Here is a 57671-nt window from a genome sequence, read left to right as displayed (position 1 = left end):
ATTGGAACACAGAAACTGTACATCAGTTCATTGACAATATCATCAAGTAATTATTTTAACTAAATTTTATAATTTATTGGTATAGAATTTGCGAAATTTACTACGTTGAAAAATTTATTAAAACTAAACACAAAATGAAATATTCAAAATTGAATCTTGCAAAAGAAGCGATCAGCCATAAAGGCTTCGTTAAAAAAATTCCTGACATCTTCAGAATGGTCAAGTTATGGAGAAAAGGAGAATACCCGATGAGATCTATCGATATCATCCTTCCTCTTCTGGGACTTTTATACGTAATTTCTCCTATTGACATACTTCCTGAATTTGCCGTTCCTGTTTTAGGGGTTATGGATGACCTGGCAGTATTGTCACTGACAATCCCAAAGCTTATCAAAGAAGTGGATAAATTTTTACTGTGGGAAGCAGAACAAAGGCTGAACGGCACTAAAATTATCGATGCAGAAATTGTAAAATAATAATTACAGAAATATTTTTAAACCATCCTGAAACATTTCAGGATGGTTTTTTATTGACAAATGGTTGATAAATTTTTAAGCCTTGTTTCAAATCATTAAATTTGCAATATCTAATAAAAAATAATGGAAAGTAAAAAAGAATTTTTCTTAGAGTGCTACAAACTGGGCATCATCAAATTCGGAAGGTTTACCTTAAAAAGCGGTATCGAAAGTCCGTTCTATGTGGACCTGAGACCTTTGGCTTCAGATCCTAAAATCCTAAAGAATCTGGCTAATTATTTGTTGGAAATGCTTCCACTGGATAATTTTGATTTAATCTGCGGAGTGCCTTATGCAGCCCTTCCGATGGCTACTGCGATGTCTTTGGAAAGCTACATTCCATTAATTATTAAAAGAAAAGAGGCCAAAAGCTACGGAACGAAAAAACTGATCGAAGGAATCTACCAGAAAGGGCAGAACTGTCTTTTGGTGGAAGATGTGATCACTTCCGGAAAATCTCTTGTAGAGACTATTGCAGAGGTAGAGCAGGAAGATCTTAAAGTAGCTGACATCGTTGTGGTTCTTGACAGAGAGCAGGGCGGAAAACAGTTGTTGGAAAGTAAAGGATACAGAGTTCATACCCTTTTCAATATTTCAGAAGTTTGCTCTATTCTTCAGGAAAATGGAGAGCTTTCTGATGAAGAAGTAAAAAGAATCCAGGATTTCCTTCAGGGAAACCATATTCAGTTTGAAGAAAAGACGAGAAGTTCTTACGAACAGAAGTTAGAGCATGCACAACATTCGGTTTCTAAAAAACTGTTGGAAACCGCTTTGGCAAAAAAATCAAATCTTATTGCCTCTGCAGATGTTACCACAACCCAGGAGCTGCTTGATCTTGCTGAAAAAGTAGGCCCTCATGTTATTGCATTAAAAACACATATCGATATCATTTCAGATTTTGAATACGAAAAAACAATTGTTCCTTTAAAAGCATTAGCTGAAAAACACCAGTTTTTATTAATGGAGGACAGAAAGTTTGCAGATATCGGTAATACACAGGAACTCCAATTCACCAGCGGCGTATTTAAAATTACAGACTGGGCAGATTTCGTTACTTCACAGGTGATCGGAGGATTTGAATCTCTGGACTGCTTCAAAAATGTAGGCGTTGTCGCAATCGTAGGAATGTCTTCCAAGGGAGCTCTCACTACGGCAAGCTATCGTGAAGAGGCTCTGAAAGTAGCACTGTCACATCCAAATGTGATCGGAGGAGTATCACAAAATCAGATTCCTGAAGAGCTGTTACTTTTTACTCCGGGTGTTAATCTTGCAGATTCAGGGGACGGAAAAGGACAACAGTACAATACTCCTGAACATGTTTTCAAAATGCTTCACTCCGACTTCATCATCGTAGGAAGAGGAATTTATAAGGCTGAAGATCCTGAAACCGCTGCCATTACTTATAAAAATGAGGGCTGGAATGCGTATGTTAATTCTTTGCAAAAAAACGTTTTTCAGGGCTAAAATCCTGCTGGATATATTCAAAATAAGTTTATATTTGGGCTTTATCACAGGATTTTGAAAAAGATTACGACTTGCCTTGTTTTGTTTTGGGGAATTGTACAGGTTTCCGGGCAAAAAGACAGTATATACATTGAAGCTAAATTATCTACCGACAGAAAGACGCTGGAGGTTAACCAGGAAATTGTGTATTACAATCATTCCGACAAAGACCTGCAATCGGTAAAGCTTCTCAATTGGGTTGCCGCTTATAACAAAAAAGGAACATCACTGGTATACAGAAAGCTGGAAGACAGGAATAGTGATCTTCATTTTGCAAAAAATGATCAGCTGGGTACACTTCTGGATTTACAAATTAAAAATTCAGCACAGCCTGTTTCAGTGAATTCCACATCAGATGAGAATCTTTTTCTTCTCCTGAAAGAGGCTTTAAAGCCTGGCGAAAGCATCAAATTACAGCTTCAGTATAAAATGCACCTTCCCGATAAGAAATTTACGGGTTATGGTACTTCAGATAAAATCACTGCATTAAAATATTTCTTTATTGTTCCGGATCATTTTGATCCGGACAATATTTCCAAAAGAAACTATCATGATATTGAGGAATCGGTAAGCTTCAATACTTTCTGGACCGTCAATTTTGACCTTCCTCCTAACAGTTTTATAGAAAGTAATCTGCCACAGATCCAGATGAATGCATTTAAAGGTTACCTTGATTCTGATCCTGAATTTGTAATCTCGCAGAACGGGCTACCTTCTATAAAAGTAAATGTGGATGGAGCCGATACCGAGATCAAGTTCGGTTATAATCTAAAACCGGAAGAAAAACAAAATCTTGAATTTTACCTGCCTCTGCATTTGAAGTTCATCAAAGAAAAAATAGGATTCCTTCCAAAAAACCTCTTTATTTCGGAAAAATTTAAATCTTCGGAAGATTTTTTCGGGAGTAATGATATCTCTTTCTGGAAATTCAGATTTCAGCTGTTCACTGACTCCGAAAAAACAGATCTTGATTATTTTGGAATCATTGCAAAAAAAATACTTGACGAAAGCATTATTGCGGATAAACAGAAAGATCACTGGTTTAAAAATGGTTTGAAATCTTATCTGGAAATTCAGTATCTCCAAAAGTTCTATAAAGAAACCAAGCTATTGGGCACGCTTCCGGAAACCCGTATTTTTGGGGTAAAGCCATTAAAATTATTCCATGCATCCAAAGTAAAATTGATTGACCGTTACGGACTGGCCTATCAATACATCATGTCCCAGAACCTGGACCAGAAGATCAGCGAGAACTTTACGGTTTTGAGCAACTTTAATGACATGGCGGTCAGCAGTTTTGAAACGGGAAGCCTTTTTAATTATACCGCCGAAAAAATGGGGTATGATCAGTTCAATAATATTCTTAAAGATTATATTTCCAAAAATACAGACAAGAAAATTGAACCGGAGGAATTTCTTAAAGAACTTGCTGAAAAAGACAAAACATCAGGATATCTCACGAATTTTTTAAAACAAAAAAACAGGGCTAACTTCAGACTGAAAAATGTCAGAAAGCAGGATGATTCTTTGAATATCAAAATTGGTAAAAATAGAGATTCTCCTATTCCTGTACGGCTTGAAACGCAGACCAGCGAAGGCGAGGTAAAATCTTATTGGGTAGAAACAAAGGAAAACGAAAGAATCACCAATTTTGCTCTTCCTGCTTCGGAAGATATTCACAAAGTAACTCTAAACTCGGATTATATTTTCCCCGAATCTAAATACCGGGATAATTTTTTATATGCAAAAGGTTTTTTTTCAAATGCAAAAAAAATAAAATTTAAACTTATCAAGGATATTCCAAATCCTGAATACAACGAAGTATACATCAGTCCAAGGGTACGTTTTAATAATACATATGATAAATTCCTTTTGGGTGTTAACTTAAAAAACCAATCTTTTTTCGACCAGAAGTTCTTGTACTCATTTACACCTACTTACAGTACCGGAACCGGAAAACTAACCGGATCAGGTGCTATCTCCTACTCTTTCCTTCCGGCTGAAGGTGTTTTCAGAAGTATTACTTTTGGAGTATCAGGTTCTTATTTCCATTATGATTACGGACTGGCTTACAGGAAAGGTTCCATATTTTCCAATTTCAATTTCAGGAAAAATCCAAGAAGTACGGTAAGCAGAAGCTTAGGGTTTTCTTACAATTATTTAGAAAGGGATCTCAGTCCTAAAATGATCGCTAACAAAGATTATGACAAATATAATCTCTGGAGCGCAGGCTATGGGTATAGCGACAGCCAGATGATCCATGAAAAAAGCTTAAGCTTAAGCACTCAGGGTATGGAAGATTTCAATAAAATAACTGCTGAAGGCTTTTACAGATGGGAATTTGCTCCAAAGCAAAAGTTAAGCGTTAGATTATTTGCCGGTTATTTTATAAGAAACGAGACCCGGAATAATACGTTCAACTATGGAATCTCAAGGGTATCCAATTATTCTTTCTCTTACAATCTGTTGGGGGAAAGTGCTAACAGTGGTCTTCTGTCACAGCAGTTTATCCTGGCTGACGGAGGTTTTAAATCCTTCATCCCGGGATCTGTTAATCAGTGGATTACTTCTTTTAATGTAGATTCCAGCGTTTGGAAGATATTTCATGTGTATGCAGACGCAGGGATCTATAAAAATAAAAACCGCCCTGCAGAGTTTATCTGGGACAGTGGTATTAAAGTAAAGCTTATTCCTGATTTCCTTGAAATATATTTCCCGATCCAGTCCTCCTTGGGCTTTGAACCATCTTTCAAGGATTACGCAAAACGCATCAGATATACTTTAGTACTTAATCTCGGTGCGGTTATCAATGCTGCGAGAAGGGGATGGTATTAAAATAAAAAAGCAACCGTAAAACAGCTGCTTCTTTTAACATGTTATATTGAAAACTAACTTTTGCTTTAAATTAAACTTCATTGAATACAAAGTATTTTTAAATGAATTCTTCTTTTTTCTATTTAGTACACATCAAATACAATACCACAAAAATTAAAATATTCAAAAAAATATACGATATCCATCTTTAAATATTAAAGAAAATTCCAGATTGGATATGATTATAAAAAAGCTCCGGCCATTTCTGCGAAATGGCCGGAGCTCATATTAATAAAGAAACTAAAATTAGTCTTTTAAAATTTTCTGTGATACAGGTTCGTTATTTACAGTTCCTGTAACGATGTAGCTTCCTTTTGCCAGTTCATCAACATTCACAGTTTCATTTTCTTTTACAGAAAGAGATTTTACAACTTGTCCGAACATATTAAAGATTTTTACATCTTTACAATTTTTCGCAAAATTAATCTCTGATTTAACAAAGGTATTTTTAACTAAGCTATATTTTGATGCTGAGAAATCAATTGTAGATAAAGATCCGTTTTGGATTAAAGAAAACTCATCAAAACTAGCAGTAGAATTATTATAAGCACGTACTTGCAATTGGAACTGTGCTGCAGATGCCGGAGAAGTAAAAGTTACTGTTTTTTGAGTCCAAACACTTACTTTAGCTAAATAACCATTATTATTTCTCAATGGATCTGTTGATGCATCACTTGTCAAATAGACAGGTGCTGCAGAAGCGTCTAAAAAGCAAGACCAAATTCTGGCTCCATTCCCACTACCAGACGACTTATACCAAAAACTAACGACATATTGGGTATTGGCACTGATAGGAATGTTTTGATAAAAACCATTTGTTGCTGTTGCTACATATTTAGCATAATTTAGTCCTTGGTATGGAGTATCCGTTTCAACAGTAGGTAATGTATAAGAAGTTCCTGTACCAGCTGTCCAGCTGCTAACCCCACTTTCAAAACTCGGGTTTTGAACTAAATTCTGAGAAAATCCGAAAACACATGAAGTGATTCCCAAAATAGTAAAGATTTTTTTCATTATAAAAAGTTTTAAATTTATGAGTTAAAAGTACAAAAAAACCATCACTATATAAAAGTGACAAGACATAATTAACAATTAATTAAAGTCAATTTTTTAACAATCTTTCGGGAAACCTTACTACCATTACTATTTCCTATTGTGAAATAAATCTCTTGTCAAAGACTTATTGTACTTTAAGTTGCATTTTCGGTAATTAATAAAGATTTAGCAAACGTATAAAAAATTAATGATTGCGAAATTTGAGTATCAATAATCTACATGATAAAATCACCAGTAATTTTCAGGGATTTACAATAATTAGATTAAATTTCTGTTAATAATGCTAAACCCCGTTCCGTTAACATTTTTTAGTTATTTTTACGAATTATTTTTAAACACTTGCGCAATCTTTTTCTTCTGATCGGTTTGTTTTTCATGGGCATATTTTCGGCCCATGCGCAAATATTTTCGTGGAAAAATCCAAATATTCCGGAAGACAGTATTAAAAAAGACAGCATCCTTGCAGCCCGTTTTGAACAGGATATTTTCGCAAAAGACACTCTGGATTTTGTAAAAACCAACAACAAAATAATCGTAGATGAGGCAGTACTTGTCAAAAACGACAAAAAAAGATTTTTAGGAGAGCTGAACTCTAAAGGCTCCATCATTCGTGGAATTACATTCGGTAACAACCAGGGACAATCTGTACAGAGTTCCATGGATCTTCAGATTTCCGGAAGGCTTTCTAAGGATGTGACTATTTTAGCAAGTATTTCGGATCATAATCTTCCGATTCAGGCTGATGGCTATACACAAACACTGGAAGAGTTTGACAAGATTTATATGCAGCTGAATATTAAGGATAAATCGATCCTCAGAGCTGGGCATCTTGATCTTGTAGAATCGAAAAATTATTTTGCAAAATTCCAGAGACGAAGCATGGGGCTTGAGTTTCAGACTGAATTCGGAAAGGATAACAAAACCTTTGTAGATGTTTCCATGGGGGTTGCACGAAGTGAATTTCACAGGGTCCGTTTTCAGGGAGTGGAAGGCAACCAGGGCCCCTACCGTTTAACCGGGAAGAATGGTGAGCAGTTTATCACCCTTATTTCCGGTTCCGAGCAGGTGTTTATTGATGGTATTTTAATGAAGCGTGGTGAAAACCAGGATTATGTCATTAATTATAATACCGGAGAGGTAACCTTTACCAGCTTCCGTCCTATTTTTCAGCAGAATTTTATTACAATTTCATATAATTATACGAACAGGAATTACTCCCGATATTTATTTACCGGAAAAGTAGAACATCAGAGAGAGAAGTTTAAAGTAGGAATGAACTGGTTCATGGAAAATGACAACAAAAATGCTCCCCTTTCTTTAAATCTTTCCAAAGAAGACGAACAAATCCTTGCCGATGCGGGTAATGACCCCAATCTGATGTATGCACCATCAGGAGTAGTTACTCCATATGATGTTAATAAAATTCTGTATCGCTTAAATCCAGCCGGAAATTTCTACGAGTTTTCGACAGATCAGAATGAAACACTTTATCAGGTTTCTTTTACTTATTTTGGTATTAATCAGGGGGATTACAAAATTACACAGACAACTAATAACGGCCGTGTTTTTGAGTATGTCGGGAATAATATGGGAGATTATAAAGCGGTAAGAAAACTTCCTTCCCCTCAGAAATCGCAGGTGTATTCAGTAAATTCCGAATATCTTTTAAAAGAGGGTAAAATTGGGGCTGATTTTTCACTGAGCAATTATGATCTGAATTTATTTTCTTCAAAAGATGCCGCTCAAAACATTGGATATGCATGGCGCATTTTCGGAAATAAAAGTTTTACAAAAAATAACTGGAAAGGAACTCCGAGTTTTGAATATCAATATATAGACAAGCAATTTCATATTCTAGACCGTATCAATGATGTAGAATTCTCGAGAGATTTTAACCTGGTACAGGAATTCAGCCAGAGAACTCAAAACAGGTTTATATTCAGCTTTTTAAATAAATGGAACAATAAATCTACTCTGAATTACCGCGTAAACTACCTGGATGAACAGGATACCTACAAAGGGATAAAAAATGATCTTGATCTTAGCTGGATCACAGGAAAGTTCTTTACAAAAGGAAACTTGTCATACCTTAATACGAATGCTACACTTCAGGACACGAAATTCATCCGGGGTGGAGTTTCTACAGAATTTACCGGTAAAAAAGGAAGCTGGGCTATCGGAGGAAGCATGGAACATAATGAGAAGAAGTATAATGATACGCAGCTCATGGATGTTACCAGTTTCAGCTGGAAAGAGATCTTTGTTCAGAAAAAGATCGGTGACAGTACACGCACAAAGCTTCTTGCAAAAGTGTATATGAGAGATAACGACTCTGTACGAAACAACAGGCTGGAGAGTATGAATAATATCCTGGGAATTATGGCAGAAAGCCAGCTGATCAAAACCGAAAGAACTACTTTAAATGCTTTGATACATTATAGAAAATTCTTTTACCAGAATGATGAAGCTGACATGACCCGAAATAATGATTTCGTAGTCGGAAATATTCTATATAACCAGCAATTATTCAGAAACGGGATGCGCCTGCAGGCATTTTATGAACTTGGAAACGGACAGGAAGCACAAAGGGAATTCCAGTATCTTAAAGTAACAGACGGACAGGGTGTCTATAAATGGACCGATTATAACGGAGACGGCATCCAGCAGCTCGATGAATTCGAAATTGCTGAATATTCTGACTTAGCACAATATATCAGGATTTACACCAATTCTGTACGCTATATTCCTTCCAATAAAAATAAAATTCAGCTGGCATTATTCGTTAATCCGTCGATAGTTTTCAATTCTGAAAATGCATTTTTAAAACGATGGAATTTTAATGTTTCGTTGAATTCACAAAACTCTTTCTACAAAAAGGACAAGGTTCTGGTACTGAATCCTTTTGAAAAAAACAGCGACCAGATCTTAAAAAACCAGAATATTCTGGCCTCTGTCCAGTTTAATCCAACTGAAAAATCCGGCTGGAACGGAAACTACCGTTTTATTACCAATGATAACCTCATCAATGCCAATTTCAGTAATGAAGAACGTGAGCAGGTTTCTCATTTCATCAATATTGGATATTGGTTTAACAAGGAATTCAGAGTTGATTGGGAAAATTCGATTCACGATCTTAAAAATTCATCCCAGCTATTCGCCACAAGGGATTACCGTTTGAATAATATTGAAACCAAACCGAAGGCCACCTATAAATTTACAGATGCTATACAGGCTGAACTTTCTTCTGCTTACCGCCAGAAAAAAAGAATAGATGGTGAAGAGCTCCTGAAAGCTTTTGATGTGACAGGAACCATTCAGTGGGAACGCAGAAAAACTTCGATCAGGGGAAATTTCTCTTTCATCAATAATGATTTTATCGGAAACAATTTCAGTATTGTAGGAAACCAGATGCTGGACGGTCTTAAACCCGGCAAAAACCAGGTATGGAGTGTTTTTATTCAGCAGGCGATCAACTCTTTCCTTCAGCTTAATTTAAATTATGAGGGAAGGAATTCCGGAGACAGGACCATTCACATCGGAAGTATGCAGGTGAAGGCGAGTTTCTAATTAAGTAAGGGAGTTTGAGGGTATGAGTGTTTGCAGGTGGGAATTTAGTTACTGGTTGCAGGGCTTTTGTTATCATCTCATTTCCTATCTTTTGTCTGAAATTTAATATCTGTTATTTAAACCTTGCCATTCACTTGTGAAGCAAAAATTCACTATTCACATCAATTTTTTTCAAATAGATATCCATCATTTACAGTCATAGATATTATCATATTTTCAAATGTTTATAATTTCGTAAATTTGCCGCATGGTAAAAATAGGCAATATAGAACTGCCGGAATTTCCGCTTTTGCTGGCTCCGATGGAAGATGTAAGTGATCCTCCGTTCAGACGCCTGTGCAAGATGCACGGGGCAGATCTGATGTATTCAGAATTCATTTCTTCTGAAGGCTTGATTCGTGATGCAATGAAGAGCCGTAAGAAGCTGGATATTTTCGATTATGAAAGACCGGTTGGTATTCAGATCTTTGGTGGAGACGAAGAGGCGATGGCGATGTCTGCAAGGATTGTAGAGACGGTAAACCCGGATCTCGTGGATATTAATTTCGGATGCCCTGTAAAGAAAGTAGTTTGTAAAGGAGCAGGAGCGGGAGTTCTTAAGGATATTGACCTTATGGTACGCCTTACCAAAGCTGTTGTAAGTTCTACTCATCTGCCGGTAACGGTTAAAACCCGTCTGGGATGGGACAGCACCAGTATTAATATAGATGAAGTGGCAGAACGTTTACAGGAAACCGGTATCAAAGCTTTAACGATACATGCCAGAACGCGTGCACAGATGTATAAGGGCGAAGCGGACTGGGAACATATTTCCAGGATAAAACAAAATCCAAATATTGAGATTCCTATTTTCGGAAACGGAGATATTGATTCTCCGGAAAAAGCCCTGGAATACAAACAAAAATATGCATGCGACGGGATTATGATCGGTCGTGCAGCAATTGGGTATCCTTGGATTTTTAATGAGATTAAACATTTTTTCAAAACAGGAGAGCACCTTCCGGAGCCTGTTATTGCAGACCGCTTACTTGCTGTCCGCCAGCACGCAGAATGGAGTGCGGAATGGAAAGGTGAAAAATTGGGTCTTATTGAAATGAGACAGCATTACAGCAATTATTTCCGTGGGGTTCCTCATTTCAAAGAATTCAGAAAAAAATTCCTTGAGGTATTTACTTTGGAAGAAATGGATGCTTTGATTAAAGAAACTCAGCAGTTCTACGAAGAATACCCGGCACAGGTATAAAATAAAAAAACCATCAGATTGATGGTTTTTTTATTTTTAATATCCTCCTGATGAAGATTCGTTTTTTATTAAATTCAAAGCTGAAGAGGTTCCTATTCTTTTCACTCCCATGCTGATCATTTTCTCGGCATCTTCGGGGGTTCTTACTCCTCCGGCAGCTTTTACAGGAAGCTTTCCTGCGTTATCCAGCATGATTTTTATGCCTTCAAACGTTGCTCCGTTCGGTTTTCCGTCTTCTGTTTGGTAAAAACCTGTAGAAGATTTTACAAAAATGTTCGGCAGATCATTTTCGGAGAAATTTTCTACCGACCAATCTGAAATATTTTTAGTAATATCCGCAATCTGTGCATCCGTTAATGCCGCAATTTCAATGATCCATTTTGCGATCTTCTGATTCTGCAGAGCAAGTTTTGTACATTTTACAAACTCGTCTTTTACCAGGGCAAGATCTCCTTTGAGATAAGCATTATAATTAACAACAAAATCAAGTTCATCTGCTCCGTCTTCAATTGCTTTTGACGCTTCAGCAAGTTTCTCGTCCACAGTATAAGTTCCTTCATGAAAACCTATTACGGTGCCCACTGCAACATTTGAATGTCTTTCCTGAATATACTTTTTGATATCGGCTACATAATCCGGACGGATCATTACGGCAAAAATACCATGGTCTATGGCCTCCTGCGCAAGCTTTTTATCTATCTGTAATGTTTCTTCGTTTGAAATTCCTGACTGTTCGGGTGTTTTCAAATAGGTTGAATCCAAATATTGGGCAATCTTCATAATCTTTATACTTTCAGTTGTCTGTAAATACCTTGTTCCAAAGATATGAAAGTTTCTGTTCTTGTCACTCCTTTCAGCTTCTGAAGTTTGTTCAGGATCTGCATAAGATGGTCATTGTCTTTACAAAGAACCTTTAAGAATATGGTGTAATTTCCCGTTGTATAATGGGCTTCCACTACCTCATTCACTTCTTGCAGAGATTTTACAACCTCCGGATAGTGGCTGGGCTGGTCCAGAAACATTCCGATATACGAAATTACTTTATATCCGATTTTTTTAGGATTAAGGAATGAAATGGAGTTTTCAATAACTCCCGCATGCTCGAGTTTTTTAATTCTCTGATGTACTGCTGTTGTGGAAATTCCAACATTTTTTGAAATGTGGGCTAAGGACGTTTTAGCATTATCCATCAGCATGTAAATGATTTCTTTGTCAATCGAGTCTAAATGATAACTTGTGTTACTTGAATTTTTCATTTTCTACTTATTATTTATGTTTTTGTTTCTTCAAACTTTACAAAAACCGGAAAGTGGTCGCTGTATCCGCCCAAATACCGGGTACCGGCATAGGTTCGGAAGGGACGTCCTTCAAAATTTTTCACCTGGCTGCTTATTTTTTCAGAATTAAAAATATGGGCACTCTGAAAATTCAAAGCATCATTTTCAAAAAGGGATTTTGACATGATGATCTGATCATACAACAGTCCAGACTTATAATGAAAAGTAGAATAATTTCTTGTATTAAACAATTCTTGAAAAGGGTTTACCAGGACCTTCTCGTGCTTATTGTCGTAGAGAATTTTTACTAAATTTTCATCATCAGGGTTTTCGTTAAAATCACCACACAATATTACATGTTCTTTTTCGCTATCTACAATTTTCAGAATCCGGTTATGGATCTCATTAAGAATAAAGTCTCTTTTGGGCTTATTAATATCTTTTTCTCGCTTAGAGGGAAGGTGGGCGATAAAAACATTAATAACAGTTTCTTTATATCTAATTTTAGAAAAAAGTACATCTCTGGTTGTGTCGTAATTCTCTGTGTTTTTTCTGTTTATAATTTCAAAGAAGAAGGTAATAGTTTCTGAGTCTATGATCTCTACTTTGGCTTTATGATATAACATGGCTACATCTACCTTTCTCTCATCCATAGAATTGTAATGTACAATTCCATATTCTGAATTAAAAGGCTCCATTTCCACCAGATCTTCTAAAACTTTCCTTCCGGAAACTTCAGAAAGTCCAATTAAAAATGGGAGATCACCATTTTCCTCCTTCATTAATTGAAAAACGTGTGAAATTTTAAAAAGCTTATTCCTATATCTTCTTTCATCCCAACCTTTCAAGCCTGATTTTGTAGGATCTAACCGGTGAAGAGGCTTCGGGTCAGGTAAAAATAAATTTTCAACATTATAAAAAGAGAACATCTCCATCTGCAAAATTTGCTATCTTAAAATTATCAATTTCTTTTTCGTTGTAAATTTATTATTTTTTTTCAAATTTCATTAATTTATTTATAATATTTTCATCTTAACATTATGTAAGCAATATAAAATATTTAACAAAAAATATCAATAAAAATGCTTTTATAAAGTCAAATTATTAAGCATTTAAATTTATCAACACAAAAAATAAAACTAAAATAATATATAGTTATCCGATTAACACGAAAAAATTTTTAGTCTTTATAAGATATGATGGATAATTTTCACTTATTTCCACTTTACATTAATTCTTATTCTATTTTATCATCAAAATTTCAGAAACGTGAAAAAAAATTGTTTTTTTTACAGTTTTGTGTTATTTTTTTTAGAGCAAATCAGGACGTTTTTCCTGTGTGATCCTTACAGCTTCTTCATGACGCCATTCTTCTATCTGAGCAAAGTTTCCGCTTAGTAATACCTTTGGCACCTCCAGTCCTTTATAAACTTCAGGTCTTGTATAAATAGGCGGCGAAAGAAGATCATCCTGAAAACTGTCTGTAAGAGCACTCTGCTCATCATTCAATACTCCGGGAACCAATCTTATAATGGAGTCCGCAAGAACACATGCTGCCAGCTCACCCCCTGTAAGTACATAGTCGCCAATTGAAATTTCTTTGGTAATGTGAAGGTCACGAACTCTCTGATCGATACCTTTATAGTGACCGCAAAGGAAGATCAGATTATTTTTTATGGAAAGGGTATTGGCAATTTTCTGGTTTAAGGTGATACCATCCGGCGTAAGATAAATTACTTCGTCATATTCTCTCTGGGATTTAAGATCAGAAATACATTTATCCAGCGGTTCTATCATCATTACCATTCCTGCTCCGCCTCCATAGGGTTCATCGTCAATCTGTCTGTGCTTATTGATGGCCCAGTCCCTCAGGTGATGGAAATGAACTTCTACTAAACCTTTATCCATTGCCCTTCTTAAAATAGAAGTCTGAAACGGACTTTCCATTAATTCGGGAAGCACGCTTATTATATCAATTCTCATTGTAATGTATCGTTTTTCTTATTAGGTGAAATAATTAATCTTAAAGAAGAATCTTTGTTGAAATAGCTCCACATCCAGTTGAAAAAGACCGCAAGCTTATTTCTTACGCTCAGGATCAGCATGAGGTGAAGGAACATCCAGAAATACCAGGCCAGAAACCCCTGGAACTTCATAAACGGAAGATCTACCACAGCCCTGTGTTTTCCAATGGTTGCCAGAGAGCCCTGATCTTTATATTCATACTCTAACCAGTCATTGGTATTCTTCTTCAGGAAATTTTTACCTAAATTTTTTGCTTGATTAATGGCCACGTTTGCAACCTGAGGATGCCCCTTCGGATATTTTGGTGTTTCCATATAGGCAATATCCCCAACTGCGTAAATATTGTCGTAACCTTTTATTTTATTAAACCGATCTACTATATATCTGTTTTTTACTAATTTTTCTTCCGGAAATCCGCCCACCACATTTCCTGTAACACCTGCTGCCCAGATTACATTATTGGACGGAATATCTTTTCCGCTCTTTGTGTATACCTTATTGCCGTCGTAATCCGTAACAACTTCTCCGCTTAGAAATGTAACGCCAAGATCCTTAAGGTATTTTTCAGATTTTTCCTGTGCTTCACTGCTCATTACGGCAAGCGGTTTTTCCGTGGAGCTTACCAAAATGATCTTAAGCTGATCAAAATTCATGTATGGATAATCTCTGGGAAGAATTTCTTTTTTCATCTCGGCAAAAGCTCCTGCCAGCTCTACACCGGTAGGTCCGCTTCCGACAATAACAATATTCCAGTTGCCGTCATCACTTCTGCTTTTTTCAAGAATAAGCTTTTCAAAGGTCATCAGTACATGATTTCTGATGCTTATTGCTTCCTGGGTATTTTTCATCCCGAAAGCCCTCGATTCCATGTCTTTATTTCCAAAGAAATTGGTTTTGCATCCTGTAGCGATGATCAGTTTATCATAGGTAAACTCTGCCTCATCCGTGATCACTTTATTGTTGGCAGGATCAATCTCTTTAACTTCGGTAAGGCGAAACTGTGTATTCCTGGATTGCTGAAAAATCTTCCGGAAAGGGAAAGAAATATTGGATGGTTCTATCCTCCCGCATGCAACCTGATAAAAAAGCGGCTGAAACATATGATGATTCACCCGGTCCAGAACAATTACTTTTTTGTTTCTGTTATTCAATGTTTTAGCAAGCTGCAGCCCCGCAAAGCCCCCTCCTATGATGATGATCTTTTCGCGTGTTTCCATAATACACAAATTTACTGATTTTATTTAGCATTTAGTAGTGAAAAAAGTTAGTTTTGCAAAACTTTATGACACCTAAAAAGTACACCAAAAAGACGGCCAAAAAAGTACATGAGAATCGTCGGAAGAATTATTTTTTCCGGAGAAAAGTAATATTAGCTGTTTTAATTCTTGCTTTAATAGGAACAGGATTTTACCTGAAACAGTCGGTTAGCTATTATTATGCACTGTACTTCAATAAATTCAGACATAAAAAACTACACAACAGTGAAGTGGAAGCAGCAAGGATACAGAAAATCCTTACCGCTAATCTCGATAAAACATATGGTTTTGATGTTTCTCATTATCAGAACAGGGAAGATATCAAATGGGACAGTCTGAGCATTGGAAATAAAACAATTCCACTGGAATTTGTAGTCATGCGTGCCACAATGGGAAACCGAAATGCCGACAAACATTTTGATGAGTTCTGGGTAAAAGCCCAAAAACATAATCTGATTCGGGGAGCCTACCATTTTTACAGGGCTGATGAAGATCCTGTGATCCAGGCTAATAATTTTTTAGCGAATGTAAAACTGGAAAGCGGTGACCTTCCCCCTATTTTAGATATTGAAAAGATCCCGAAAAGAAAAACAAATAAAAAACTGATAGAAGATTTAAAGGTATGGTGCAAAATCATAGAGGAAACGTATGGGGAAAAACCGATCATCTATACCTATTATCATTACTATAAAGACTTCCTGAAAGGAGAATTTGACGATTATCCGCTCTGGCTGGCGAATTACAATGATGTACCCTCTCCCACTCCCAATGATCATTGGGATTTCTGGCAGTTTACGGAAAATGGTATTGTTCATGGCATTAACACCAAAGTAGATCTTGATATCTATAATGGAAGCACCTGGTCGTTAAAAAGACTTACGCTGGATTGACAGGGAAGGAAGAAACCCAAAAGAATTATTTCTCCCGGGTTTAATCAATTTTTAAATTAATTTATAAGTTTAAGAAATAACCGAAGGAGGCCAATTATCAGCAATATCTTCCAGCCTCCCTCTTCCAACCTAAAATCATTTCCCCAGAAATCTTGAAATATCTGCATTCAGCTCATCAGCATTTTCGAAAGGAATCATGTGGGTTGCATTTTTATAGATCTTAAGTTCAGCATGTGGGATCTGTTTGGATATCATTTCAGTATGATCCTGTTTGATCACATCTTTATCACCTGCAATCACCAGAACCGGACTTTGTATTTTTGCCAGATCTTTTTTACTGATATGAGGCTCATTCAGCATAATTTCTACCAGTCTGCGTTCGTTAAATTTTTCAGATTTATTCTCTACATTCAGCACCAGAAGCTGATTTTTCATATGAGAAATAAGTCTTTCGTCGACACCTTCAGGAAAAGCATTGGCCCCAATGGTAATCAATTTGTTCAGGTTTTCCGGATATTTTAAAGCAAATTCTAATCCTGTGACTCCACCGTCGCTCCATCCGGCAATATTAATTTTATGCAATTCCAGCTTGTCTGCAAGCATTTTTATATCTTCTGCAAATTGGGTATAGGTAAAATCTCTTTCGGAAGTATCAATACTTTTACCCTGCCCTCTGGTATCTACAACAATTACTTTAAACTGTTGGGAAAGAACCGGAATCTGCTGGTAAAAATCCTGGATACTTCCTGAATTCCCATGAAGAAGAAAAAGCGGTTCTCCTTCACCATAAATTTCGTAATAAAGCTTTGTACCTTTTAATTGAAGATAGCTGCCCGAAGATTCGTTTTTCCCATACACAGAGTTTTTAGATTCCATACTATATTGGGAAACATCTGGGATCAGCCCTTCGAGGTCATCTCCAAAAGCAGCCGTTTCATCTTTGATATTCTTTGCGCTTTTATCCACTTTTACATCGATATTAATGGCTGGGGCTGCCAGGGTTATTTTCTGCCAGTCACCATAAAATTTTCTAATAAATCCCGTTCTGAACAATGCAGCACTGATATTAACCTTTCCGTCAAATTCTTTTAAAAACTGAATTCCGATAAAGAATTTTCCCTGCACCCAGATATTATGATCATTCACATCCAGTGTATAAGTTCCGTCTTTAATCATATCTTCCGTAAGTTCTACTGTGATTTGTTCATCCAGAATATTTTGGTCGGGAAAACCATTCTTTTCGGTATAAAGACTGTATCTCATCAGCACGGGCTTGTCTGAAATATAGCTGGCGATATTCAGGTTGATATTTTTGATCTTGGATCTTCTGCTGGCGTTAAATTCCAAAGCTGTTTCACCAAGAAAATCTTCTTTTTTGAACTTAGGGTTCACGGAATACAGAACACTTTTTGTTTTCGTATTGACGCCCCAGTTTTTATCAACCAGCTTTTTAACTTTAATATTGACTTCCTTTATATTTTTAATTTTTTCTTTTAAAAATATCTGCTGACCATCATATTTCCTGAAATTCTGTACAGTTTCAGAATAAGGCTCATAGCCGGGAACCTCTATTTTTAGTTTTTTTGATGGATCAAATCCCGAAAGGTTAATAGCAAAATTTCCTTTCTCATCGGAAACAGTACCGGCGTTCTCTTTTTCTACCCCAATTTTTACGTAAGGAATCGGCTGTTTTTCATTTCCGGAAATTACAGTTCCCGAAATCACCTGTGCATTAAGAAAATAGGCTGCTAAAAGTAAGAATAAAGCATTGAGTTTTTTCATAGTATAAGTTTGATGCAAAATTCTTTATTTTCTCCCTTGAATACTCACAATGACTTATTAAATTTGGTTTGTATTTAGTTAAACTTATTTTAAAAAATCACCAGTCTGTGATAGGAATTCTAAAAAATGCATAAACTTTTCTTTTTACAGAATATTCATGATCTCTTCCCATGAATGCACTCTTTTGTAATTTTCATTTTCTATCAGCTCGTTGTGAGGTTGGGTGAAAATTAGTTTTTCTCCGGCAAAATGATCCAGATTTTTAGGATAATCATCGATCATTACATCACCGTGTACCACCTTTTTGCTTCCACACAAAACAATTTGTTCCCAGCTGATAAACGGAAAATGTTCTGCCAACCAATCAAATTTTTCTCTTAAGCTGTTAGGAAACTCCATCCCAGCAGAAACAATGTAGAGCTCATATTTGTTATTAATGTATTCCAAAGCTGCACGGCTTCCTTCCATGACAGGAAGCGTTCTGAAAAAGCCAACTTCATTAACGTGTTTTTTTCCATTGGGAAACGCTTCAGTTTCAGGCATTCCTGCCAGATCATTGATTTCAATTTCTCTTCCTGAGTCTCTTTTTTCAAACTGCACCAGCTGATGGTACACATCTGCCATTACCCCGTCCATGTCTACGATTACTTTTTTCATTATTTTAATATGTAATTTTATGAAAGCTTAAACTTACAACATATCAAAAAAAATAAAAAATATCATCTATACAAAATGAAAATTTAAGACAAATTTATCTCATCGCAGCCTATTCAACGAAAGGCTTTCTTTGAATCCATTCTTTTTTAGGATTTAATCCTATGAAAATTCTTTTCATAAATAAATTGACCAAAGAATTATTATGCTTTATCAATCCGAAAATTTCAATAGGTTCCGCACCAATGGTTGATTTTATTTCCAAAGCTGTTCTCCCGAAAATTATTCTTTTAGACTTATTGCTAATTGCGAATTCTACCATATCTAAAAGCATGTTGAGATACAGTTGCCTTTCTTTTTGAATTTCTTTATCATAGCCTAAAAAATAGGTGTCAATATCTTGATTATTGAGGATTAAAGTATAGAATCCAATCAGCTTTTGGTTTAAAAAATATCCAAATACTTTAAAATTTTCATTGATATTTTTCTTCATGCATTCAAAATGATGTTCAGCAAGAAAAAAGGTATTGAACGGGGCATTTTCAGCTACATTTTGATAGAGAATATTCATTTCATCCTGATGCTTTTGTATCTCATCCAAATTCATTTCATGCTTTTCTATATTTTCAAATTTCTTTCGGGCAGAGCGGGCTCTGGTCCTGTATTTTTTAGAAAAATCATTCAAATAATCCTCATACACAGTCCAGCTTTCGTTTATCTTCAATATCATATTAGGCTGAACTGAAAATCGGAAATAAGGCTGATGGTTTTTACTCTGGAAATAGTTGACAAAATTGAACTGATAATCTTTATAAATGATCAAAGACGTTTTTCTGATGTCTTTCTGCATCTTCTGAACCGCCCTGTCCAAAAGTGGAACGACCTGTTCAAAAGTAATTTTGGCAGCATCAAAATAAAATCCATTCTGGCCTGTCAGCATATTGTTTCCCAAGATCATTACATCTTTACTGAATTTTCGGGCAAAGAAATTCCTGATATTGCCCCAGACTTCATTTTTCTGAAAGGTCACATGATTCTGGAAATTTAAATACTGGAATAAAGCACCGCCAATCAAATCATCATTATAAAAGAAACCGGCATAATAGCATTCCATATTGGCAGGCCCGGAAGATTCCAAAATATTGAAATATTCTTTGGAAAGCATAATATTCCGGTTTCCGATCACAGAATTCCACTGTGAAGGTAAATCCGAAACGCTATTGTATATTTTTAAATTATATGACATAAAAAAGGCCACAAATGTAGCCTTATCATTTGGATCGTTAGAATTTTATTTTTGTGTAACCCAATTAAAGCCATCCGGCAAATACCAGCCACAGACAATTCCGCCCATAATGGTGATCGTTATGGTCCAGTATGCAGTATTAATGAAAGTATACTTCCATGATTTCCTTTCAAACATTGCATTAATTGCAGTAATGGGAAATATCAAAAATACTCCGGCTATAAAACAATGCAAAGCACCATGGCCAAAAGAACGATAGGCCATTCCGTAATCTTTCATGAAGGCAAAAAATGAAGGTTTTGCATTCATTTCATCTCCACCAACCATACCTAAGGCTCCAAGTTGATGTATTGTAATCATTTGCAGAAAAAAAGCGATCAGAAAAGACAGGATAAATGAAAAGACAAAAATAAATCCCATGTTTGATCCTTTCATTTTCTCTTCTGTCAGCCCCGATTCCTGCATCCAGACAGTTCCGAACATTTTTGGATGATACCAGATAAATCCCATAATAAGTGGAACCAATGCGGCTACAGCAATAGCCAATAAGTTAATTTCCATCATAATATTGCATTTTAATAAGTATATCAAATCTACATTAAAATACAATATAAAATGAACTTTACGTAAATTATAATTCATTTTAACTATAAATTAAAAAATAAATAGAATAAATTCAATAAAAATCTAATATTACATTCCAATCCTATACTAATTATAAAAAAAATGATTTACGTTTTAAAGATTCTTATATAATGGCATTAGTAAGTTTTAAGTGTGTACATTTTCGTATTTTTGCGGCTCAATTGAATTTTTAAATCAAACCCATTAAATTCCAATGAATTACGTTTCTGTAGAAAATCTTACTAAATCTTATGGCGTCAAAGTTTTGTTCGAAAATATCTCTTTTCATGTGAATGAAGGGGACAAAATAGCCATTGTCGCCAAAAACGGAAGCGGAAAATCTACCCTTCTTAAAATATTAATGGGGAATGAAATTGCAGACAGCGGGACTGTAAATATTAATAAAGATATCCAGGTGGTTTTATTTGACCAAGAGATTGAATTTGATTCTGATCTAACGATTGATGAGTTTATGATGACGCTTGATTCTGCGCCTATTCAGGCTCTGAAGAATTATCATCAATCTCTGCTCTCCACAGATTATGATTTCATTGAAAAAGCTTTGGCTGAAATGGAAATTCATAAAGCATGGGATCTGGAGAATGATATGAAACAAATTCTCTCCCAGCTGAAAATCACTGACCTGGAAGCAAAAATGGGAACCCTTTCCGGTGGACAGATCAAACGTGTTGCTTTAGCAAAACTACTGACTGAGACAAGAGCGGAACACCGTCATACTCTTCTGATCATGGATGAGCCAACCAACCACCTTGATGTGGAAATGGTAGAATGGCTCGAAAGTTATTTAAGTAAAGCGAAAATTACCTTAATACTGGTAACCCACGACAGATATTTCCTGGATGCAGTTTGTGGCATCATCTGGGAAATGGAGGATAAAAATCTGTATTTCCATAATGGTTCTTATGCAACCTATCTTGAAAACAAGATGATTCGTGAGGATAATATGAATGCAACCATCGACAAGGCCAACAATCTTTACAGAAAAGAACTGGAATGGATGCGAAGACAGCCCAAAGCAAGAACTACAAAATCGAAATCCAGACAGGATGATTTTTACGAAACTGAAAAAATAGCTAAAACCGACACCAGAAAAGAATCTCTGGAACTTGATTTTGAAATGAAAAGGCTCGGAAACAAGATTCTGGAACTCAGAAATATTTCTAAAAGTTATGGTGAGAAATTATTATTAAAAGATTTCAGCTATCAGTTTCAACGGGGTGAAAAAGTAGGAATTGTAGGAAAAAACGGAGCCGGAAAATCTACATTACTGAATATTATCCAAGGGCTTGAACCTAAAGATTCCGGGGAAATTGAAACGGGTGAAACAATCAAATTCGGATATTTTTCACAAAAAGGGCTGAAGTATAAAGAAGATGAAAGAGTTATTGATTTTATCAAGGAAATTTCTGAAAATTTTCCTTTAGCCAACGGAAGAACAATCTCTGCATCACAGTTTTTGAGATTATTCTTATTTGATGACCAGACACAATATTCGCCAATTTCGAAACTTTCAGGAGGGGAAAAAAGGAGACTACATTTAATGTATATCCTGTATCAGAATCCTAACTTTCTGATATTTGATGAACCTACCAACGATCTGGATCTTCCGACTTTAACCGTGCTGGAAAATTTCCTGTTGAATTTTCAAGGCAGCTTAATTATTGTATCTCACGACAGGTATTTCATGGACAGAATTGTTGATCATATTTTAGCTTTTGAAGGAGAAGGAAAGATCAGAGATTTTATCGGAAACTTTTCAGAATACAGGGAAGCTAAAAGCCGTGAGGATGCACTGGAAAAAAATACAGTATCCAAACCGGAACCTGTAAAAGAAATTGTTGCCGTACCAGAGATTCAGCAACCTGCTTCTCAAAAAAGAAAAATGTCTTTTAAGGAGCAAAGGGAACTGGAAACGATAGAAAAAGAAATGCCTGAGCTTGAACAGCAACGTGCTAAGATCATGGATCAGCTAAATAACGAAACAGACTATGAAAAAGTCTCTCAACTTTCTGCCGAATTAGAAACTATTTCTGAAAAGCTTGAAAACTATGAGATGAGATGGCTGGAACTTCAGGAAATATAATAAGTGAGAGTGTTTGAGAGTGGGAGTGTTTGAGTGTTAAGGAAATTCTAAATATCAAATACTTTTACACTCAAACACTCCCACTCTCAAACTCCTCTACCCTACAGGTATACTATTTTCCCTTCTTTTGAACTTTCCAGGGATGCATCTATGATTTTCATATTCTGGACAACCTCTCTTCCCTGAGATGGTAATGCATATCCGAAAACGATATATTCATAAATCTGCTGATAATAATTCATATAGTTCCCGGGTTCGCTTGCAGTCAGCATTCTTTCGGTTTCTGCGCTTTCATTTACGAAATTTAAAATCCCGTCCGTCCCTTTTAAAGGCTCTGTCCATTCTTTGCCATAAACCGGTATGGCTCCTGCAACCAGTTCATTTTCCTGATTATCGGTTCTTTCCTGCAGGAAGCTTCCTTTTTCTCCGTGAATAGCATAGGCATAATGAGCTTCTTTGGTAAATACAGATGATTTCAGCCTTACTCTTAAATTGTTTTTGTAATAAAGCAGAATTTCAAAATAATCATTGGCATATTCCTGTCCTTTCATGGAAAACACATCAGCAAAAAGCTTTTCAGGATATCCAAAATATTGGACGGCCTGATCTACAAGATGGGCACCAAGATCATGCAGGGAACCTGAGCCCGTCTGCTGTGGATCTTCTTTATGCTGTTTTCCGCTGGGTGTAGTACGGAACCTGTCGAAACGGATTTCGGCTTCTTTAATATCTCCTAATTTACCGTCATTCAATATTTTATGAACCTGCAGAAAATCGCGGTCGAATCTTCTGTTCTGGTAAACACTCAGAAACAGTCCTTTTTCTTCCGCCAGATTCACAAGCTCTTCTGCTTCTGAAACACTAACGGTGAAGGGTTTTTCAACAATTATATTTTTTCCTGCTTCAAGTGCCATCTTTGCATATTCATAATGGGTCTGTACAGGTGTATTGATAATCACAAGTTCAATATCTGCATTCTGAAGCATTTCTTCTACCGAACGGTAAATAGTTGCTTCCGGATATTTTTCTTTTGACTCTTCTTTACTTCTCTCTACTACGGCAGCCATAAAAAATCCGGGATGTTCTTTCAAAAATGGAGCATGAAATATTTTTCCGCTCATTCCAAAGGCACAAAGTCCTGCTTTTATCAATTGCATACTATATAATTTTCAACAAATATATTCAATAATCCCCAGTTTAAGAAGGCATAGAAGCAATCGGTTCTTTTACAGCATTCATAAAGTATGATTTAAATCATTTTATTATTTTTATCAATTCTAAATTAATATTTCAAAAAAACCTTATTTTTGCCGCTATTTAAAACTAGTCTACATAAAAATAAAATGAATAAACAACTTGCATCTATAGGATTTTTATTGGCAGCCTTATCTTTAAGTGCTCAATTGAAAAATATTGAAGCCGATACCATCAGAACCCAAACCATTGAAGACATTAATCTTCATAAGACAGGAAATCCAAACCAGGCAAGGACTTTATCCACTAAGTCTACCCTTACGGTAATGGAAAACCCTCAGGCTATCTCCATTGTAACTCATGAAATTATTGAGCAACAACAGGCCAAGCAGCTGAGCGATGTTCTTCAGAATGTAAATGGTATGTACATTACTTCATCCAGAGGAAATTCTCAGGACAGTTTTGGGGGACGTGGTTTTATTTTGGGAAATGATAATATTTTTAAAAACGGTACAAGGGTTAACAGTGGTGTTTTTCCTGAAGTAAGTGGTCTGGAAAGAGTTGAAGTACTGAAAGGAGCCAATGCCATGCTGTACGGAAATACAGCTGCAGGAGGAATCATTAATATGATCACTAAGAAGCCTAAATTTAATTTTGGCGGAAGTGTAGGACTGAATGGTGGAAGCTGGAATTCTTATAAGCCAACAGTTGATATTTATGGACCTTTATCTAAAAATATTGCATTCAGAGTCAATGGTGCCTATGAATATGCTGAAAGTTTCAGAGATGTTGTACAGTCTGAGAAATACTATTTCAATCCTTCATTTTTATTCAATTTGAGTCCGAAATCACAATTGATTGTAGAAGCAGATTATCTTAAAAATAATTTTACTCCCGATTTTGGGATTGGATCCATTACCAATGCTGACAAAAGCTACTCTATGAATAATCTGCTGTCCAGAAATGCATTCCTGGGAACAGACTGGCAGTATCAAAATGTAGAACAACTATCAACTAACATCACGTTCAATCATCAGTTCAGCGAAAGATGGTCATTGAATGCCACTGCTTCTTATCAAAATTACACTAAGGATTATTTTTCCACAGAAAGGATACAATGGGAATATACAACCGGTAATCGATTAGCATGGAAAAGACCTTTAAACAGAACTTACAACGAACAAAATTACACATCGTTCCAGGCTAATATCAATGGGGAATTCAACACCGGAAAAATTAATCATAAAGTTTTAATAGGAGCAGATGCTGATTATGGCATTGCCGATTCTTACACCTATTATGATCCCACTATCGCAGATCCTAAAAAGGCATTATATGGAACGGCTTATTTGTTCGGTACAAACGGAAACCCTAACGGCTCAGTTTATTTGGACGATCCGTCTACATGGGCAGGTGGTAGTATGCCTACTTCGGAACATGTAGCAAAATTTGAACGTTCAAGAATTCCTACACAGAGAATAGGAGTATATGCTCAGGATTTCATCAGTATTTCAAAGCAATTTAAGGTACTTGCAGGCTTAAGATGGTCTTATGTAGAAAACAAAAGTACAAGAAAAGAAAACTTCAAGGACAATACTACCCCTTATGTTCCGTTCTCAAGTTCTTCCGATATGGCTATATCGCCAAAAGCAGGTATAGTATATATGCCAAATGATAATTTATCAGTATTCGCAACCTATACCAACTCATTCTCCAATAATGTTGGTTTAGATAGACAAGATCAAGCTCTTAAGCCTACTTATATTGATCAGTATGAAGTAGGAGCAAAGAAAAACCTGTGGAATAATGCCTTGGCTATTAACCTTACTGTTTACCAGATTTTATACAAAAATTATTATCAGGTTGCTTTAGATGATAAAGGATTACAGATAGACCCTAACGGACTTTTAAAAGATTTTGCCGGAAAAATGAGGAGCCGCGGTGTGGAATTGGATATTACAGGAAACCCAAATGAAAATTTATCCATTATAGGTGGTTTCTCATATAATAATTCAGTTTATCTTGATACTCCTGAACAATTTGGATATGTAGAAGAGCAGAGACTGGTAAGAACTCCGGCCACCACAGCCAATGCCTCGGTATTTTATAAATTCACACGTTTTGCTAAAGGATTAAAAATAGGCACTGGGGCTTACTATATTGGTGATCGTCTTGCCGGATGGAATGATACAAAGACCGGAAGCAATAGTTTAGCTGCGAGAAATGGAGTAAGCAGAGTATTTGAATTAAAGGATTACACTACCGTATCTGTATCTGTAGGCTATGAATGGAAGAAATTCTCTATCCAGGGGAAAGTGGGTAACCTGTTCGATGTAGTGAATTACAATGTACATGAAAATTATTCTGTAAATCCTATTACGCCAAGAAACTATTATTTTACGCTTACCTACAAGCTTTAGAATTAAATATTATATAATTTCATCATTCAAAGTGGAAATTGCATTTTTGCAATTTCCATTTTTAAATATAAAAAAAGACATACAATATGGATAAGATCAAGGACACAAGAAGTTTTATGAGAGTTACACACCGCTATCTGGGGTATTTTCTTGCAGGAATAATGGCCATTTATGCATTGAGTGGAATTTTGCTTGTTTACAGGGACACCGATTTTCTAAAAAAAGAGAAAAAATACGATAAAACAGTCGCTGTCAATCTTACAGAGAAAGAGCTTGGAAAAGAACTGAAAATCAAAGGTCTTGAAGCAGAAAAAACGGAAGGTACTGTTATCTATTTTAAACAGGGTACTTACGATGCATCTACCGGAAAGGCAAAATACTCTAAAAAAGAACTTCCTTTTGTACTGGACAAAATGGTGAAACTTCATAAATCCCAGTCAAAAGAGACCTTATCACCACTGAATACATTTTTCGGGATCTCTTTATTCTTTTTTGTGGTTTCCAGTTTCTGGATGTTTAATCCCAAAACAAAAGCTTTCAAACGCGGAATAAAATTCACTATTGCAGGCCTTATTATTTCGGTGATTCTTTTGTGTATTTAAATTACAAAATCATCAAAAAAAAGACCAAATAATTCACATTTCGATTACCTGAAAATTAACATTTATTCTGAGTTTTTATCTAAAATTAAGAAGCTTGGCACATTTCTTGTTTTTTCTTTAATCTACAAATGGTAACATTTAATTATTAAAATAATAAATTATGAAAAAACTAATTTTTGCAGGAATATTGGCAGCAACAGGTTTGACTGCAACAGCTAACGCTCAAATTCAACAAGGTAACTGGCTGGTAGGAAGCAGCTTAATATCAAGTAATTTTGGTTTAAATACTGGTGGAGGATACAATATTGGTTTACAGCCAAAAGGTGCTTACTTCATTAAAGATAATGTAGCTGTGGGTGGATATGTAGATTTAGGGATCAATAAAGTTACCAATGGCAGCCCTACTGAATTCACTTATGGTGTAGGTGGTTTGGGTCGTTACTACCTATCTCCGGGAGAAAAGGGTGTTGATAATTTGCTACACCACGGAAGATGGTTCCTTGAAGGTAATGTAGGTATCGGAGGTAGATCAGTTGAAAATGCAGATTCTACAACTGGTTTAGATTTTGGTGCAGGTCCTGGTTATTCTTATTTTATTACTCCTAACATCGGTATTGAAGGTTTAGTAAAATACAAAGGCAGAGCAGGATTTGGTAGCGAAGGATTAAACTCAAATATTACATTCAACTTAGGATTCAGTATTTATTTACCGACTTCAAAAGCTAAAGAAGTAGCTAATGATTTAAAATAATCACTTTATATTCACTTGAATAAAAAAATGAAATCGCCCCGAAATATTTCGGGGCGATTTTCGTACAAATTAAAACTAAACTATAAAAAATCAAATAAATCATGTATTAGGTTGAGGCGTATATCTCAGATACGGCTTTATTTCTGTCACTCCTTTTGGGAATATCTTTCTGGCATCTTCTGTAGAAATAGCAGGCGGTACAATAACATCATCACCATTTTCCCAATTGACAGGAGTAGCTACTTTATGTGAGTCAACCAGCTGAAGAGAATCCAGAACTCTTAAGATCTCATTAAAATTCCTTCCTGTAGAAGCCGGGTAAGTAATGATTAACCTTACTTTTTTATCGGGATCAATGATCAGCAAAGAACGTACGGTAGCTGTAGCAGAAGCATTCGGGTGGATAAAATCATAGAGTTCCGAAATTTTCCGGTCTTTATCTGCAATAATAGGAAACTGTACATCCGTATTCTGGGTTTCATTAATATCTTTAATCCAGCTTTGATGATCCTCTACTCCATCTACACTTAAAGCAATCACTTTTGTTCCTCTTTTATCAAATTCAGATTTCAGCTTTGAGGTGTACCCCAACTCTGTAGTGCATACCGGAGTATAATCTGCAGGATGTGAGAATAAAATTCCCCAAGAATTCCCTAAGAATTCATGAAATCTAATATCGCCTAAAGATGTTTCGGCTTGAAAGTCCGGTGCTGTATCTCCTAATTTAAGTGACATAATATTTTGCTTTGTTAGTCTACAAATTTAGTAGACTTTTTGAAACTGGCAAAATTTTTGTTGAATTTTTTCTATCTTTAATAAATTTTTTTTCATGCAGAACAATGGTTACAGCTACGTAGATGTTATTTACAGGGTTTTGGAGAGCTGGTATATGAGGTTTGCCGAGCTTACACCGAAACTTATTGTCGGAATTTTAGTATTTTCTTTTTTTCTTGTTACCAGTAAATACTTAAGCTTAGGTGCCGTAAAATTATTTCACAAATTTTTCCCTAAAAGCCAGAAAGAAAGTTCTCTGGTTACTTTAATAAGCATATTCAGATTTCTGATCATGCTGATGGGAACCTTTATTGCGCTCGAAATCATGGGCTTTAGTGGTTTCCTTTGGAAGTTTATCGGAAGCTTAGGGGTAGCCGGGGTGATTGCCGGGGTTGCTTTGAAAGATCTGGTATCCAGTATTTTTTCTGGAATGCTCATTGGAATTGATAAAGCATTTAAAATAGGGGATTATATAACGATCGGAGCACATTCCGGAACAGTTCAGGAAATTGGTTTTTTAACAACAAAAATCATTACCGATGACGGAAAGAAAGCTTACATCCCCAATCAGGTAATTTTCAATGCACCTTTTTACAATATTACAGCATCGCCGCAGCGCAGAATTATTTTAAACTTCGAGATCCCTGCGGATGAAGATATCAGCAAAGCTCAGAAGGGGATGCTGGATGTCATTAAAAGCCTGGATGGTGTAGACAGGCGGGATACTTCGGAAGTGATCTTTACCGACTTAAAACAGGGCAATTTTAATCTCCAGGCTAAATTCTGGATGAAAGTAGGAGCCAACATAGTTCAGGTGAAAAGTGAAGCCTATCTGAAAATCAAGCAGCGTCTGGATGCAGATAATATCCAACTGGTAACTCCTACAAGTATCAGCATTACGAATGGAGAGTCTCTTCCTGCCGAAAATCAGGACAAATAAAATATCAGCCGCTTTTTTTAAGCGGTTTTTTTATGCTTCAAATTATTTCTGATACTTTGATTTAAAGGTACATCTCTGATGTTATCGGGCTACAAAAAATTAAATTCAACCACAAAAGTCACAAAAGTTCTTTGACACTTAAGTTATTTTAAAGTTAAATAGATTGTGCATAGAAAGTACACTCAAGTTTTTAAGAAAATCTTTGATTTTCTGCTTATGTGAACTTATTGTTTTCAGGATGGTAAAACTTTTAAGCTAAAGTGATCTAAAGTGTTTAACATGAAAAACTTCTGTGACTTTTGTGGTAAAAAAGAAAACCGCTCCAAAAATGGAACGGTTTCTCAATTTATTTAAAAGTTCAGCTTACGCTAAAACTTCTTTTACTTTGTTGGCAGCTTCTTCTAAAGTAATTGCTGAATGTACAGGAAGACCTGAATCATCAATTAATTTTTTAGCTTCTACAGCGTTAGTTCCCTGTAATCTTACGATCAATGGAACAGGAAGACTTCCCATAGCTCTGTAAGCATCTACAACTCCCTGAGCAACTCTGTCACATCTTACGATACCACCGAAGATGTTGATAAGGATAGCTTTTACGTTAGGATCTCTCAGGATGATCCCGAAAGCTGTCTGAACTCTCTGAGCATCAGCAGTACCACCTACGTCAAGGAAGTTAGCCGGGTTACCGCCAGATAATTTGATGATATCCATTGTTGCCATGGCAAGACCAGCACCGTTTACCATACAAGCAACGTTACCGTCAAGTTTCACGAAGTTAAGACCAGCTTCACCAGCCTCAACGTCCATTGGATCTTCTTCTCTTGTATCTCTTAATTCTGCTAGGTCTTTGTGACGGAATAATGAGTTGTCATCCAAAGTTACTTTAGCATCAACAGCGATAATTTTGTTATCAGAAGTTTTTAATACAGGGTTGATTTCAAAAAGAGAAGCATCAATTCCAGTATAAGCATTGTAAAGAGATGCAATGAATTTTGTGAATTCTTTGAAAGCATTTCCTTCAAGACCAAGATTGAAAGCGATTTTTCTGGCCTGGAATCCTTGAAGACCTAAAGCAGGATCAATGATTTCCTTGTGGATCAAATGAGGAGTTACTTCAGCAACATGCTCAATATCCATCCCTCCTTCAGTAGAATATACAATCGTATTTTTACCTTCAGCTCTGTCTAAAAGAATAGAAACATAAAATTCTTTAGTTTCAGATTCTCCAGGATAATAAACGTCTTCTGCAACCAAAACAGAGTGTACTTTTTTACCTTCAGCAGAAGTTTGTGGAGTTACCAACTGCATTCCGATGATGTTCTGTGCATTTTCTTTAAGCTTATCCATGTTTGGAGAGAACTTAACACCACCACCTTTACCACGTCCACCTGCGTGGATCTGTGCTTTTACTACCCAAGCCTGAGCTCCGGTTTCAGCAGTAAGCTTTTCTGCAGCTGCTACAGCTTCGTCTACATTATTCGCTACGAAACCGCGTTGGATAGCTACTCCATACTTTGATAAAATCTCTTTTGATTGATACTCGTGAAGATTCATATTATTTTATTATTTTATTTTAAAATTTAAAGGTTGACAAATTTACTAAAAAGACATGGAAGTTCAAGTTTATTGACTTAAAAATTAAAGTGCAGTGAACTTGATTTTTAACATGTTTATCAAATTTGCTCTATTCTTCGGACAATTTCTCAGACTGTGAACCGATGAATGGGATTTTCGGAGCCAGAAAATAACCTGTCAGACTGGCAAAAAGTATCGGAACGAAATAAGTAAAGCCGGTTAAGGTTCCCAGAATAATTGTGGTACTCATTGGTGTTCTTGTTACACAGGCATTAATTGCCGCCATACAGCTTACAATGGCTAAAGTAGTGTCAACCGAAGGAAACAGCTGATGAATAATCAGCCCTAAAGTGGTGCCTACAAAAAACAGTGGGATAATGAAACCTCCTCTCCATCCTGAAGTCACGGTAACCGCAATGGCTATGATTTTAAAAACCAGAATGACGATCAAAAAATTCAGGGCAAAATTCCCGTTGATCAGTTCGTTGATCTCATGATGTCCGAAGTATCTGGTGATTGGAAAATTATAGGCAATAATCCCTAAAATAATTCCTCCAACCAATGTTTTTATATAAATCGGAAACGACCTGTATTCAAAAACTTTTTTGAAAAATTTTACAACGAAAATAAAGATCCATCCGAAGACTGTAGCCACCACCCCGAATAAAAAGGCATAGATAAAATCATATACTCCTGAATAATGATAGGCTTTCAGATCCCAAGTTGCCCCTATTCCTAAATGAATAATCAGAGCGAACATCACATAACTGAAACAGCTCGCCACTAAAGCAGGAATAATAGCTTTATAATATTCCACTGCATGTTTGTGATGCAGAATTTCAAGGGAAAATAAACTTCCTCCAAGCGGAGCCCCGAATAAAGCTGTAAAGCCTGAAGCCATTCCGGCAATACTCAAAGAACGCAGCTCTTCTCCTTTTAATCTGAAAATTTTCCCAAGCCAGGTTCCGGTAGAACCTGTTACCTGAACCAAAGGTGCTTCAGGACCTAAACTTCCACCCGATGCCACACAAAAAAGGGATGACAAAATCATGGAAGGATTATTTTTCGGCTCTAATTTTCCTTTATTAAACCTGATATTATTAACGATCAGATGGATTTCCCCGGGATCTCCGAAGAAATGGATCACAAGTCCTGCCAGCAAACCGCAGACAGCCATGGTAGGGATAACCATCCAGCCCTGAAACTCAGCTAAAAATTCAGTAAAATGTTCTAATACGATCCAGTAACCTCCTGCAATAGCCCCTCCCACAAGACCTGTGAAAGCCCACATAAAAAAAGTCCGGCTGAATACAAAAGGATTGAATCTTATGGGCTGATCCAGAAGATTCAATGTTTTTATTAACCGTCTTCTTCTATTGATCTTCATTCTTAAATTCTGTTTTTAGCAAAATAAAGAATAAGCATTCCCCAGCTCAGGATCATAAAAAGACCTCCCAACGGAGTAACAGGTCCTAAAAATTTAAGGTTTGTTCCCAGGTAATCCTGCAGGCTAAGGAAATAAATACTGAAAGAAAATAACATGGTTCCCACAATCATCAAAATGGAAGTCCATTTTTCAGACGAAGTTTCAAATTTTAAAATATATCCGATGATCAGTAAGAAAAATGCAGCATACATCTGGTATCTCACTCCTGTTTCAAAGCTTTCAAGTCTTTCTACAGACAATATTTTTTTTAAAGCATGTGCTCCGAAGGCGCCCAGAATAACAGACAGCATTCCATACGCAGCACCAAAAATTAAAGTAATTGTTTTCATTTTTATAATTCTTCTAATTCTAGATTTAAATATTTTTTTGTTTTGTAATCCTGCCAGGTTCCGGTAATCCTGCTGCCCTTTTTATTCGCTTCAATAAAAGCTCTTGGAATCCATTTTTCCAATTCTTCATCATAATGGTCATTCTCCGTAATGGAAATATGATCTCCCTGAATCTTTCCGTTCCATTCTATCAGTTTTTTATTTTTATCATACCAATACATGGCGGAAAAAGCATTTTCTCCATTATCCGTGTAAAGATGTTTGATCAGAACCGTAATGGGGTATTTATCAATTTTTCCTTTCAACAGCTTATACTGAAAACTTGTTGTATCAGTTTTTTCAGAACCTGACAGAAGATTTTTTGCGTAAGGACTCCAATATTTTTCTAGGTCCTTATAAGAAATTTCAATGATGTGACTTCCCAGATCATCCAATGCCCTCATCGCATGATTGGAACATCTTCCGGCAACAAAAGTCAATTGATCCTTTCCAAAATAGAATTCAATGTATTCCAAGGTATTTTCTAAAAAACAGTCTTCATACATTGCAATCTGCTCCTGAATTTCTTCTGTAGGATTTTTATCGGCTTTCAACTCTTTAAGAAAATCATCAACTCTTTTCCTGATTCTCTGATTGATTAAGCTTTCAATCGTTTTAACAGCATTGGGCTGAAATAAATCGGGACAATTAATAAAATTTCCTGTTCTGAGATCAAAATTAATCCATTTGGAAAAACCTTCCGGATAAGCTCCCGAAGCCTCGCCATCTATACCAATACTTAAAATATTTTTAGGGGTTTCTAATTTTTCCCAACTGTAAAAATAGAGATAATTGGTATAGGAATTGGTCGCAGTGGCAGCCTTTTTAAAAGGATCAGGGCCTGAATTCGGCACATATTCCAGTTCATCAACCTGCAGAAAGGTATTGATTTTATGTTCAACCAAAGGGTTTCCGGGATAGGAAACAACCGGAAAAACAGTATCTTCAGATTTAGGCTGCAAATCACTGATCTTTACATTTTTCTGCTGAGAAAAACTTAAACCAGAAATCAACAGGAAGAATACTATTTTCTTTCTCATTATTTTGAATGAATGTAGATTAAAATCAGTTTTGCCACCAACGTCGAGATTCCTAATATAATAAAGATATTAGAAAGCTTTTTAGAATTTCTAAAGCCCGGTGACGTCGTTTTCTTCAGGAAGATTCCGAAGATGATAAATACTATAGGTAGGATAATCTGCAGCATTATTGAGCTCTTAACCTGTTAAATTCATGAATAACCTCATGGTGGCTTACCGTTTTGTCTTTAAAATAGTTCACAAAATGCTGTTTTTCCTCTTCTGTAGCACCCATTTGGTTTAGAATATTCAACAGGTGCATCTTCATATGCCCTTTCTGGATACCGGTTGTCACTAAAGAACGGAGAGCACCAAAATTCTGAGCAAGTCCGGAAACAGCCAGAATACTCATCAGCTCTTGTGCAGAAGGTTTTCCAAGCAATGCCAAGGAGAATTTTACTAATGGATGAAGATTGGTCAAACCTCCCACTACTCCTACAGAAATCGGAAGATCGATCCAGAATCTGAAAATTCCGTTGTCCGTTGTACAGTGCGTAAGAGATCTGTATTGTCCGTCTCTCGCGGCGTAGGCATGGGCACAGGCTTCTGTTGCTCTGAAGTCATTTCCTGTAGCGATTACTACTGCATCCACTCCATTCATCACGCCCTTATTGTGTGTGGTTGCGCGGAAAGGCTCTATTTCAGCAATGGTAACAGCCTGTTTGAATTTTCTTGCAAATTCTTCATTCGAAATTCCACTGTCATCCTTTAAATCATCAATCTTACATGAAACCTCAGCTCTTACGAGACAGTCCGGTGTAAAGTTGGAAAGAATATTCATCACAATCTGAAGCGAGTTTTTCTCTTCCTGTGTGAAATCTTCACTCGTTGCAATCTCCTGCTTCATTGTTTTTCCGAACTGCTCAAGACACGAATTGATAAAATTCGCACCCATGGAATCTACTGTGTCAAAGCTTGCTTTAAGCTGGTAATAATCCGGCATTTCGGAGGTTTTATCAATTAATTTGATATCCAGAATTCCACCACCTCGTTTTCTCATGTTGGCGGTAATATCTTCTGTAGCTTCAAACAGTTTTTTCTTTAATTTGAAATTAAAGAAATGCAGAAGTTTATGAGATTCCACACTGAAGATAAAGTGGGTATGCCCTAATTTTTCATTGTTAATAATGGTTGTTTTAAAACCACCTTTATCAATCCAGAATTTTGCAGCTTTTGAAGCAGCCGCCACTACTGAACTTTCTTCAACGGCCATTGGAAGGGCGAATAATTTCCCGTCAATTAAGAAATTGGGGGCAATTCCGTACGGCATATAGAAATTGGAGATCGTATTTTCAGAAAACTCTTCATGAAGTTTCTGAAGATCAGCATTTTCGTTCCAGTATTGTTTTAATATATTTTGATATTCTTCGTTTCCTTCAAGGTATTCGCTGACAAGCCAATCGATTTTCCCCTGCTTTGTAAGTTTAGAGAAACCTTCTACCGGTTTATGATTCATAGCATAAATTTAATAAGTGTAAAGATAGTAATTTTGAAAGTCTCCATTGTTGATAACTTCCAGAGAAAAAGATTGACATTTATCAATTTTGGAACTACTTTTGAACAAAGTTTAGATACAAATTATAACATCCTTCTGAAAAATGAATTTTGAACGCCTGAAAGAAAAACTCGAAATCCTTGCGGATGCAGCAAAATATGACGTTTCCTGCTCATCCAGCGGAGGAACGCGAAAGAATAAAAAAGGCGCCTTGGGAGACAGTTCCGTAAGCGGGATCTGCCATACCTATACAGAAGACGGACGGTGTGTTTCCCTGCTCAAAATCCTGTTGACCAATCATTGCATTTACGATTGTGCCTACTGCGTATCCAGAAGTTCCAATGATATTAAAAGAGCCGCTTTCACCGTGGAAGAGGTAACAGACCTGACCATTAATTTTTACCGCAGAAATTATATTGAAGGACTGTTTTTAAGCTCTGGAATCTTTAAAAATGCAGATACGACGATGGAACGTCTGGTAAGGGTGGCAAAAAAATTACGTTTAGAAGAAAATTTTAACGGCTATATTCATTTGAAATCTATTCCGGGAGCAAGTGATGAGCTGATGCAGGAAGCCGCTCTTTATGCAGACAGGTTATCCATTAACCTTGAAATTCCTACAGAAAGCGGATTGAAATTGTTAGCACCTGAAAAAAACCGACAGGATATGCTTAATCCTATGAAATATATTCAGAATGGAATTGCGCAATATAAGGATGAAAAGAAAATTTTCAGAAAGGTTCCTAAGTTTGCTCCGGCAGGACAGTCTACTCAAATGATCGTGGGGGCAACCAATGAAAATGATTTGCAGATCATCAAAGTGGCCGATCATTTTTATAAAAATTTCAATCTGAAAAGGGTTTATTATTCCGGTTATGTTCCTGTTCTGGAAGATAAAAGACTGCCTTCTCTGACTACAGAAGTTCCGATGCTTCGTGAAAACCGCTTGTATCAGTCGGATTGGCTGATGCGCTTTTACGGTTTTAAGGCTGAGGAAATTTTAGACCCGCATATGCCGTTTTTAGACCTTGAAGTTGATCCTAAATTGAGCTGGGCCTTGAGACATCTGCATCAATTTCCTGTTAATTTACAGACTGCAGATTATCAGATGATTTTAAGAATTCCTGGAATTGGCGTGAAAACTGCACAGAAAATTGTGAGTGCAAGGCGTTTTCAGGTTTTAAATATGGACCATCTGAAAAAACTGGGAGCTGCGGTTAACAGAGCAAAGTATTTCATTGACTTTAACGCCGGAAATGCTTATCTAAAATATTTAACGGATAAAAATTTCAGAAAGCTGCTTGTGGGTGGAAGCTCTTCTAAGTTTCACAATCAGTTTTCACAGCAGCTGAGTCTGTTTTGATTTTAAACACCAATTACACGAATTGTTTCACGAACTTCACTAATCATTCTAAGACTAACATATTAACTCACTCTAAAACTCCAAAACCTTATAACTCTCTAAATTAACATGACCACTCTACTCTATGACGGCAGTTTCGACGGACTTTTTACAGCAGTATTTGAAGTTTTCGAATACCGGTATAAAGAGGTAGAAATAGTGAGCAAGGAGAGATTTCATCAGGAAAATATCTTTGCTGAAATTCATGAAGTCATTACTCAGAATGATAAGGCTGAACGGGTTTTAAGCAAACTGGAACAACATATTGGACAGTCAGGAATACATGAGTTATTAAAAGTTTATTTATCAGAAGATCCTGAATCGGAACGTCTTATTTTATCAGCCGTAAAACAGTCTGTAAAATATCCTGATGAAAATATTCTGCAAAATTATGCTGACAGCGATATTTTAAAAATTTCAAAAATTTGTAAATCGGTAAGCCGGGAAAGGCACAGAATGACTGCTTTTGTGAGATTTGAGAAAATGCAGGATGGCGTTTTCTTTGCGAAGATAGATCCTGACTTTGATGTTCTTCCGCTTATCCGTAAACATTTTAAAGACCGGTATCAGGATCAGAAATGGATGATCTATGATTTGAGAAGGAATTATGGAATTTTATACAATCTGGAAAGCTGCGATTTCTTTTATCCGGAAGAAAAACTGGATTTACATGAGTACCAGCAGAAGTTTCATGATGATGAAAACAACTATCAAAAGCTATGGCAGCGGTATTTTACAAAGACCAATATTGTGGAAAGAAAGAATTTGAAACTGCACGTTCAGCATGTTCCAAAAAGATATTGGAAGTATCTGACGGAAAAGTGGTAATGTGGATTTACTGTGATAATATTCTCATAGACTGAGTTAGCGGTGATCAAAATATAACTTTTATACTATTATGTAAAAAGTTATTTAGCGAAGTATTTACTTGGATGCTATTTGTTCATATGCTTTCCAATTTTTTTCGATAAAATATTTCACGGTGCCACAGTTTTAATGTAAATTCTTCAGAAACAAAAACAGCGAGGGATTTTTAAGCTTACAAATTTTAGACGATTTTAATTATTTATATTCAAAACTCTTCTCAACTTACTGCCATTATCTGAACTTGTTTTTGTAAATTTGTGTTCGAAATTTTTTACTAGATGAAAGAGAGTGCTGTAAAAAAAATTGCAGTTCTTACTTCAGGAGGTGACTCTCCGGGTATGAATGCAGCATTAAGAGCAGTCGTTAGAACTGCAAACTATTATAATATCGAATGCTACGGAGTAAGGGAAGGCTATAACGGACTCATCCATGATGATTTCCTGAAAATGGGCCCCCGTTCCGTAAAAAATATAATCAACCAGGGCGGAACGATTCTCAAATCCGCCAGATCTGTAGAATTCAGAACTCCTGAAGGACGTCAGAAAGCTTACGACAACTGTGTGAAACATGGTGTGGATGCATTGGTGTGCATTGGAGGTGACGGAACTTTTACCGGAGCAAAGATCTTCAACGAAGAATTCGGGATCAGGGTAATTGGTGTACCGGGGACTATTGACAATGATATTTTCGGAACGGATAACACCATCGGCTACGATACGGCTTTAAACACTGCTATGGAAGCTATTGATAAGATCCGTGATACGGCAACATCCCACAACCGAGTTTTCTTTGTAGAGGTAATGGGCCGTGATGCAGGTTTCATCGCTTTAAACAGTGGGCTGGCTACCGGTGCTCTGGATATTCTTATTCCTGAGAAGAAAGATAGCATGGAAGATCTTTTTGCCAATTTCAGAAAAGCTGAAAAAACAGGAAAAGCATCAAGCATTGTAGTAGTAGCGGAAGGTGAAAAGCTTGGGAATATCTACGAGCTTTCTAAACAGACCAAAGAGGAATTCCCTGATTACGATATCCGTGTAACCATCTTAGGACATATCCAGAGAGGTGGTTCTCCAAGCTGTGCAGACAGGGTTCTGGCAAGCAGGCTGGGTTATGGTGCCGTAGTGGGACTCATGGAAGGAAAAACAAATGTAATGGCCGGAATGCGTTCCAACGATATGGTGTACACACCGATCGAAGAAGCCATTAAAAAACATAATGAAATCAATAAAGATCTTTTACTGATTTCTGAAATTTTAGCAATCTAATTATTTTTTTATAATCTAAAACAAACTATTATGTCAACAATCAAAGTAGGTATCAACGGTTTTGGTAGAATTGGACGTCTTGTTTTCAGAGCAATGACTGAAAGAGATAACATTGAAGTAGTAGGAATCAATGACCTAATCAACGCAGAATACATGGCTTACATGTTAAAATATGATTCTGTACACGGTATCTTCCCGGGAGAAGTTTCTGTAGAAGGAAATGATCTTGTAGTAAACGGAAAAAGAATCAGAGTAACTGCTGAGAAAGATCCTAACAACCTAAAATGGAATGAGATCGGTGCAGACTATATCGTAGAATCTACAGGTCTTTTCTTATCTAAGGACTCTGCTCAGGCTCACATTAATGCCGGTGCTAAAAAAGTAATCCTTTCTGCTCCATCTAAAGACGACACTCCGATGTTCGTAATGGGTGTGAACCACAAAGAACTTACTGACGATATCAAAATTTTATCTAACGCGTCTTGTACTACCAACTGTTTAGCTCCTTTAGCTAAAGTAATCCACGATAACTTCGGGATCGTTGAAGGTCTTATGACTACGGTACACGCTACAACGGCAACTCAGAAAACAGTTGACGGTCCTTCAATGAAAGACTGGAGAGGTGGTAGAGCTGCTCTTAACAACATTATCCCTTCTTCTACAGGTGCTGCTAAAGCGGTAGGAAAAGTAATCCCTTCATTAAACGGAAAATTAACAGGTATGTCTTTCAGAGTACCAACTGTTGACGTTTCTGTAGTAGATTTAACAGTGAGAATTGAAAAAGCTGCTTCTTATGAAGAAATCTGTTCAGTAATTAAAGCTGCTTCTGAAGGTGAATTGAAAGGAATCTTAGGATACACTGAAGATGCAGTAGTTTCTCAGGACTTCGTAGGAGATAAGAGAACTTCTATCTTCGATAAAGATGCCGGTATCATGCTTTCTCCAAACTTTGTAAAACTTGTTTCATGGTATGATAACGAAATGGGTTATTCTAACAAGTTGGTAGATATGCTTGTACACGCTGCTTCTTTATCATAAATAATGAGCAATTAGCAATAAATAATGAAAACCTTCCCGATGGGAAGGTTTTTTTGTTTTTATGACTTTATCAAATTATTACTTGGCTACAAATGGATTTTTATCAAACCTAAAAGATATTCCTACAAAAGGATTCACTCTGTACTGCATTTTATTCAGATTATCCGATGTCACTGAGGTGTCGATTGCCTGTCCCACTGTATAATCTGTATTAGGACGGTTTTGCTTGTGCACGGCAATACCTGCTGTCAGAATAATATTTTGTCCAATTCCCAGCGCACCACCGGCAAAAACAGACAACTCTTCAAAATCAAAGCCTAAACCACCTATAAATCCGGGAGAAAAATTTCGCTGGTTATTCATAAAGGTAAACATAATGCTAGGCGTAAGATCCATCATTTTCCCATCCTTGTTTTCTGCTACTACATTATTTACAGAAGTAAATCTTGAGCGGCTTGTGAGAAAAACAGCATTTGCTCCGAAGGAAGTCGTCCATTTCCAGTCAGATTCACTTTTTATAATATACTTCCTTATTTTCTCTTCCCCTGTTACCCCAACATAAAGAATATACTGAGTGTTGCTTCTAAAAACCAATTCTGTAATTACGTCACTTTCACCATGCAGGCTTTTAGTACTGTCTTTTTGCTTTCTCTCCATTTTCAATGGTTCATACTCAATAGCTTTCTTTCTAATGACCAGACTTTTCAGCTGCGAGGATGGTATATATAATTTATAATTCCCTTTTTCAACGAGCATTTCCACGCTGTCGATTTCAACGGACAGATCAATAGTAATCGTTCTATTGATTTCCTTTTTACTGTTCTCTCCAATTTCCTTTCTTACTTCGACTTTTATTTGTGCAAAAAAAATTGAGGGCATAAAAATTACAAAAGCAAGAATTTTTAATAAATAAGTTTTCATGGCTATTAGTTTTCTACAAAGTTTAAAATTCCATGAATACAAGTAAATTACCCGTTCGGGTGATTTTGAGTATCAAAAAGAGCAATGTTTGATGGAATATATTACAAAAGAAAAAGCCTCTCCAGCAACGAGAGGCTATTAGTTTATCATTTTCAAACAACTAAAAAGAAAAGAGTAAACTGTTTTTATAACATTCATTAATTAACTTCGAATAAACAGTGTATAAAATTTAATGCTCCGAGACTTACTATTTTCCTAATTAAAATAAATTATGGAAAAAAATAAATCATAAAACAAAACGGAACAAAAAAATTGAGCCGCCATGGTTATTAGCTAGTACAAAGTTTAGCATTTTATCAGTGTAAAAAAATCCCCCTTTTGTGGTATTTTGTAAGTATTTTAGTTATTTTAGCTAAAACTAATTATTCATGGAAAGCTCAGAAAAAAAACATCCTCTCATAGAAGTCTGGAATACATACCCCGGCGTCAGAAGAGACAGGAAGATCCTGGATAAACCACCTATAGAGCGCATCATTAGTGAAATGTTTGCTATAGGAGAATTTTATTATTATGCACTGAATCTTACAAACAGTACACTTTCTCACCATCATGAGAACATTCTGAAGCTTCATGGTCTTTCATCATACCCGGAAAATTTGAAAGATGTTATTGACCTTACCCATCCTGATGATATAGAATTTGTAATGAAAGCCGAACAGGTCCTTATTAACAAAATGACAGAGATCGGTCTGGAGCATCAACTCTACATTAAGGGCAGCTATTGTTTCAGAATGAAAACAGCAGAAGGGAATTATGAGTTGTTCCATCATCAGTCCATTATCACCCTGGAGGATGAAACCGGAATTCCTGTGCAGGCTATAAACATTCACACCAACATTCATCATATTACAAAAGAAAATCCTTATACCGTTTTGGTTTCGGGGATAGGTCCCAGAAATGATTTTCACCAGGTGAAGCTGGATTCCTTTTCGAAACCGGAGAATTTTTCTGAGCATTTAACGAAAAGAGAAATGGAGATTCTTGCCTTTATCACCAAAGGCTATTCCGGACCCGAAATAGCCCAGGCACTAATCTTGTCTGAACATACAGTCCGTACACACAGAAAAAATATTTTACGAAAAACAGATTCCAGAAACAGCAAAGAACTTGTAAAAAAGGCTTTTGAAAGAGGGCTTATTTAATATCTTCAACTTTTAATAAGGACTGACAAATCTCACCAGGAAATTTCGGTGTAAAACTTGTATTTTTATAGTAATGGAAAACATGATTATACAGCCGCGTTTTAAAGATTCGCCTCACTTCAAGCATTTCTGGGAAAAGGGAAACGGAAAACAACTCATCGACTTTTCAGGAGCTGAAGTGAGTTTTAGGAACTTTGAAAGGTTTTCACGCTATTTTTATCATGTGGATGAGGTGGGAGATGAAGTGGTAAAAGATGTTTATTTTACCAAAAAATTTCATGAAGCCTCAAGAGAAATTGAAGGCTATATACGAAATGGAGTCTCCGAAACGGACGACGTTCCTGAAAGCGTAAAAAAACTTTTCAGCCAAACCCAGAAGATTCCCGACTGGCTTGATTTCAACCTGCTAAAAAGCGGCGCAGAACTCTGTATGAGAGGCAACATTGACTCGCTCATCTCGTTAAGAGATTACTGCCTGATTGGCGGTTATGATTATGCCTATCTTAATAAGCCTCTCACAGCCACAGAGGCGTTGAAAAAAGGTGCTGTAAAACGTCTTTCAGAAACGCTGGACTTTTGGGTCAACGCAACACGGTATGATGCACTTGAAATTCATGCGAAGGGCTATGAATTTGCTATTAAGACCCGCCTGATCCATTCTTACGCAAGACTTTCGATAAAGAAACATTATAAGCAATGGGATACTGAAAATTGGGGCAAACCGATCAATTCATGGGATATGATGGCTACTTATATAGGGTTTAGTCTTGTTTTTCTCCATAGCCTTCAAAAACTTGGAAATACTTTTTCGGAAGAAGAGGAAAAAGGAATTTTTCATTTGTGGAAATATGTCGGATACTTACTTGGAATTCCTGAGCAGCTTCTTCCCGACAGTAAAAAACAGGCAACAGAATATTTTTATCTGTGGACTTCTGTACAGCCGCCATCAGATAAAGATTCTATTTTGCTGGCTCATTCTTTACTGAATGAATCTCTGGAAAATCCAATCTTAAAATTCAAATTTCAAAGGAAAAATCTGAGATACCTGCATATTTGCTGCACGTGGTTTCTACTTGATGATGAGGTATGTAAAAGACTGCAGATCCCTGAGATTTCCAACCGGAAAATGTTTCCTAAAACCAAAATGATCATCAACAAAATTTATGATAACCTGATAAGCCGGGACACAAGAATAAAAAAAGGAAATAAAGATCAGATGAAAGTGCTGGAAGACTATCTTAGAGTTACTAAAAATTCAAATTTTCATTAAAAGAATACTGAACTGCAAGTACATTAAACGGAAAAAAAATATTTTTATGTTTTGAATCATAAAACTCTGCATTCCATTCGTAATGAATAACATCAGTCTCAAAAAATTATTATTATTTAACGCTAAAAACAGTTTTTCACACTAAATAATATTAGTTTTTGACATTAAAATTCCGTAATTTTGAACAATTATTTTAACAACAGATGAGCAACATAGACGATAAGAAAAAAGCACTTGCATTAGTGCTTGACAAGCTAGATAAAACATACGGAAAAGGAACTGTAATGACATTAGGTGACAGTACGATTGATACTACCATTGAAGTTATTCCTTCCGGATCTTTGGGATTAGACATCGCTCTTGGAGTAGGTGGATATCCAAGAGGAAGAATCATTGAGATCTACGGACCTGAATCTTCCGGTAAAACAACTTTAACGCTTCATGCTATTGCAGAAGCTCAAAAAGCAGGGGGAATTGCCGCATTTATTGATGCAGAGCACGCTTTTGACAGAGGTTATGCAGGGAAACTAGGAATTGATCTTGAAAATTTAATCATTTCTCAGCCAGACAACGGTGAGCAGGCTCTGGAAATCGCTGATAACCTGATCCGTTCGGGAGCGATTGACATTGTGGTTATTGACTCTGTAGCAGCCCTTACTCCAAAAGCGGAAATTGAAGGGGAAATGGGAGATTCTAAAATGGGGCTTCATGCAAGATTGATGTCTCAGGCATTGAGAAAACTGACGGCTACCATTTCAAGAACGAAATGTACCGTAATTTTCATCAACCAGTTGAGAGAAAAAATCGGTGTGATGTTTGGAAATCCTGAAACCACTACTGGGGGTAATGCATTGAAATTCTACGCTTCCGTAAGAGTAGATATCAGAAAAGCAAGTGCGCCTATTAAAAATGGCGATGAAGCTATCGGAAGCCGTGTAAAAGTGAAGATCGTAAAAAATAAAGTAGCACCTCCTTTCAAGCAGGCTGAATTCGATATTATGTACGGTGAGGGAGTTTCCAAAACAGGAGAAATTCTTGATCAGGCTGTAGAACAGGGAATTGTAAAGAAAAGCGGTTCTTGGTTCAGCTATGAGGAGACAAAGCTTGGTCAGGGGCGTGATGCGGTGAAGGATGTTTTAAAAGACAATCCTGAGCTTGCTGAAGAATTGGAAAACAAGATCAAGGAAGAATTGAAAAACAAGAAATAATTAATAGAAAACGGTCTGAAATTCAGATCGTTTTTCTTTTTAACTTTATACGCCTGCCAAAACACATTGAAATAAATGATTACTGATTATAAAAAAATTGATCTGTTCGGGAAGACATTCATTCAGAAAGTAGATGTAATATCTCCTTTTGAATTTACTTTCCCGGTTGCTGAGCAGGCCTGCTTTTTATATATGCTGACAGGTGAGATACAATATCAGTTTAATGATATTCATACCGATATTCCTACCAGACATTCGTTATTACTCAACTGTATCAATTCCGGAAATCATATCCATAATTCAAATGCTGACAGCAAGGGCGAAGTTGTGATTGTAACCTTCCATCCGGATATATTAAAGAAAATTTACGAAAGAGAGCTTCCTGTCCTACTCCAGCCAGGCAACAAAGCAACCAACCAGTTGAGTGGAAAAATCAACAATGATTTCCTGATTCATAAATATATTGAAGGCCTGCTTTTCTATTTTGAAAATCCGGCTTTGATCAATGAAGAGATCCTGATCCTGAAACTAAAGGAAATCATTCTTCTATTGTCACAGACACAAGAGGCAGAAACCATACAGGCCATATTATCCCAGCTTTTCTCACCCACATCTTATACGTTCAAGCAAATTATAGAAAACAACTTATTTTCACCGGTAAGTATTGAAGAATTGGCCCATAAAACCAATTTAAGCATTTCTTCTTTTAAGAGAGAGTTTAAAAAGTTGTATAATAATTCTCCCGCCAGTTACATTAAAACCAAAAGACTGGAAAGAGCTGCTGAATTATTACTGATTTCCAATGAACGTGTATCCAATATTGCTTTTGAATGCGGATTTAATGACTTAGCCAATTTTACCAAAAGCTTTCATGACAAATACAATACTTCTCCCACAAATTACCGCTCGAAGGTAAATAAGGAGGATTAAACTTTTTTATCAAAACCGACTTTCCACATATTTTATAAAGTTTTTTGAACCAAACAGACAGATAATTGAGCTTATTTACAAAATCTCTTTTCTGTTTCTGTTGCAATTTTGTCAACAGTAATTCAACATTCAAAAAAATTAATTATGGGACTATCGTATTTGGGAATTTTTCATACCGTGATAGGTATTATTGCTATTGTAGCAGCTGTTACAGATTTTATAAAAAAAGGAAAAATTGATCTGAGCTCCTCCGCCGGAAAAATTTATTTTTATCTTACACTGATCACTTCACTCACCGCTTTGGGATTATCTAAACATGGAGGATTTAACCCGGGACATATTTTTGCCCTTTTCATTGTCATTTTAATAGTGGCGGCTTATTTTCTTCATAGAACAAGAGCAGGAAACAACAAAGCCCGTTTTATTGAGACCTTTCTTCTTTCCTTCAGTTTTTTCTTATCGCTGGTTCCTACCGTTAATGAGACTTTTACGCGTGTTCCGCTCGGACACCCGTTAGCTAAAGCACCTACGGATGCAATCATCGGACAGACACTTCTTGGTCTTTTTGTACTGTTTATTATAGGTTCTGTCTTTCAGTTTAGGAAACAAAGGAGAATTAATAAGTCATTATAAATTCTTGTTGCTAAATCTTCAGATTTTAAAGTAATTTTTCACAAATCAATGTCATTCTGTCACATTCTTTTTCATGGTATTTTTTTTGAGGCTTACATAGAAAATTAAAAAACAAAAATTATTATGACTAAAGGAAATATTAATGTATCTGTGGAAAACATTTTCCCACTTATTAAAAAGTTTCTTTACAGTGACCACGAAATATTCCTGAGAGAGCTGATCTCCAATGCAACTGATGCCACTTTAAAATTAAAGCACCTGACAAGCATCGGGGAAGCAAAGGTTGAATACGGAAATCCGAAGATTGAAGTTAAGATCGATAAGGAACAGAAAACTTTACGTATTATCGACCAGGGAATTGGTATGACTGGTGAAGAGGTTGAAAAATACATCAATCAGGTTGCTTTTTCCGGTGCCGAAGAATTCCTGGAAAAGTATAAGGATAGTGCAAAAGATTCAGGAATCATAGGACATTTCGGCCTTGGTTTTTATTCCGCATTTATGGTGGCAGAAAAAGTGGAGATCCTTACAAAATCTTATAAAGACGGTTCTGCTGTAAGATGGATCTGCGACGGAAGCCCGGAATTTACCCTTGAGGAAACTACTGATAAAACTGACAGAGGAACTGAGATCATTCTCCATATTGCAGAAGATTCTACGGAATTTTTAGAAGAAGCTAAAATCCGTGAATTGCTATCAAAATACAATAAATTCATGCCTGTTCCAATTAAATTCGGGACAAGGACACATACTCTTCCATTACCTGAGGATGCTCCGGGAGATGCTGTTGCAGAAACCGAAGAAGTAGATAATATCATCAACAATCCAACCCCGGCATGGACTATTGCACCAAGCGAGCTGACGAATGAAGACTATATGAAGTTCTACCACGAACTGTATCCAATGCAGTTTGAGGAGCCTTTATTCAATATCCACCTGAACGTTGATTATCCTTTCAATCTTACAGGAATTTTATTTTTCCCGAAACTGAGCAATAATTTAAATATCGACAAGGATAAAATCCAGTTGTATCAGAACCAGGTGTTCGTAACGGATGAAGTAAAAGGTATTGTTCCTGACTTCTTAATGCTTTTAAGAGGAGTGATTGATTCTCCGGATATTCCGTTGAATGTTTCGCGTTCTTACCTTCAGGCTGATGGTGCAGTGAAGAAAATCTCGTCTTACATCACTAAGAAGGTTGCCGATAAAATGTCTTCCCTGATCAACGAAAACCGTGAAGATTATGAGCAAAAATGGAACGATATTAAAATCGTGATCGAATACGGAATTATCACGGAAGATAAATTCGCAGAAAAGGCAGATAAATTTACACTATATCCTACCACAGACGGAAAATATTTCCTGTGGAATGAATTAATTGAAAAAATCCAGCCTGCCCATACGGATAAAGACGGCAATACGGTAATCCTTTATGCAACGAATGCTGATGAGCAGCACAGCTATATTCAGGCAGCTAACGATAAAGGTTATGACGTTCTGTTATTAGACTCACCTGTGATCTCCCATGTTATTCAGAAACTGGAAACTTCAAAAGAAAAGATCTCATTTGCAAGAGTGGATGCAGATCACATCAATAACCTCATCAAAAAAGATGAGCCGGTTATTTCCAAATTAAATGAAACTGAAAAAGAAACTTTAAAGAAAGATGTAGAAGAGGCTGTAAAGGATGCTAAATTTACTGTTCAGCTTGAAGATCTAGACAGCAATGATGCTCCGTTTACAATCACGCAACCGGAATTCATGAGAAGAATGAAGGAAATGCAGGCAACCGGAGGAGGCGGTATGTTCGGAATGGGAGGCTTCCCAGAGATGTATAATCTTGTGGTGAATTCTAACAGTGAGCTTTCGAACCAAATTTTAAAGACAGAAAATCCTGAGGAAAAGGAAACGCTTATTAAATATGCTCTTGATCTGGCCAAACTTTCACAGAACCTGCTGAAAGGAAAAGACCTGACAGATTTTATCCAGAGAAGCTATAAGCAGTTGGAAAAATAATAAAATAATACAGAAATGAATAAGGCTGTTCTCCAATGGGGAACAGTTTTTTTTATGTACAGATTTCGTGAAATTATTTAATCAAAGATTGGGCTAAAGCAAAGTTAAAACTGTTTAAGGTGAAAAGATTTCATTCGATAAAATTGTAAACTCTTGTCATTTCAGACAAAAGTGAATCAATCTCATTTAGTTAAAAGAAAGTAACATAAAATTTTAATAATAGCCTTAATGGTTTAAAGTAAAACCCCTGACTAACTTGATATTCTGAACTTTTCCAGCATTTTTGTTTAAATCCTACTGTTCAATGCATATTTTTTCTCTTTTTTATTGTACACATTGTGCTTTTTTTCCATTTTTGTATAAAATGTAGGATATGCAAAAAGAAAAATTACGCGTTATCAGAAAACAAAAAGGCTATACTCAACAGCAGATAGCTGATATTATCGCGACTGATGTATCCAACTACAGCAGGAAGGAAAGTGGTGATGTAAAGATCGTAAGGGATGAATGGGAAAAGATTGCCCGTTTTTTGGATGTTTCAGTAGAAGATATTTATGAGGATGAAGAAGCAAAAGTTGTGATCAATAATAATCATCCTGTATACAATGATCAATCTTCATCATCATCAGGAGTGATCACTCAGTTTCATAATATTTCAACTTCTATTATTCAGAACCTGCAGGATTATATTGCCTTGCTGAAAGAGGAAAATGAAAAATTAAAAGAAGAATTAAGAACACCGAAAGGAAGAAAATAAGGTTGTTGTTTTAAAAATCAGCCTGTTTTTCACATATAAATTTAAAAGCCTTGCCTATTCAAAAGTATTCAAGGCTTTTTTATTATGAATATTTTTAATTATACCATCTTTTTACAGGCAAAAATCCAGTCTTTCAAAGAAGGGGAATAATACGACTTTTGGCAATTGAAACATTGAATGGCCGTTTTTTAGTTTCCGGCGGCTCTGCCGCCGGAAACTAAATTTATTATAAGTCCTATTTCAGTTATGAACCGAAGTCCTTTAATATCTACAATTAAAAACAGGTGTCTGAACTGTAAATTCTTAACAGACTGTAGAATTTAATCCTAAATTTCTTCAAGTGGATTCCAGAATAGCTTTTTAAAATCTTTTATTCTTAAATTCTCAACGGTAATGCCTTCTGCTTCCAGTCTCTTTTGAAACTCGGGAACAGATAATACGCCTGAGCTGGATATGACACGATGTGCCGGGACATCTTCCGGGCATCCTCCCATCGCCTTCCCTACATGACGGGAATGATTAGGATAACCTACTGCCTTAGCTATGGCACCATAAGAAGAAACTCTTCCTTTTGGAATAAGCCTTGTAATCTCGTAGATCTGTTGTTTAAAAATTTCATCCATAATCAAGTAACCTGCTTTATCGTTATGAAAAATAGAGTCTAAATAAACTTTAAACATCTTTCTGCATCATTTTTGAATTCTCAAACATTCAATGATGTCTGATTGTAAATATAAAGATATGAAAAAATCATTTTTCCGGCTGCTGAATGCAGTCAATAAAAAGTTGCTCCCAAAGTTGAGCAATAAAGATCCGAACAAACTGAGTAAAATAGAGAAAGGAATTCTGGCCTACCGATACTTTGTGCTGGTGAATTCTCTTGACTGATCTCCAAGTAAGTCATTGCGAGCGGTAGCGAAGCAATCTCTTAATGATCTTAATTTCTAAACTTTTTTTTAATGGTTTATTTTGAAACATTAAAATTAGATAAGACTTTAAGAATAAGTTCAAACTTCATTTTTAAGTGAGATTGCTTCGCTTCGCTCGCAATGACGAACGGGAAATAAAAAACGCTTCAAAATGAATTGAAGCGTTTGTATTTTAAAAGAAATTTATTCTTAATTTTCCAGGATATAAGAGAACATTAATGGTGCACAGATCGTAGCATCACTTTCAACGATAAATTTCGGTGTCGTGATATCCAGTTTACCCCAAGTGATTTTCTCATTCGGAACTGCTCCTGAATACGAACCGTAAGACGTTGTGGAATCCGAAATCTGGCAGAAATAAGACCAGAAAGGAATGTCATGCATTTCCATATCCTGATACAACATCGGCACCACACAGATTGGGAAATCTCCTGCAATACCTCCTCCGATCTGGAAGAACCCAACTCCTTTTCCGGCTGAATTTTTAGTATACCAGTCAGCAAGATAGGTCATATATTCGATTCCTGATTTCATAGTGGTTGCTGTAAGCTCACCTTTGATGCAGTAAGAAGCAAAGATGTTACCCATGGTAGAATCTTCCCATCCCGGAACTACGATTGGAAGGTTTTTCTCAGCCGCAGCAATCATCCATGAGTTTTCTCTCGGAATTTCGTAATACTGCTCAAGAACCCCTGAAAGGATCATTTTATACATGAATTCGTGTGGAAAATAACGTTCGCCCTTAGCTTCTGCATCTTTCCAGATCTCCACGATATGCTTTTGAAGTCTTCTGAAGGCTTCTTCTTCAGGGATACATGTATCTGTAACTCTGTTTAATCCTCTTTCTAATAGATCCCACTCATCCTGCGCCGTTAAATCTCTGTAATGCGGAACTCTTTCGTAGTGAGAGTGCGCCACAAGGTTCATCAAATCTTCTTCAAGGTTGGCTCCTGTACAAGAAATAAAATCAACTTTTCCCTGACGGATCATTTCTGCAAGGATTTTCCCCAATTCAGCAGTAGACATTGCACCTGCCAAAGTGATCATCATTTTTCCGCCATCTTTAAGATGTGCAACATACCCCTTAGATGCATCTACCAATGCAGCCGCATTGAAGTGCAGGTAATATTTCTCTATAAATTCAGAAATCGGTTTGCTCATTTTTTTAATTTTTGCAAAGATAAAACTTAAAAACGGAATGCAACATGAGTACTTAAAGAAACTCTTGCCTGACCATTCTTTTTTAACAAATGATAAAAATAGCTTTATCCATAAGGCTTCCCATGAAAAAGTACAGCCGTGAAGCTGTACTTTCATCTAACAAATATAGATACACAGGAATTACCCGTGACAAGATTCTACTTTTAAGATCTCAATTTTTCTTTCACCATCTTTAAAAGGCCAGTCGATGATATCTCCCACTCTATATCCAACTGTAGCAAGCGCAATATCTGATAAAATGGAATACTTGTTTTTTACCGGCTTAGCTTTTGAAGAAGCCACGAAAATATATTCGTGTTCAAAATTCTGAGTATGATCTTTAATTGTCACTTTCCTGTTAACCGTCACTACATCGGCAGGAAGCTCTCTTCTCAGTACCTGTTTAGCTTTTCTCAATTCTTCAGCAAGTCTTTTTTCCTCCGGCATGCTTACTTTTTTTCTTCTGAGCGTATCTTTTATAGCATCATAAATTCCGGTGGTTACAATAATATGATTGGACATTTTTTATATTTTTTAAGGTAATAAATACAGTCATTCCATGATCCAATGCAGGATAGCAGACAGCTTTTTCCTGTAGAAAACTGCAAAAATAATACGTAAAGTTTATCGGAATATTTTCCCTGTCCTGAATCCTGACAGGGCTTAATTGATAAAGTCCTTAGAACTTTTAAGAAAAGAATCTCTATGTAAATACAGCAACGACAGCAAAAGACCTGAAAAACGGTCCGCTGAGGATAAAGAAATAATTGCTGCCATACTTAAAATTATTAATAATACCCTAAGATACTTAAAAATTTTGACTCGTGAAAGAAACTACTTTTTTACTCTACCCTTTTATTTAAAATCTAAAACTTAAATTTCCTGTTCTCCTTTTTTTCAGAAATTTTCTTTTTGGTATCCAGGCGCTTCTGCTTTTGCCCTTTTGAAGGTTTTGTTGCCAGTCTTTTCTTGGGAACAATTAAAGCTTTATTGACGAGTTCAATCATTTTTTCAATTGCTTTATTCTTGTTCATCAGCTGGGTTCTGCTTTCAGAAACAGTCAGAAACAGATATCCGTCTGCATTGATTCTGTTTTTCAGTTTAGTAAGGATTAGTTCCTTCTGATTCTCATTAAAGAATTCAGACCCGGCAACGAGCCAGAGAACGGTCACTGAAGTTTCCACCTTATTTACGTTCTGCCCTCCCGCTCCGCTGCTCCGGGACGTTTTAAAGCTGAGTTCTTTCGAAAAGTCTTTCATGTTTTTTATTTTAAAGGTCTTGATTCAAGAGTCAGGAATCAGGAATTAAAGTACATCAAATAACGGGCAAAAATTTATAATCTTTCGGCTATTATTCTATTCAGCTCTATCCGATTCACTTTTCCGTTCGGTGTTCGTGGAATATCTTCGATAAAAATGATCTCTTTGGGTTTGTGAAAGCTTTTTTCAAAAGATATTCCGGCAATCTTTTCAATAAGACCCACTGACTCTGATCCTTCTATCACCAATATCAGCTTCTGGCCCAGGCTTTCATCTTTCAGACCTATAAAAACAGCTTCATTGGGGATTTCTTTTTTTACCAATGTTTCCAGTATTTCAGGAAAAATTTTCGCCCCTCCGGAATTAATGACATTGTCTAAACGTCCCAGGAACTTAAACTGTTTGCCATTTTTAATTTCAACTAAATCATTAGTCTGTAGTACTTCAGCGTTAACATTGGGTGCATAGATTTTCAGACAGCCTCTTTCATCTATGCTGACAGATACATTTTCGAAAGCCGTAAAATAATCTTGCGGTTCCGGCATAAGCTGCTTTAAAGCAATATGGGAAAGCGTTTCAGACATTCCATAGGTTTCAAAAATACGGATACTTTCTACTCTTTTATTTTGGGCTATCTTTCTTTTTAATGATTCGGAAACAGCTGCGCCACCGATGATCAGATTTTTGATCAAATGGATTTTATCCAGCGAGTTTTCTACCTGAACGGGAGTCATTGCACAGAAATCAATTTCTTCACTTAAATGCTCAACTGGTTTCAAGGATGGATCTGAAACAATCAGTTTTAATTTTCTTTCGATAGAACGGACTACCATCATTTTACCTGAAATATATTCAACCGGTAGGCATAACAGCGCTTTATCTCCTTCTTTCAAGCCTAAGAAATTACAAGTCATTACAGCAGAGTTCAGCATTTTCTCTTTTTCGATTTCAAAAATTTTTGGTGTTCCGGTAGAGCCTGAGGTCTGAACCTTTACAGTAGATCCATCAGAAAACCATTCGTCCAAAAATTTTTTGATTTTATGTTCGAAATCTGTTTGAAAGGATAAATTATTAATATTGAGATTATTGAAGTCTATCAGCATGATTAGGGTAGATAAAAAGTGTTGTAAATTTAAAAAAAACTTTAAAAAATTCTTGTATCTAAACAAAAAAGCTGTAAATTTGCCTCACCAAAATAAAACAGACCTATAGTGTAACGGTAGCACTCCGGTTTTTGGTACCGTCAGTCGGGGTTCGAATCCCTGTGGGTCTACAAACCATCCTTTTTAAGGGTGGTTTTTGTTTTTAGTTTCCAACCTTTTATTATTCTTTTAAACTTATTTCAAAATCAACTGAAATCGGGCTTAAAACTACAGCACAAAAAACAAGATCAGGTAAAAATAAGACTTAATTCATTGAATTTTTTCCGAACACTTATTTGTGTGTAAAGAAAAAAATTGTAGATTTGCACCACCAAAAATAAAGCAGACCTATAGTGTAACGGTAGCACTCCGGTTTTTGGTACCGTCAGTCGGGGTTCGAATCCCTGTGGGTCTACATCCAAAAGAAAAACCACTTGATTTTCAAGTGGTTTTTCTTTTCCGGTCAACATGCTTATTTATAAGAAGTAAATTTCAAAAAAAATTCACTCCTGTTTTTCTTACAGACAAGTTTCCAGAGGTATATATTAAAACATTGCTCATATTAAAGTACATGATATTTTTTCTTCCATTTTGCAATACTATTACGGCTTAATTTAAATTTTATAGCGACTTGGGTATTGTTGAGTTTATATTCTTTTTGATAGTCAATAATTTCCTTTACCGTTTGTTCACAGTAAGAACGAAGCTTTTGATTGAAAATGACCGCTTCTTTATCCTGCTCTCCAAATATTATTTTATTCAGTGTTATAATATCTAAGGTGGAAAGCATTTTCTTGTTTAATATTACTTGACATGCAGATATTTTATCTGGATATTTTCTATCCAAAATATCAGTATAAATCTTTTTATAATCAGGGGCATCATTCATATTTTTCATAACTTTTTAGAATTACCATATTTGCTAAGCCATTTGTAAAGAGTAGTTTTTGGAATTTTATATTCTCTTATTATCTGTGCTTTGGATTTTTCTCCGGCAACTACAAGATCGAGAATAAATTCAATGATCTCTTTTGTATAAATATTTTTTCTGAAAGATGGAAGTTGTGTAACACCGCTATTGTACTCCATAGACGCCTGGGGCGAATAAAAAATAAGATGCTGCGAGTACAGCCTGAAAAAATCATACTCTAATAACTTACTCCACTTTAATAATATATCTGCTTCTAACGATTGTTTTTCGTACATTTTTTCAATATCCTCTTCAGGGCATTTAAAAAAATTACAGATCCTTTTCACACTTATGTTACATTCTAAAACTCTCTGCCTGATTAATTGCCCGACATATATCTCTTTAAGATCTGGTCCCATATTTTTAAGTTAAATGAAAGCCTCCATTTGTGAATAAAAATTGATAAGTGGAGGCATTAAATTAATACTATACTTTTGATTTTGATGGATTCACTTATACTTTAAAGTGTTGTACCACTTTATCTGGTGAGATGAACCTGGATCTTATTCTATCAGTCAGGCTCGATGGATTTGCAATTTTACATGATTAAAATAAGGGAAACAAAAAACCAGACTTTACTTATATATGACGTCTTTTATTTTTAGCTACAAACCATACAAAATATTATTTTTCAGACCCTTATAATACAAACATTCTGCTTTTCGGATCATCTCATTCATGTCTTGCAGCAAATAAAGATCACGGAAAACAACAGGTATGTGCAATATGTAACACCTATGTAATACCCTATTTTAATCATTCATATTCTTAAATCTATAACATTGCCGGACAAAAAATGAATGCTCTATTAAAAGACCATACCTTGACATTGAAGACTATGAATTAGCCAAACAATTAAGAAAGAATGAAAACATTAAGAATAAATCAAATAAATAATCATTTTATATTTAATTTTACATTTATAAATTTATTTTAAATGAAACAACACACTAATAAAACAAATACATAAAAACATTTAAAATGATGAAACTTTTTATTTTCTTTTTCCCGTTATTTATATTTGCTCAACAAAAAATTACCCCTCAGTATATTGATGCGGAGTATAATAAGGTTGAAACCTTACGTAAAGAAGGAAAATTTGATGAATATGTAAAAAAAAACCTGCTCTTACTGAAGGAATCCAAACGGATAAACCATTCTAAAGGAATTGCGTTAGGCTATTTACATCTTGCCGGCAGTTATTCATATGCAAAAGATTATAAAAAGGGATTAGAATATCTTAAACTGGCAAGGAATGAAAAATACGCAGACAATAATCCGGAATTTCAAATATTAATTAAAAGATATTTAGGCTTTAATTATTATAATATGGGGCTTTATCAGGAAGCTATTACTTCATTTAAAGACGTTGTCGCATTATCAGATGAAATCCCGATCGATACCTCAAGATACTTTAAGTCGGCGGCATATATTGAAATGGGGATAGTTTATAAGGATCAGAACAAACTGGATTCTTCCAGATTATATTTAAAGAAAGGACTTGCTATTTTACGGAATAATAGAAAGGTAACGTATGAATCAAAAGTAAATATATTGATCTATTCCTTAGTGTTAATTGAAATCGATGTTTATGAAAATAAAATTGATTCGGCTGAAATAAAACTTAAATCACTTGAAGGCAATGCAAAAAAAATTCCCGGAAATTATAACTTCCAGCTATATAAAGTAAAAGGTCTGATCCATGAGCATAAAAAAGAGTACGATTCAGCTATTTCCAATTACCAAAAAGCAATCCCATTAGCACAAAATCTTAAGAATATTACCCAGGTTCAATGGTTATATAATGCAGCCTCCAATGTGTATAAGAAAACGGGTGATAAAGACTCTGCGGAAAAATATTTTCAAAAATATACATCTATTAAAGATAGCCTGGCCAATGCCAAACAACCCGCTATTGAAAATACAGTAAAAGAATTAGTTACCCAAAAAGAAAATGAAATAAAAACCAAGAGTAAGCTTCTGATCTATATTATATGGATTGGAGCTTTTGGTATTCTTATTTTTATTTTATTGGTTATAAAAAGAATGCGTAAAAAAAATAAAATTTTGAGGGTAAAAGAGCAGGAAACCCAAGCGTTAAATCAACAACTAAATCTTGCTTTTGAGGAGGTGGTACGACTTGCAAAAAATAACGACCCTGAATTTCTCACAAGATTTCAGGAAGTTTATCCTAACTTTTTCCCAAAATTATTACAAATAGAACCACAATTGCAAAATAGTGAGTTAAAATTTTGCGCTTTACTGTTTTTAAATTTTTCTTCTAAAGACATAGCAACTTATACATTTGTTCAGCCACAATCCATACAAACCAGAAAAAACAGGCTGAGAAAGAAGCTAAATATTTCTTCTGAAGAAGATATCTACATCTGGATGAAAAATATGAATAATCAATAATATATTTATTGACTCTTACCAATATTCAATAATATCAGTCTTCTTTATTTAGCTATCCCTTTGAGATAAAGTCTTAATAGGTGTCTATATGTGTGTTTAAATCTTAACAGTATCAACTTTCAACACATTTCTATATTTTCCAGTCAACAAGACTGGATATGGAAACTATTTTCTTTACCTGCTTGGATAGAATTCAGATTACTTCCTATTGAATTTCAACCCATTAAATCAATGTAACACCCAAGTAATAGGTGTGTTTTTTGAATAAGCGGTCCAATCACTCAAATTTGTATCTCACCCAATATGATTGAGAATGGATAAAATCTAATGATTCTAAAAACACAATAATAAAAAAACAATTCCTTACAAATGAAAAACAAAATTTCGATTTTGGCAGTTGCACTAGTACTGCCAGTATGTATGTATTCCCAAGTGGGTATTTTAACAGACAAACCCCATAGTACACTTGATCTGGGCACTAAAATTGGCAGCAGTGTAACTGATAGGTCAGGTAAAAAATTGGCCATTTATGATAATACAGATGGTACAGATTTTTATGGACTAGGGGTAAGCCCGGGCTTCCTGCAGTTTCATGTCAATTCTGCACCTGCTAACACTTTACCAGCCATGATATTAAAAAAATACCGGACTGATTTTTATCAATTGGGTGTTAATACAACCAATCCCCATAATGTCATTGATATGGGACCTACAATGGGAAATATTTCGGATCCGGAAAGTAAAAAACTCGCAGTTTATAACAGTGCGGATGGAAATGATTTTTATGGTTTAGGAGTCAGTCCTTCAGTCCTTCAGTTTCATGCCGGAACAATATCTGATCAGGCTCCGGCTATGATACTTAAAAAGTATAAGACTAATTTTTTTCAGTTAGGCATTAATACAACCACCCCCCATAATGTCATTGATATGGGACCTACAATGGGAAATATTTCGGATCCGGAAAGTAAAAAACTCGCAGTTTATAA

The 57671-nt window shown here is 35.9% G+C and carries 51 protein-coding genes and 2 tRNA genes (1 of these 53 only partly in view); 28 read left to right on the top strand and 25 right to left on the bottom strand.

The genetic code is table 11. The annotated features are described in order from the left end of the window. From V6R96_RS10695 to V6R96_RS10680, 4 genes are all read left to right on the top strand, one after another. Positions 1-50: the 3' portion of a TlpA disulfide reductase family protein gene (locus V6R96_RS10695; protein ID WP_223560222.1), read on the top strand. The gene continues 490 nt to the left of window position 1, outside the view; the window shows 50 of its 540 coding nt (coding positions 491-540); its start codon lies beyond the left edge, outside the window; the stop codon is at positions 48-50. Positions 51-134: 84 nt separating this feature from the next. Beyond that, on the top strand, positions 135-476 hold the full coding sequence (locus V6R96_RS10690) for a YkvA family protein (protein WP_111955123.1): 342 nt from the start codon (positions 135-137) through the stop codon (positions 474-476). Positions 477-599: 123 nt separating this feature from the next. Then, positions 600-1979, top strand: a complete 1380-nt coding sequence (pyrF, locus tag V6R96_RS10685; RefSeq protein WP_111955125.1) for an orotidine-5'-phosphate decarboxylase — start codon at positions 600-602, stop codon at positions 1977-1979. A gap of 54 nt (positions 1980-2033) precedes the next feature. Continuing rightward, complete coding sequence (locus V6R96_RS10680) at positions 2034-4853, top strand: aminopeptidase (protein ID WP_336378967.1); 2820 nt, start codon at positions 2034-2036, stop codon at positions 4851-4853. A gap of 285 nt (positions 4854-5138) precedes the next feature. Here the strand turns inward: V6R96_RS10680 and V6R96_RS10675 are convergent, their stop codons facing one another. Next, positions 5139-5906: a T9SS type A sorting domain-containing protein gene (locus V6R96_RS10675; RefSeq protein WP_111955129.1), complete on the bottom strand. Its 768-nt coding sequence runs from the start codon at positions 5904-5906 to the stop codon at positions 5139-5141. A 417-nt stretch (positions 5907-6323) separates the two neighbouring features. Here V6R96_RS10675 and V6R96_RS10670 point away from each other — a divergent pair, with 417 nt between their 5' ends. Together V6R96_RS10670 and dusB are read left to right on the top strand one after the other, a co-directional pair. Further along, positions 6324-9515, top strand: coding sequence for a hypothetical protein (locus tag V6R96_RS10670; protein WP_336379143.1), 3192 nt, complete (start codon positions 6324-6326; stop codon positions 9513-9515). Positions 9516-9762: 247 nt separating this feature from the next. Next, on the top strand, positions 9763-10758 hold the full coding sequence (dusB, locus tag V6R96_RS10665) for a tRNA dihydrouridine synthase DusB (protein WP_111955133.1): 996 nt from the start codon (positions 9763-9765) through the stop codon (positions 10756-10758). Positions 10759-10794: 36 nt separating this feature from the next. Here dusB and deoC read toward each other — a convergent pair whose 3' ends face one another. The 5 genes from deoC to V6R96_RS10640 all read right to left on the bottom strand — a co-directional run bounded on the left by deoC (position 10795) and on the right by V6R96_RS10640 (position 15277). Beyond that, entirely contained in the window at positions 10795-11541 is a 747-nt protein-coding gene (gene deoC / locus V6R96_RS10660) for a deoxyribose-phosphate aldolase (RefSeq protein ID WP_407934759.1), read from the bottom strand. A gap of 2 nt (positions 11542-11543) precedes the next feature. Continuing rightward, a complete protein-coding gene (locus V6R96_RS10655) occupies positions 11544-12014 on the bottom strand; it encodes an Lrp/AsnC ligand binding domain-containing protein (RefSeq protein ID WP_111955137.1) in 471 nt (156 codons plus the stop codon). Positions 12015-12028: 14 nt separating this feature from the next. After that, positions 12029-12970 (bottom strand): endonuclease/exonuclease/phosphatase family protein, encoded by a 942-nt coding sequence (locus V6R96_RS10650; RefSeq protein WP_223560227.1) that lies wholly within the window; start codon positions 12968-12970, stop codon positions 12029-12031. Between the two features lie 376 nt (positions 12971-13346). Next, positions 13347-14018 (bottom strand): tRNA (guanosine(37)-N1)-methyltransferase TrmD, encoded by a 672-nt coding sequence (gene trmD / locus V6R96_RS10645; protein WP_111955141.1) that lies wholly within the window; start codon positions 14016-14018, stop codon positions 13347-13349. Further along, the gene (locus V6R96_RS10640; protein ID WP_336378969.1) at positions 14015-15277 is read right to left on the bottom strand and encodes an NAD(P)/FAD-dependent oxidoreductase; all 1263 of its coding nucleotides are present in this window, start codon (positions 15275-15277) and stop codon (positions 14015-14017) included. The genes trmD and V6R96_RS10640 overlap by 4 nt, the downstream gene beginning before the upstream one ends. A gap of 65 nt (positions 15278-15342) precedes the next feature. On the opposite strand from V6R96_RS10640, the gene V6R96_RS10635 reads away from it, so the two are divergent. Continuing rightward, entirely contained in the window at positions 15343-16206 is an 864-nt protein-coding gene (locus tag V6R96_RS10635) for a glycoside hydrolase family 25 protein (protein ID WP_111955145.1), read from the top strand. Positions 16207-16341: 135 nt separating this feature from the next. Here V6R96_RS10635 and V6R96_RS10630 read toward each other — a convergent pair whose 3' ends face one another. The 4 genes from V6R96_RS10630 to V6R96_RS10615 form a co-directional block, all read right to left on the bottom strand. Continuing rightward, positions 16342-17988, bottom strand: coding sequence for an alpha/beta fold hydrolase (locus V6R96_RS10630; RefSeq protein WP_336378970.1), 1647 nt, complete (start codon positions 17986-17988; stop codon positions 16342-16344). A gap of 144 nt (positions 17989-18132) precedes the next feature. After that, a complete protein-coding gene (locus V6R96_RS10625; protein ID WP_111955149.1) occupies positions 18133-18645 on the bottom strand; it encodes a 5' nucleotidase, NT5C type in 513 nt (170 codons plus the stop codon). 109 nt (positions 18646-18754) lie between these two features. Then, positions 18755-19888 carry an 8-amino-7-oxononanoate synthase gene (locus tag V6R96_RS10620; RefSeq protein WP_336378971.1) on the bottom strand — a complete coding sequence of 378 codons (1134 nt, stop codon included), beginning with the start codon at positions 19886-19888 and terminating at the stop codon, positions 18755-18757. Between the two features lie 45 nt (positions 19889-19933). Next, the gene (locus V6R96_RS10615; protein WP_307724885.1) at positions 19934-20452 is read right to left on the bottom strand and encodes a DUF1761 domain-containing protein; all 519 of its coding nucleotides are present in this window, start codon (positions 20450-20452) and stop codon (positions 19934-19936) included. A gap of 274 nt (positions 20453-20726) precedes the next feature. Between V6R96_RS10615 and V6R96_RS10610 the strand changes: the two genes are divergently transcribed. Then, positions 20727-22616, top strand: coding sequence for an ABC-F family ATP-binding cassette domain-containing protein (locus V6R96_RS10610; protein WP_336378972.1), 1890 nt, complete (start codon positions 20727-20729; stop codon positions 22614-22616). 101 nt (positions 22617-22717) lie between these two features. Here V6R96_RS10610 and V6R96_RS10605 read toward each other — a convergent pair whose 3' ends face one another. Next, positions 22718-23773 (bottom strand): Gfo/Idh/MocA family oxidoreductase, encoded by a 1056-nt coding sequence (locus tag V6R96_RS10605; RefSeq protein WP_336378973.1) that lies wholly within the window; start codon positions 23771-23773, stop codon positions 22718-22720. Positions 23774-23959: 186 nt separating this feature from the next. Here V6R96_RS10605 and V6R96_RS10600 point away from each other — a divergent pair, with 186 nt between their 5' ends. The 3 genes from V6R96_RS10600 (at position 23960) to V6R96_RS10590 (ending at position 27583) form a co-directional block, all read left to right on the top strand. After that, positions 23960-26230, top strand: coding sequence for a TonB-dependent siderophore receptor (locus V6R96_RS10600; RefSeq protein WP_336378974.1), 2271 nt, complete (start codon positions 23960-23962; stop codon positions 26228-26230). 86 nt (positions 26231-26316) lie between these two features. Continuing rightward, positions 26317-26832 carry a hypothetical protein gene (locus tag V6R96_RS10595; protein WP_111955159.1) on the top strand — a complete coding sequence of 172 codons (516 nt, stop codon included), beginning with the start codon at positions 26317-26319 and terminating at the stop codon, positions 26830-26832. A 160-nt stretch (positions 26833-26992) separates the two neighbouring features. After that, positions 26993-27583 carry a hypothetical protein gene (locus V6R96_RS10590; protein ID WP_111955161.1) on the top strand — a complete coding sequence of 197 codons (591 nt, stop codon included), beginning with the start codon at positions 26993-26995 and terminating at the stop codon, positions 27581-27583. 99 nt (positions 27584-27682) lie between these two features. Here the strand turns inward: V6R96_RS10590 and V6R96_RS10585 are convergent, their stop codons facing one another. Further along, complete coding sequence (locus tag V6R96_RS10585; RefSeq protein WP_223560234.1) at positions 27683-28318, bottom strand: peroxiredoxin; 636 nt, start codon at positions 28316-28318, stop codon at positions 27683-27685. 94 nt (positions 28319-28412) lie between these two features. On the opposite strand from V6R96_RS10585, the gene V6R96_RS10580 reads away from it, so the two are divergent. After that, positions 28413-29297 (top strand): mechanosensitive ion channel family protein, encoded by an 885-nt coding sequence (locus V6R96_RS10580; RefSeq protein WP_336378975.1) that lies wholly within the window; start codon positions 28413-28415, stop codon positions 29295-29297. A 363-nt stretch (positions 29298-29660) separates the two neighbouring features. Here V6R96_RS10580 and sucC read toward each other — a convergent pair whose 3' ends face one another. The 5 genes from sucC to V6R96_RS10555 all read right to left on the bottom strand — a co-directional run bounded on the left by sucC (position 29661) and on the right by V6R96_RS10555 (position 35222). Beyond that, complete coding sequence (gene sucC / locus V6R96_RS10575; RefSeq protein ID WP_111955165.1) at positions 29661-30851, bottom strand: ADP-forming succinate--CoA ligase subunit beta; 1191 nt, start codon at positions 30849-30851, stop codon at positions 29661-29663. A gap of 130 nt (positions 30852-30981) precedes the next feature. Beyond that, positions 30982-32259: a chloride channel protein gene (locus tag V6R96_RS10570; protein WP_111955167.1), complete on the bottom strand. Its 1278-nt coding sequence runs from the start codon at positions 32257-32259 to the stop codon at positions 30982-30984. A gap of 2 nt (positions 32260-32261) precedes the next feature. Beyond that, positions 32262-32648: a DUF423 domain-containing protein gene (locus V6R96_RS10565; RefSeq protein ID WP_336378976.1), complete on the bottom strand. Its 387-nt coding sequence runs from the start codon at positions 32646-32648 to the stop codon at positions 32262-32264. A 2-nt stretch (positions 32649-32650) separates the two neighbouring features. Then, positions 32651-33727, bottom strand: coding sequence for a hypothetical protein (locus V6R96_RS10560; RefSeq protein ID WP_336378977.1), 1077 nt, complete (start codon positions 33725-33727; stop codon positions 32651-32653). Positions 33728-33893: 166 nt separating this feature from the next. Beyond that, positions 33894-35222 carry a hydroxymethylglutaryl-CoA reductase, degradative gene (locus tag V6R96_RS10555; RefSeq protein WP_223560239.1) on the bottom strand — a complete coding sequence of 443 codons (1329 nt, stop codon included), beginning with the start codon at positions 35220-35222 and terminating at the stop codon, positions 33894-33896. A 142-nt stretch (positions 35223-35364) separates the two neighbouring features. Here V6R96_RS10555 and V6R96_RS10550 point away from each other — a divergent pair, with 142 nt between their 5' ends. From V6R96_RS10550 to gap, 4 genes are all read left to right on the top strand, one after another. Beyond that, complete coding sequence (locus V6R96_RS10550; RefSeq protein WP_223560240.1) at positions 35365-36624, top strand: putative DNA modification/repair radical SAM protein; 1260 nt, start codon at positions 35365-35367, stop codon at positions 36622-36624. 108 nt (positions 36625-36732) lie between these two features. Beyond that, entirely contained in the window at positions 36733-37491 is a 759-nt protein-coding gene (locus V6R96_RS10545) for a TIGR03915 family putative DNA repair protein (protein WP_336378978.1), read from the top strand. A 317-nt stretch (positions 37492-37808) separates the two neighbouring features. Then, positions 37809-38795: a 6-phosphofructokinase gene (gene pfkA / locus V6R96_RS10540; protein ID WP_116012686.1), complete on the top strand. Its 987-nt coding sequence runs from the start codon at positions 37809-37811 to the stop codon at positions 38793-38795. 30 nt (positions 38796-38825) lie between these two features. After that, entirely contained in the window at positions 38826-39833 is a 1008-nt protein-coding gene (gap, locus tag V6R96_RS10535) for a type I glyceraldehyde-3-phosphate dehydrogenase (RefSeq protein ID WP_111955181.1), read from the top strand. A 78-nt stretch (positions 39834-39911) separates the two neighbouring features. On the opposite strand, the gene V6R96_RS10530 is transcribed toward gap, so the two are convergent. After that, positions 39912-40754, bottom strand: coding sequence for a hypothetical protein (locus V6R96_RS10530; RefSeq protein ID WP_336378979.1), 843 nt, complete (start codon positions 40752-40754; stop codon positions 39912-39914). Between the two features lie 428 nt (positions 40755-41182). Between V6R96_RS10530 and V6R96_RS10525 the strand changes: the two genes are divergently transcribed. The 7 genes from V6R96_RS10525 to V6R96_RS10495 all read left to right on the top strand — a co-directional run bounded on the left by V6R96_RS10525 (position 41183) and on the right by V6R96_RS10495 (position 48770). Next, complete coding sequence (locus tag V6R96_RS10525) at positions 41183-41956, top strand: LuxR C-terminal-related transcriptional regulator (protein WP_223560243.1); 774 nt, start codon at positions 41183-41185, stop codon at positions 41954-41956. An 82-nt stretch (positions 41957-42038) separates the two neighbouring features. Then, entirely contained in the window at positions 42039-43226 is a 1188-nt protein-coding gene (locus V6R96_RS10520; RefSeq protein ID WP_336378980.1) for an oxygenase MpaB family protein, read from the top strand. Between the two features lie 203 nt (positions 43227-43429). Then, complete coding sequence (recA, locus tag V6R96_RS10515; RefSeq protein WP_111955189.1) at positions 43430-44434, top strand: recombinase RecA; 1005 nt, start codon at positions 43430-43432, stop codon at positions 44432-44434. A gap of 75 nt (positions 44435-44509) precedes the next feature. After that, a complete protein-coding gene (locus tag V6R96_RS10510) occupies positions 44510-45364 on the top strand; it encodes an AraC family transcriptional regulator (RefSeq protein ID WP_336378981.1) in 855 nt (284 codons plus the stop codon). Between the two features lie 144 nt (positions 45365-45508). Next, positions 45509-45997 carry a hypothetical protein gene (locus tag V6R96_RS10505; RefSeq protein WP_336378982.1) on the top strand — a complete coding sequence of 163 codons (489 nt, stop codon included), beginning with the start codon at positions 45509-45511 and terminating at the stop codon, positions 45995-45997. A gap of 123 nt (positions 45998-46120) precedes the next feature. Beyond that, the gene (gene htpG, locus V6R96_RS10500; protein ID WP_336378983.1) at positions 46121-48013 is read left to right on the top strand and encodes a molecular chaperone HtpG; all 1893 of its coding nucleotides are present in this window, start codon (positions 46121-46123) and stop codon (positions 48011-48013) included. Between the two features lie 373 nt (positions 48014-48386). Next, positions 48387-48770, top strand: a complete 384-nt coding sequence (locus tag V6R96_RS10495; protein WP_111955195.1) for a helix-turn-helix transcriptional regulator — start codon at positions 48387-48389, stop codon at positions 48768-48770. Positions 48771-49096: 326 nt separating this feature from the next. On the opposite strand, the gene V6R96_RS10490 is transcribed toward V6R96_RS10495, so the two are convergent. Further along, entirely contained in the window at positions 49097-49393 is a 297-nt protein-coding gene (locus V6R96_RS10490) for an MGMT family protein (protein ID WP_072922467.1), read from the bottom strand. Between the two features lie 118 nt (positions 49394-49511). Here V6R96_RS10490 and V6R96_RS10485 point away from each other — a divergent pair, with 118 nt between their 5' ends. Next, entirely contained in the window at positions 49512-49658 is a 147-nt protein-coding gene (locus tag V6R96_RS10485; RefSeq protein WP_223560247.1) for a hypothetical protein, read from the top strand. Between the two features lie 230 nt (positions 49659-49888). On the opposite strand, the gene V6R96_RS10480 is transcribed toward V6R96_RS10485, so the two are convergent. The 4 genes from V6R96_RS10480 to V6R96_RS10465 all read right to left on the bottom strand — a co-directional run bounded on the left by V6R96_RS10480 (position 49889) and on the right by V6R96_RS10465 (position 53261). Continuing rightward, a complete protein-coding gene (locus V6R96_RS10480) occupies positions 49889-50860 on the bottom strand; it encodes a deoxyhypusine synthase family protein (protein WP_111955197.1) in 972 nt (323 codons plus the stop codon). Between the two features lie 180 nt (positions 50861-51040). Continuing rightward, the gene (locus V6R96_RS10475) at positions 51041-51421 is read right to left on the bottom strand and encodes a GreA/GreB family elongation factor (RefSeq protein WP_116012677.1); all 381 of its coding nucleotides are present in this window, start codon (positions 51419-51421) and stop codon (positions 51041-51043) included. Between the two features lie 344 nt (positions 51422-51765). Continuing rightward, positions 51766-52158, bottom strand: coding sequence for an alternative ribosome rescue aminoacyl-tRNA hydrolase ArfB (gene arfB, locus V6R96_RS10470; protein ID WP_111955201.1), 393 nt, complete (start codon positions 52156-52158; stop codon positions 51766-51768). A gap of 74 nt (positions 52159-52232) precedes the next feature. Next, positions 52233-53261 carry an AMP-binding protein gene (locus V6R96_RS10465; protein WP_336378984.1) on the bottom strand — a complete coding sequence of 343 codons (1029 nt, stop codon included), beginning with the start codon at positions 53259-53261 and terminating at the stop codon, positions 52233-52235. A 99-nt stretch (positions 53262-53360) separates the two neighbouring features. Here V6R96_RS10465 and V6R96_RS10460 point away from each other — a divergent pair. Then, positions 53361-53431: transfer RNA gene (locus V6R96_RS10460), tRNA-Gln, on the top strand. Between the two features lie 213 nt (positions 53432-53644). Next, positions 53645-53715 (top strand) — tRNA-Gln (locus V6R96_RS10455). A 147-nt stretch (positions 53716-53862) separates the two neighbouring features. On the opposite strand, the gene V6R96_RS10450 is transcribed toward V6R96_RS10455, so the two are convergent. Together V6R96_RS10450 and V6R96_RS10445 are read right to left on the bottom strand one after the other, a co-directional pair. After that, positions 53863-54198 (bottom strand): helix-turn-helix domain-containing protein, encoded by a 336-nt coding sequence (locus V6R96_RS10450; protein ID WP_223560249.1) that lies wholly within the window; start codon positions 54196-54198, stop codon positions 53863-53865. Beyond that, a complete protein-coding gene (locus tag V6R96_RS10445) occupies positions 54195-54629 on the bottom strand; it encodes a transposase (RefSeq protein ID WP_111955205.1) in 435 nt (144 codons plus the stop codon). The genes V6R96_RS10450 and V6R96_RS10445 overlap by 4 nt, the downstream gene beginning before the upstream one ends. 622 nt (positions 54630-55251) lie before the next feature. On the opposite strand from V6R96_RS10445, the gene V6R96_RS10440 reads away from it, so the two are divergent. Continuing rightward, on the top strand, positions 55252-56685 hold the full coding sequence (locus V6R96_RS10440) for a tetratricopeptide repeat protein (protein ID WP_336378985.1): 1434 nt from the start codon (positions 55252-55254) through the stop codon (positions 56683-56685). 390 nt (positions 56686-57075) lie between these two features. Continuing rightward, a partial coding sequence (locus V6R96_RS10435; protein WP_336380193.1) for a hypothetical protein occupies positions 57076-57671 on the top strand: 596 nt, incomplete at its 3' end.

This window comes from Chryseobacterium sp. CCNWLW53, assembly GCF_037083525.1.
In the GTDB taxonomy this organism is placed as follows: Bacteria; Bacteroidota; Bacteroidia; order Flavobacteriales; family Weeksellaceae; genus Chryseobacterium; species Chryseobacterium lathyri.
Note: the sequence above shows the minus strand (reverse complement) of the source record. Positions and strands in the feature narration are given on the sequence as shown.

Bases quoted from the DNA above. Each gene is read 5' to 3' on its own strand.
- V6R96_RS10690 (WP_111955123.1), top strand. From the start codon at position 135: ATGAAATATTCAAAATTGAATCTTGCAAAAGAAGCGATCAGCCATAAA.
- pyrF (WP_111955125.1), top strand. From the start codon at position 600: ATGGAAAGTAAAAAAGAATTTTTCTTAGAGTGCTACAAACTGGGCATC.
- V6R96_RS10675 (WP_111955129.1), bottom strand. From the start codon at position 5,906: ATGAAAAAAATCTTTACTATTTTGGGAATCACTTCATGTGTTTTCGGA.
- V6R96_RS10670 (WP_336379143.1), top strand. From the start codon at position 6,324: ATGGGCATATTTTCGGCCCATGCGCAAATATTTTCGTGGAAAAATCCA.
- dusB (WP_111955133.1), top strand. From the start codon at position 9,763: ATGGTAAAAATAGGCAATATAGAACTGCCGGAATTTCCGCTTTTGCTG.
- V6R96_RS10655 (WP_111955137.1), bottom strand. From the start codon at position 12,014: ATGAAAAATTCAAGTAACACAAGTTATCATTTAGACTCGATTGACAAA.
- V6R96_RS10650 (WP_223560227.1), bottom strand. From the start codon at position 12,970: ATGGAGATGTTCTCTTTTTATAATGTTGAAAATTTATTTTTACCTGAC.
- trmD (WP_111955141.1), bottom strand. From the start codon at position 14,018: ATGAGAATTGATATAATAAGCGTGCTTCCCGAATTAATGGAAAGTCCG.
- V6R96_RS10640 (WP_336378969.1), bottom strand. From the start codon at position 15,277: ATGGAAACACGCGAAAAGATCATCATCATAGGAGGGGGCTTTGCGGGG.
- V6R96_RS10635 (WP_111955145.1), top strand. From the start codon at position 15,343: ATGACACCTAAAAAGTACACCAAAAAGACGGCCAAAAAAGTACATGAG.
- V6R96_RS10630 (WP_336378970.1), bottom strand. From the start codon at position 17,988: ATGAAAAAACTCAATGCTTTATTCTTACTTTTAGCAGCCTATTTTCTT.
- V6R96_RS10625 (WP_111955149.1), bottom strand. From the start codon at position 18,645: ATGAAAAAAGTAATCGTAGACATGGACGGGGTAATGGCAGATGTGTAC.
- V6R96_RS10620 (WP_336378971.1), bottom strand. From the start codon at position 19,888: ATGTCATATAATTTAAAAATATACAATAGCGTTTCGGATTTACCTTCA.
- V6R96_RS10615 (WP_307724885.1), bottom strand. From the start codon at position 20,452: ATGATGGAAATTAACTTATTGGCTATTGCTGTAGCCGCATTGGTTCCA.
- V6R96_RS10610 (WP_336378972.1), top strand. From the start codon at position 20,727: ATGAATTACGTTTCTGTAGAAAATCTTACTAAATCTTATGGCGTCAAA.
- V6R96_RS10605 (WP_336378973.1), bottom strand. From the start codon at position 23,773: ATGCAATTGATAAAAGCAGGACTTTGTGCCTTTGGAATGAGCGGAAAA.
- V6R96_RS10600 (WP_336378974.1), top strand. From the start codon at position 23,960: ATGAATAAACAACTTGCATCTATAGGATTTTTATTGGCAGCCTTATCT.
- V6R96_RS10595 (WP_111955159.1), top strand. From the start codon at position 26,317: ATGGATAAGATCAAGGACACAAGAAGTTTTATGAGAGTTACACACCGC.
- V6R96_RS10590 (WP_111955161.1), top strand. From the start codon at position 26,993: ATGAAAAAACTAATTTTTGCAGGAATATTGGCAGCAACAGGTTTGACT.
- V6R96_RS10585 (WP_223560234.1), bottom strand. From the start codon at position 28,318: ATGTCACTTAAATTAGGAGATACAGCACCGGACTTTCAAGCCGAAACA.
- V6R96_RS10580 (WP_336378975.1), top strand. From the start codon at position 28,413: ATGCAGAACAATGGTTACAGCTACGTAGATGTTATTTACAGGGTTTTG.
- sucC (WP_111955165.1), bottom strand. From the start codon at position 30,851: ATGAATCTTCACGAGTATCAATCAAAAGAGATTTTATCAAAGTATGGA.
- V6R96_RS10570 (WP_111955167.1), bottom strand. From the start codon at position 32,259: ATGAAGATCAATAGAAGAAGACGGTTAATAAAAACATTGAATCTTCTG.
- V6R96_RS10565 (WP_336378976.1), bottom strand. From the start codon at position 32,648: ATGAAAACAATTACTTTAATTTTTGGTGCTGCGTATGGAATGCTGTCT.
- V6R96_RS10560 (WP_336378977.1), bottom strand. From the start codon at position 33,727: ATGAGAAAGAAAATAGTATTCTTCCTGTTGATTTCTGGTTTAAGTTTT.
- V6R96_RS10555 (WP_223560239.1), bottom strand. From the start codon at position 35,222: ATGAATCATAAACCGGTAGAAGGTTTCTCTAAACTTACAAAGCAGGGG.
- V6R96_RS10550 (WP_223560240.1), top strand. From the start codon at position 35,365: ATGAATTTTGAACGCCTGAAAGAAAAACTCGAAATCCTTGCGGATGCA.
- V6R96_RS10545 (WP_336378978.1), top strand. From the start codon at position 36,733: ATGACCACTCTACTCTATGACGGCAGTTTCGACGGACTTTTTACAGCA.
- pfkA (WP_116012686.1), top strand. From the start codon at position 37,809: ATGAAAGAGAGTGCTGTAAAAAAAATTGCAGTTCTTACTTCAGGAGGT.
- gap (WP_111955181.1), top strand. From the start codon at position 38,826: ATGTCAACAATCAAAGTAGGTATCAACGGTTTTGGTAGAATTGGACGT.
- V6R96_RS10530 (WP_336378979.1), bottom strand. From the start codon at position 40,754: ATGAAAACTTATTTATTAAAAATTCTTGCTTTTGTAATTTTTATGCCC.
- V6R96_RS10525 (WP_223560243.1), top strand. From the start codon at position 41,183: ATGGAAAGCTCAGAAAAAAAACATCCTCTCATAGAAGTCTGGAATACA.
- V6R96_RS10520 (WP_336378980.1), top strand. From the start codon at position 42,039: ATGATTATACAGCCGCGTTTTAAAGATTCGCCTCACTTCAAGCATTTC.
- recA (WP_111955189.1), top strand. From the start codon at position 43,430: ATGAGCAACATAGACGATAAGAAAAAAGCACTTGCATTAGTGCTTGAC.
- V6R96_RS10510 (WP_336378981.1), top strand. From the start codon at position 44,510: ATGATTACTGATTATAAAAAAATTGATCTGTTCGGGAAGACATTCATT.
- V6R96_RS10505 (WP_336378982.1), top strand. From the start codon at position 45,509: ATGGGACTATCGTATTTGGGAATTTTTCATACCGTGATAGGTATTATT.
- htpG (WP_336378983.1), top strand. From the start codon at position 46,121: ATGACTAAAGGAAATATTAATGTATCTGTGGAAAACATTTTCCCACTT.
- V6R96_RS10495 (WP_111955195.1), top strand. From the start codon at position 48,387: ATGCAAAAAGAAAAATTACGCGTTATCAGAAAACAAAAAGGCTATACT.
- V6R96_RS10490 (WP_072922467.1), bottom strand. From the start codon at position 49,393: ATGGATGAAATTTTTAAACAACAGATCTACGAGATTACAAGGCTTATT.
- V6R96_RS10485 (WP_223560247.1), top strand. From the start codon at position 49,512: ATGAAAAAATCATTTTTCCGGCTGCTGAATGCAGTCAATAAAAAGTTG.
- V6R96_RS10480 (WP_111955197.1), bottom strand. From the start codon at position 50,860: ATGAGCAAACCGATTTCTGAATTTATAGAGAAATATTACCTGCACTTC.
- V6R96_RS10475 (WP_116012677.1), bottom strand. From the start codon at position 51,421: ATGTCCAATCATATTATTGTAACCACCGGAATTTATGATGCTATAAAA.
- arfB (WP_111955201.1), bottom strand. From the start codon at position 52,158: ATGAAAGACTTTTCGAAAGAACTCAGCTTTAAAACGTCCCGGAGCAGC.
- V6R96_RS10465 (WP_336378984.1), bottom strand. From the start codon at position 53,261: ATGCTGATAGACTTCAATAATCTCAATATTAATAATTTATCCTTTCAA.
- V6R96_RS10450 (WP_223560249.1), bottom strand. From the start codon at position 54,198: ATGAAAAATATGAATGATGCCCCTGATTATAAAAAGATTTATACTGAT.
- V6R96_RS10445 (WP_111955205.1), bottom strand. From the start codon at position 54,629: ATGGGACCAGATCTTAAAGAGATATATGTCGGGCAATTAATCAGGCAG.
- V6R96_RS10440 (WP_336378985.1), top strand. From the start codon at position 55,252: ATGATGAAACTTTTTATTTTCTTTTTCCCGTTATTTATATTTGCTCAA.